This window comes from Rhodococcus sp. NPDC058532 (assembly GCF_042719255.1).
GTDB lineage: Bacteria > Actinomycetota > Actinomycetes > Mycobacteriales > Mycobacteriaceae > Rhodococcus_G.
In genome coordinates this window covers 54,441-109,074 of record NZ_JBHXNU010000011.1, presented here as the reverse complement: position 1 = coordinate 109,074, position 54,634 = coordinate 54,441, and the positions used below count along the sequence as shown (strand labels likewise).

Below are 54,634 nucleotides of genomic sequence, written 5' to 3'. Positions count from 1 at the left end.
CGAGGGCGGCGAACGGGTCGCCCCGCAGATCGCGGCGATCACCGCGGCGGGCATCCCGGTGCAAGCGCACATCGGGTTCACCCCGCAGTCGGTGAACAGCCTCGGCGGGTTCCGGGTGCAGGGCCGCGGGGACGGCGCCGAACAGCTCGTCGCCGACGCGATCGCCGTCCAGGAGGCCGGCGCGTTCTCGGTGGTGATGGAGATGGTGCCAGCCGAGATCGCCGGGCAGGTCACCCGCAAGCTCACCATCCCGACCGTCGGCATCGGCGCTGGCGTGGAGTGCGACGCGCAGGTGTTGGTGTGGCAGGACATGGCCGGCTACACCAGCGGCCGCACCGCGAAGTTCGTCAAGCAGTTCGCGACCGTCGGCGACACCCTCCGGGCCGCCGCCCACGCCTACGCGGACGAGGTCCGGGCGGGCAGCTTCCCCGGCGAAGAACACAGCTTCTGACCCGGCGCGTATCGACGCCCGGTTCCCGGTCCGGTGGCACACTGCTTCCGCGCCAGGGAACCGGGCGTCGCCCGTATCCGTTGACGGTGCGACGCGGGTTCCACCGTCAGCACGTCCGCCCACCGACAGACTGGGGACACCACATGCCTTTCCGCCGTTACGTTGTCGCCGCCGGGGCGGCCGTCGTGCTCGGTTCGACCGCGGCATGCGCGACCGAGACGCCGCCAGCCCCGGCGAGCACCGCCGCGCCCGCGCCAGCACCGGTCACCGGGCAGGCACCCGCCGTGATTCCCGGCGACTCCGGCGGCGTCACCACCGTGCAGGCCGAGAAGCTGTGCTCCGACATGGCGGCGCAGCTGCAGAGCTGGCGCACCTACACGCCGACCATCGGGAAGGGCGGCCTGAACACCGTCGTCGGCACCTGGGCCGCGCAGAACGGCGTCAACATGATCGACCTGGTCGCGCACAAGGCCCGGATCGACGTGATCACCTCCGCGCAGTGCCCGGACGTGCGTGAGGGCGCGATGTACGCGCTGGAGATCCCGGACCTGGCGTCCGGGCTGATCGGCTTCTGATGCCGCGCGACGACCGGGCGCTGCGGCGGCTGTATCCGCCGATCGCGCCGCACCGCACCGGCATGCTCGACGTCGGCGACGGGCAGCGCATCGCCTGGAACAGAGCGGCAACCCGGACGGCAAGCCGGTGGTGTTCCTGCACGGCGGCCCCGGCGGCGGCACCTCCCCCGACCACCGCCGCTTTTTCGACCCCGACACCTACCGGATCGTGCTGTTCGACCAGCGCGGCTGCGGCCGGTCCACCCCGCACGTCGCGGACGGTGCCGACCTGTCGGTGAACACCACCGCCCACCTGATCGCGGACATCGAGGCGCTGCGCGGGCACCTCGGGGTGGACCGCTGGCAAGTGTTCGGCGGGTCGTGGGGATCGACGCTGGCGCTGGCGTACGCGCAGGCGCACCCGGACCGGGTCACCGAGCTGGTGTTGCGCGGCATCTTCCTGCTGCGCCGCAGCGAGATCGACTGGTACTACAACGGCGGTGCGAGCGCGATCTACCCGGACCGCTGGGAGGAGTTCCTCGCCCCGATCCCCGCCGCGGACCGCGGCGGCGACCTCGTCGAGGCGTACCACCGTCTGCTGCACCACCCGGACCCGAACGTCGCGCGCGGGGCCGCGGTCGCCTGGTCCGCATGGGAAGGCGCGACCAGCGAACTGATCCCGAAACCCGATCACGTGGAACGCAACTCGGATGAGCGGTTCGCGTTGGCGTTCGCCAGGATCGAGAACCACTACTTCGTCCATCGCGGCTTCCTCGCCGAGAACCAGCTGCTCGACGGGATCGGCGCGATCGCCCACCTGCCCGCGGTGATCGTGCAGGGGCGCTACGACGTCGTGTGCCCGGCAACGTCGGCGTGGGCGCTGCACCGGGCGTGGCCGTCCGCACGGCTGCACCTCGTCGACGACGCGGGCCACGCCGCCGCCGAGCCCGGCATCACCCACCACCTGGTGCAGGCGACGGACGGCTTCCGCGCCGGGTGACGCCCCGGGCCGCGGTGCGGTAGACCTGAGGGATGGGCACCCAGAGACGCGCGGACCGCGCTGCGGTGCGCGGCCACGTCCGCGACCAGCGGGACCGGCTCACCGCCCTGGTGGACGCGGTGGCCGCGGACGAGCCGGACTCGGTGCATCGGATGCGGGTGGCAGCGCGACGCCTGCGCAGCGTGATCGGCACCTACCCGTCGGTGTTCCCCGCGCCGGCGGCCGATCCGCTGCGCGACGAACTGCGGTGGCTCGGGACGGTTCTCGGCCGCGCGCGGGACGCCGAGGTCCTCGCCGACCGGTTCGGTGAGGTCCTCGACGCGCTGCCCCCGGAACTGCTGCGCGGCCCGGTGCGGTTCCGCCTCGTCGACGAGCACCGGCGACGCTACCGGGACGCCCACACCGCAGCGGTGACCGCGGTGACCGGCCCCCGCTACCGGGCCCTCGTCGACGGTCTCGACGTCCTGTGCGCCACCACCGCGAGCGGTGGACGACCACGCAACGAACTGCGGCACGCCCGGCGCCGCGTGCTGCGCGCGGGCCGATCCGCCGGACTTCGGGACGGTGCCGCCCCCGGCCCACCCGACGCCCTGCACACCACGAGAAAACGTGCGAAGGCGCTGCGGTACGCCGCCGAGGCGATCGCCGCGGCCCGACCCGGCACGGCCCGGCTCGGGGAGGCCGCCGAGCGGCTGCAGACGGTGCTCGGTGCGCACCAGGACGCCGTGGTCGCGCGGGCCGTGCTGCTCGCCGCCGCGGACCGGGCCCGCGCCGCCGGCGAGGACACCTTCAGCTACGGCGTGCTCGCGGCGGGCGAGATCACCCGTGCCGAACGGACGGCCGCCGACGCGCGTCCCGTCCTCGCCGCCATCGACGACCTGTGACCTGCGAGCACCCTCACCCGTCGTACGCGAACCGGACCGTCCTGGCCACCGGATCCGCCTCCGCAAGGCGCACCGACACCCGCGCGCCCTCCGGCGGGTTGCCGTCACACCGGGCGATCACCACCGGAACGCCGATGTACACCTCGGCGGCCCGCTTCCCCTCCGCCCCGCGCAGCACCACCGCGTCGAACAGTTCGCCCTCACGCCCGGCGAGCACGCTCGCCTCGGCCATGTCGACGCACGCCCGGTCCACCTTCCCCGCCACCTGATCGGAGCCACGCATCAGCGCGGGCAGCGTCGGCAGGGCCTGCCGAACCCACTGCGGCACTTCCGTTCCCGCGGTCACCGCCAGGCAGACCTCGGTGGCGAACCGATCGGACAGCCGGCGCAACGGCGCCGTGACGTGCGCGTAGGGTGCCCCGATCCCGGCATGCACCGTCAGCTCCGGCACCGCGCCGTCGAACGCCGCGTAGTCGGCGCCGCGCAGCAAGGTGGTCGCATCGCTCATCATCACCAACGTCTCCGGCGAGTTCGGTGGCAACCCGGCGAGCATCACCCCGACCGACATCGACGCCGGCCAGCCAAGCCCGAGCGCCCGCGCGGACCGGCGCAGCGCCAGCACCGCATCGTCCGGGGCGGGCGGCAACGTGCGCAACAGGCCAACCCCGGCGTCCAACATCAACCGGGCAGCACACATCCCGGTCAACAAGGACACCTCGGCGTTCCAGTCGTCGACGTCGGTGCGCGGCTCCACCTCAAGATTCCAGCCGCCGTCCCCGTCCGAGACCACCGCCTGCTCCGGCAGCTTCAGTTCGATCGCGCCGCGCTGGGCCGCGGACGCCAACCGCAGCACCCCAAACGCGGGCAGCGCGGCGATCGACGGATGCAGCGTGTCCGCGTCCGAATCCGCCTGCACGCCCGCGTAGTCGAACCGCGCCACCGACCGCACCAGGGCCCTGGTGACCCCGAACGCCACCGGCTCCGCCCGCTCGTCGAGCTCGATGCGCCACAACGCCGCGGGCCGCACCCGACCGGGCAGCAGACTCGCCGAATCCTCCGACAGCACGCGCGGATGCAGCGGCAGCGAGCCGTCCGGGAGGTAGAAGGTCTGGCCGCGACGCCGGGTTTCCCCGTCCAGGTCGCCGCCGGGTTCCACGACCGCCGCGACGTCCGCGATCGCGTAGTGCACAACGAATCCCGTCCCGGTCCGCTCCAGGTGCAGCGCCTGGTCGAGGTCCATCGAGGTGGGCGGGTCGATCGTCACCAACGGCAGATCGGTGCGGTCAACCCGCCCGGTCGCAAACCGGTCCGTTGCCGTCTCGGCCTCGGCGAGTGCGGCGGGCGGAAACGTCCCGGACAGGGAGAAGGCTGCTCGAACCGCCTCGAAGTCGATGCCGTTGGCGGAGATTCGCGTGGTCACCAAACAGAGCCTAGTGTCCCGGCCCGCCGGGGACCGCGGGTCAGTCCTCCCAGTCGCGGTCCTCCCGGTCCGCGGCCCGGTTGCGTTCGGCCGCGATCTCCAATGCGCGTTCGGCGGTCGCCCGATCCGGGTACGGCCCCATCCGGTCCAACCCGCGCGCATCCTTGCCCTGCCGCACGGAACCATCGGAAACGCAGTAATACCACTGGTCGTCGTCGCTCATCGGTCCAGTGTGCGCCACGTTCGGCGGCCCGGCCATCCGATGACTCGGCGGTAACTTGGCGCGCCGCCGGAAGATTTCCGGGAGAACGCTTGAAGGGAACTCACAACCATGAGATTCTTACGCCGCAGCGGGCCATGGTACGTCGCTCCCCCTCGTCGAACCATGGCCTTTTGATCTGTCCCGGATCGGCTGCGCAGCGACGAATCCCGAATGGAGAATCCCCCCACATGGAGCCGATGTCCTACCTGCTCTTCGACGCACTGCTTCCGCACCTCGGTGAAGAGGGCGCGAAGCACTGGGCGACCCTGCTGGTGGTCAACCCGGTCTGAGCCGGGCCCACATCGACTGTGCCCTCGCCCTCAGGGGCGGGGGCATTTTCGCGTCTCCGACGCGGCGGCATTTTCGCGTCTCCGACGCGGCGGCATTTTCGCGTCTCCGACGCGGCGGCATTTTCGCGTCTCCGACGCGGGGACCGCCCCCCGGGGGGGCGGACGAGTTGGCCTGTAAGCCGGATCCTGTTCCCGACGCCGAGGCGTCGGGCGGCGACCATCCATCTGGGCACACCGTCGCCGGGTACCTCAAGCGGTCCACCCGCGGGCTCGGGCGAGCAGCCCTCGAACACCCGCGCAGCCGCACCCGAGTGGGTGCGGCCTTCGACCTTGCTCCGGGCGGGGTTTACCTAGCCACCCCGGTCACCCGGGGTGCTGGTGCGCTCTTACCGCACCGTTTCACCCTCACCGACGCCATGCCTCCGAAAAGGCATGTGCCGGCGGTCTGTTTTCTGTGGCACTGTCCCGCGGGTCACCCCGGGTTGCCGTTAGCAACCGCCCTGCTCTGTGGAGTCCGGACTTTCCTCGGCACCGGGCCTGCACGCTGGCTGCGTACGGTTCCCCCTGCCGCGGCCGCCCGACCAACTCGTCCGCCCGTCCAGACTACCCGGCGCTAGGGTGTGCGCATGACACGGTATGCGGCGCTGCTGCGGGGCGTGAACGTCGGCGGAGTCACGATCAAGATGGCGGACCTGCGGGCCACCGTCGAAGCGGCCGGGTTCGAGAACGTGACGACCGTGTTGGCGTCGGGCAACGTCCTGTTCGACTCCGACCGCACCGACGTCGCCGCCGTCAAGAGCGACATCGAGTCGGCGCTGCGGGACCGCTTCGGGTACGAGGCGTGGATCGTGCTGGTGGACCAGCCGACGCTCGCCGCGATCGTCGAGGCGTTCCCGTTCGACGCCGACCGGGACGGCTGGCACCCGTACGTGCTGCTGTCGTCGGACCCGGCGGCGCTGGACGAGATGCTCACCGCCGCGGGGAAACTCGACCTCGGCGACGAGAACCTGAGCCTCGGCAACGGCGTCCTGTACTGGCACGTCGAACGGGGCCAGACCCTGACCAGCCCGTTCGGCAAGCTCAGCGGCAAGGCAAAGTACCGCTCCGCGACCACCAACCGGAACCTACGCACCCTCCGCAAGCTCCTCTGAGCGGCTCCGCCGCCCGTGCGTGATTTGCACCCCGACCGGGGTGCAAATCACGCACAGTTCGGTAACTGCTGGTCAGACGGTTGCCGGGTGCCGCTCCGGCGTTCGGGCCGGCCCGGCATCCGCCGGCGACCCCCCGTTCGGCGGAGCCTCGGTGACCGGGACCTGGTCCGCGGTGTCGTCGGCGAACGGGTCGCCGCGACGTTCCGCGTTGTACAACTCCTCGTCGAGAATGCCCTCCCGCTTGGCGACGATCGTCGGCACCAGCGCCTGACCGGTGACGTTGACCGCCGTGCGGCCCATGTCGACGATCGGCTCGACCGCGAGCAGCAGACCGACGCCGGCGAGCGGAAGGCCGAGCGTCGACAGCGTCAGTGTCAGCATCACCGTCGCCCCGGTGGTCCCTGCGGTCGCCGCGGAGCCGATCACGGCGACAACAACGATCAGCAGGTAGTCGGTCAGGGTCAGGTCAAGACCGTAGAACTGGGCGACGAAGATCGCGGCGATCGCCGGATAGATCGCGGCGCACCCGTCCATCTTGGTGGTCGCACCGAGCGGCACCGCGAACGACGCGTACTCGCGGGGCACGCCGAGGTTGCGTTCGGTGACCCGCTCGGTCAGCGGGAGCGTGCCGATCGAGGAGCGCGAGACGAACCCGAGCTGGGTGGCAGGCCACACACCGGAAAAGAAGCGGCGCACCGACAGCCCGTGCACGCGGATCAGAATCGGGTAAACGACGAGGAACACGATGGCCAGGCCGAGGTAGATCGCGGCGGTGAACCAGCCGAGTTGGCCGAGCGCATCCCAGCCGTAGGTGGCGACCGCCTTCGCGATCAACGCGGCGGTACCGATCGGGGCGAGCCGGATGATCCACCACAGCACCTTCTGCACGATCGCCAGCAGCGCGGCGTTGAAGTTCAGGAACGGCTCGGCCTTCTCCCCGACCTTCAGCGCGGCGATCCCGATCGCGACCGCGATCACCAGCAACTGCAGCACGTTGAAGCTCAGCGAAGTGGTCGCGGTGCCCGCATCCGTCACGGTGGTCTTGGCGCCGAGCGCGAGGAAGTTCTGTGGGACGAGCCCGGTGAGGAAGGCCCACCAGGAGCCGGACGACTTCGGTTGCGCGGCCGACGTTGCGTCCACCGTGGTGTTGGCGCCGGGCTGCACGACCAGCCCGACGACGATGCCGATCACGACCGCGATCAGCGCGGTGATCGCGAACCACAGCAGCGTCTGCACCGCGAGCCGAGCCGCGTTCGCCACCTGACGCAGGTTCGCGATGGAGCTGACGATCGCGGTGAACACCAGCGGGATCACCGCGACGGTGAGCAGCCCGACATAGCTGGAACCGATGGTCGTTACGGTGCCGACCAGCCAGTTTGGGTTGCCGTCGGCGGCGTCGGGCATCGACCGGGCGAGCAGGCCGATCAGGACGCCCGCGACCAGGCCGATGACGATCTGGGTGCCGAACGAGGTGGCCCAGGAGGGCAGGCGGCGCCGCGTGGGGGCGCTCAAGGAGGCCGACATTGGACGGACCTTTCTTGCGGGTGCGCGCACGGCGAATCACATCGGGGTGCGCGAGAGGGCTGACGTTCGCAGGGCATTCCGACGGCCGCGACGAGAGCGACGACCGCCCCGGGACAGGTGTGTCGACCGGGTCAGCTGATACAGACGGCGCTCGACTGCAGGCAGTTGTCGACGAAGCGTCGACTGGTCAGCAGCGAGTTCACCCGCACGATGTTACCCCCGCTAAAAAGTGCGCTCCGCGCCGGTGCGTGATTCTTACCCTCACTGGGGTAAAAATCACGCACGGCGGCGGAGCCGACATTGACAGGCACGGCGGCGGAGCAGGCGCGACGGTGCTACAGGTGCGAGGTGTCGTTGACCAGCCGCACCGACGCGCCGCCGTCGGGGTAGAACTCGGCGATTGACAGCGACGCGAGGTCGAGGTGCAGCCGGTACAGCAGCGACGGCCCGACCTCGAGCGCCAGCTGCAGGAGCGTCTTGATCGGGGTGACGTGCGAGACGACGAGCACGTTCTGCCCGGGGAAGTCGCGCAGCAGGTCGGCCCGCACCGCGTCGACGCGGGCGCGGACCCCGTCGAAGCTCTCCCCGCCCGGCGGACGCACCGAGGTGTCGCGGAGCCAGCGGCCGTGCAGGTCCGGGTCGCGTTCGCTCGCCTCCAGAAAGGTCAGCGCCTCCCACCCGCCGAAATCGGTCTCGGTGAGGCCCTCGTGCACGGTGACCTGCAGTCCGAGCGCGTCGGCCGCGGCCTGCGCGGTCTGCCTGGCCCGCGCCAGCGGCGACGACACCACCGCCGCGATGCCGCCCCGTGCCCCGAGCCGGGCCGCGGCCGCCGCGGCCTGCGCCTGCCCGACCTCGGTCAGCTCCGGGTTGCCGCGACCGGAGTAGCGGCGCTCCACCGACAGTGGTGTCTGGCCGTGCCGCAGCAGCAGCAGCCGGGTCGGCGCGCCGACGGCACCGGTCCAGCCGGGCGCGGTCGGCGTCGATTCCGCGGCCGCGGGCACCGGTGCCACCTCGGGAACGTCCTCGACATGCCCGTTCGTCGTCTCGACGGCAGTGCCGTCCATGGCCAGGTTGGCGAGGCGGTCGGCGTGCGCGTTCTCGGCGCGCGGGATCCAGGTGTAGGTGACCGCGTCGAATCCGCCTGCCAATTCCCGCGCACGCCGCGCGAGCGGAATCATGTCCGGGTGCTTGACCTTCCAGCGTCCCGACATCTGTTCGACGACGAGTTTCGAGTCCATCCGGACGTCGACCAGGTGCGCGTCGAGCGCGGCGGCGGCGGTGAGGCCGGCGATCAGTCCTCGATACTCGGCGACGTTGTTGGTCGCGACGCCGATGTCCTCGGCGCGTTCGGCGAGGACCCGGTCGTGGCCGGCGTCGAACACCACCGCCCCGTAGCCGGCCGGGCCGGGGTTACCCCGGGATCCGCCGTCGGCCTCGACGATGACGCGCGCGGAACTCACAGACCGGATTCCTTGGTGCGCACCATGATTGCGCTGCATTCGGGGCATCGGACGACGACGTCGGGGGCGGTGGCCTGGATCCGGGCGATCTCGCCACGGTCGATCTCGATGCGGCAGGCACCGCAGCGGCGGGCCTGCAGCAGGGCGGCCCCGACCCCGCCGCTGGCGCGCTGACGGTCGTAGACGGCGAGCAGGTCGGCGGGGAACTCGGCGACGAGCGCGGTGCGGTCACTCTCGCAGCGCTGCTGCGCGGTGTCGAGGTCGGCGACGGCGTCGTCGCGGCGGCGGCCCGCGTCGACGAGGGCGTCGTCGATCTGGTCGACCTGACCGCCCGCGTGATCGTAGTCGGCCTGGGTGGCCTCCCGCCGTTCCATCACCTCGAGGAGGTCCTCCTCGAGCGCCTCCTGGCGGCGGGTGAGGCTGGCGAGTTCGTGTTCGAGTTCGGTGAGCTGCTTGGCTCCGACGGTGCCGCTCTGCAGCAGCTGACGGTCGCGGTCCTCCCGCTTGCGGACCGCGTCGACCTCACCCTCAAGCTTCGCGATGTCGCGGTCGAGGTCGTCGAGGACGATCTGGACGGCGACGGCGGCATCCTTGCGTCCCACCCGGTCCGCCTCGAGGCGCTGCACCTCCTGCTGCTCGGGGAGGGTGCGCCTGCGGTGCGCGATCCTGGTCAGCTCGGTGTCGACCGCGGCGAGGTCGAGCAGCTTGGCCTGGATCCGGGGTTCGACGTTCACGCGGGCATCGCTCCTGCTTGTGGTTCGCGGGTGGTGGGGATTCGCATACCGTACCGCCCGTCGGCGCCTGCTCCGAACGGGTGAAGGGCACCTTCGCCCGGTTGGGCGGGGCGGGGGTGCCCTTCACCCGGACGGCGGGGAGGTCAGCCGCCGAGGGTCCAGGGGTCGGTGCGGACGGCGGACAGCGCGGCGGCCCAGCCGTCGACACCCCGGAATCGGGCGTCGAGCAGGTCGCGGGCCTGCCCGCACCACGGCTGCTCGCTGGCCCAGTGCGCGACATCGACCAGCACCGGTCCGCCGCCGCGCAGGTGCTCGTCGGCGGGATGGTGCCGCAGGTCGGCGGTCACGTACGCGTCGACGCCCGCGGCCCGTGCCGCCCCGAGCAGCGAGTCACCGGAGCCGCCGCACACCGCGACGGTGCGGACGACGGTGTCGGGGTCGCCTGCGGCGCGGACACCCCACGCGGTCTCCGGCAGCGCCCGCCGCACCCGCGCCGCGAAGTCCCGCAGCGACTCCGGTTCGGCGAGCTCACCGATCCGCCCGATGCCGAGCGCGCTGCCGGTATCGGCGAGTTCGAGGACGTCGAACGCCGGTTCCTCGTAGGGGTGCGCGGACCGCAGCGCGGCAAGCACCCGGGCCCGCAGCCCACGCCGGGCGACGACCTCGACGCGGTCCTCGACGACCCGCTCGATCCGCCCGACCGACCCGAGCGCCGGGCTCGCCCCCGCGCCGGGCAGGAACTGGCCGGTGCCTGCGACGGTCCAGCTGCAGCAGCTGTAGTCGCCGACCTGCCCGGCCCCGGCCTGGAACAACGCCTCGCGCACGGCCGCCGTGTCGGGGCCGGGGACCAGCACGACCCACTTGTCGAGCGGGTCCGACGGGGCGGGCGATAGTGGCCCGGTGATGGTCAACCCGAGCGCGTGCGCGAGCGCGTCGGACACGCCGGGGTCGGCCGAATCGGCGTTGGTGTGTGCGGTGTACAGCGCACAGCCGCCGCGGATCAACCGGTGCAGCAGCGCACCCTTCGGGGTGTGCGCGCCGACGGTATCGACGCCGCGCAGCAGCAGCGGGTGATGCACCAGCAGCAGCTGTGCCCCCCAGGCGAGGGCCTCGTCGACGACGGCGGCGGTCGCGTCGACGGCGACCATCACCCGATGCACCGGGTCGGCGGGGTCGCCGCACACCAGCCCGACCGAGTCCCACGACTCCGCGAGCCGCGGCGGGTACGCCTCCTCGAGCACCGAGATGACCTCGGACAGGGCAACGCTCATGCCAATACCTCCGTCAATGCGCTCACCAGGGTCTGCGCCGGGTCCGCGGCGCGGACCGCGACGCGGAGGTGGTTGGGGTCCAGGCCGGGGAAGGTGTCGCAGCGCCGGACCGCGATCCCCCCGTCCTGCAGCTTCTTCCGGACCAGGTCGGCGTCCGGGACGCGGAGCAGCAGGAACGGCGCGTTGGCCGGGCCGACGACCTCGACCCCGGCGGCGCCGAGCAGTGCGAGCATCGCGGCCCGTTCGGACGCGATCAGCGCCGCCTCCCGCTCCGCCCACGCGACCGCCTCGGGTTCGCTGCAGGCCCGGATCGCCTCCACCTGCAGGCTGCCGAGCGGCCAGTGGGCCCGGCCCTGCTGCAGCCGGGCCAACACGCCCGGGTCGCCGAGGGCGTAGCCGCAGCGCAGCCCGGCCAGCGCGAACGTCTTGGTCAGCGACCGCAGCACCAGCACGTCGGGCAGGGATTGCCCGGCGAGGGACTCCGGCTCCCCCGGCACGGCGTCACCGAAGGCCTCGTCCACCACCACGATCCGGCCGTCGCGGCGCAGCGCGAGCACGTCGGCCGCCGGGTGCAGCACCGACGTCGGATTGGTGGGGTTGCCGAGAACGACGAGGTCTGCGGCGTCGGGGACCGCGGCAGCGGCGAGCCGGTACGGCGGTGGCAGCAGCACCTGCTGCACCGGAATCCCGGCCTGCCGCAACGCCCATTCGGGTTCGGTGAACGACGGGTGGATCAGGGCGGCCAGCCGCGACCCCAGCCGCGGCAGCATCGCGAACCCCTCGGCGCCGCCGGACAGCAGCAGCACCTCCTCGGGGTCGCGACCGTGCCGGGCCGCGACCTGCTCCCGCGCGGCCCGCTCGGCGCTCGCCGACGGGTACCGCCCGAGCGTCGCCAACTGCGCGGTCAGCCGCGCGGCCAGCCACCGGGGTGGGCCCTCGCCCCGCACATTGACGGCGAAGTCGACCAGCCCGGGGGCGGCGTCGACGTCGCCGTGGTGACGGAGGTCGACGTCGCCGGGGCGATCCGGGTCACCGTCGCCGGGGCGACCCACCTCGTTGCCGTCGGATGCCGCGGTGTTCACGACGGGCAGTCTATGGCGGTCCGGTGCTCGCCGGTCGGGGCAGGCAGGATGGACGGGTGCGCTCCCCCATCCTGCTGTTCGACCTCGACGGCACCCTCACCGATTCCGCTCCGGGCATCGTGTCGGGGTTCCGGCACGCGTTGGCGTCGGTCGGCGCCCCGGAACCCGCTGGCGATCCGACGCAACTGATCCTCGGCCCGCCGATGGCGGACACGCTGCGCGGCGTCGGGCTCGACGATGCGACCGCCGAGCGCGCCCTCGCCGCCTATGTCGACCGGTACGACCGTGTCGGCTGGGCGGAGAACGCGGTGTTCGACGGCGTCGCGGACCTGCTCGACGCGCTGGCCGCGGCGGGGGCCCGGCTCGCGGTCGCGACCTCGAAGTCGGAGCGGTTCGCGGTGCGGATCCTCGAACACTTCGGCCTCGCCGGGCATTTCGAGGTGATCGCGGGCGCCTCCCCGGACGGTGCCCGGCGCGCGAAGGCGGACGTCATCGAGCATGCCCTGCGCGGCCTCGGCGTCGCCGCCGTCGCGGGCGGCACCGACGGCGTGGTGATGGTCGGGGACCGGATCCACGACGTGCAGGGCGCCGCGCACTGGGGCATCCCGACGGTGTTCGTGCACTGGGGGTACGGCGCGGAGACCGAGGCCGAGGACGCGCGCTGGTCCGCGGCGACCGTCGCCGATCTGGAGGCGATCCTGCATGCGCGCTGACCCGCTGCACATCACGTTCGTCTGCACCGGCAACATCTGCCGATCCCCGATGGCGGAGAAGATCCTCGCTGGCCGCCTATCCGAGACCGGTCTCGCGGAAGCGGTCCGGGTGTCCAGCGCGGGCACCGGCGGCTGGCATGTCGGCGACGACGCCGACCACCGCACCACCGCGGTCCTCGCCGCGCACGGCTACCCGACCGGGCATCGGGCCGCGCAGGTCGGGCCCGACCACCTTGGCGCGGACCTGGTCGTCGCCCTCGACACCGGCCACGACCGGGCGCTCGCGCAGCTCGGGGTTCCCACCGGACGGCGCAGGCTGCTGCGCAGTTTCGACCCGGACGCGGACGGCGACTCGGTGCCCGACCCCTACTACGGGGGGAGCGCCGACTTCGACCTCGTGCGGACCCAGATCGAGGCCGCGGTGCCCGGATTGCTTGCCTGGGTGCGCGAGCACCTGTGATCCCGCGCCTGCCCGTTTCGGGGTCCCCGGCAACGCCAAGTACCGTGGTGTCGTGCGAAGGCTGAAGTTTCTGCTACGTCCGGGCTGGCTCGTGTTGGCCGTCGTCGTCGCCGGATTCGCCTACCTGTGCTTCACGGTGCTTGCTCCGTGGCAGCTCGGCAAGAACACCAGCACCTCCACCCGCAACACCCTGATCGAGGAGTCGGTGAACGCGGACCCGGTGCCGATCGAATCGGTGCTCCCCGCGTCCGGACCGATCGCCACGAACGACGAGTGGCGTCAGGTCACCGCCACCGGAACGTACCTGCCCGAGGACGAGGCGCTGGTGCGGCTGCGGTCCATCGAGGGGGATCCCGCCTACGAGGTGCTGACGCCGATGCGGTTGACCGGCGGTCAGGTGATCCTGGTCAACCGCGGCTACGTGCGTCCCGTCCGGGGCACCGTCGCACCACCGATCGAGCCGCCGCCCGCCGGCGAGACGACGGTGACGACCCGGGTCCGTGCCTCCGAGGGAACCGCCCCCGGCAAGGACCCGATCGTCGAGAACGGCATCCCCCAGGTGTACTCCCTCAACGCGGGCCAGGTCGGCGCCGCGGTCGGGCTGCCGCTGGTCGACGGCTGGTTCCAGCTCGCCGCCGGCGAGCCGGGGGTGCTGACGCCGATCCCGCTGCCGCAACTCGACGCGGGACCGTACCTGTCGTACGGGTTGCAGTGGCTGGCGTTCGGGATCATGGCCCCGCTCGGGCTGGCGTACTTCGTCCGCGCCGAACTGCGGGAACGGCGCAGGGGACGCGAGCGCCGGGTCGCCGAGCCTGCCGCGCCCGCCGAGGCGAGCACCGCCGCCGCCACCCGCGAGCCCGAGACGATGTCGGCGACCGAGGCGAAGCTCGCCGACCGTTACGGCACCCGGCGCTGACCCGCACCCGCTGACCGGGCGGATCCCGGACCGTCGCCCGAGTGCCCGACCCGGCAACCGCCCGGTCGGCGTCGGAACGCCGACGCCACCAGCACCGCCGCGACCGCGGCACCCGCCTGCACCACGGTCGACAGCCGCGCCACCCTGGCGATGTCGCCGACGCCGGGCGCCGGGCCAGCACCGAGGGTCGGCCGATCCTCCGCGCCGTACGCGTACTCCGTGCGGCCGCCGAGCGCGATCCCCAGCGCGCCCGCCATCGACGCCTCCGCGACGCCCGCGTTGGGGCTCGGGTGCGCGGACGCGTCGCGTCGCCAGGCCAGGGCGGCCGCGCGCGGTGAGCCGCCGACGACCGGGGCCGCCGCGGCGGTGAGCAGTCCCGTCACCCGCGCGGGCGCGAGGTTCACCGCGTCGTCGAGCCGCGCCGCCGCCCACCCGAACCGCAGATACTTCGGCGAGCGGTACCCGATCATCGCGTCGAGCGTGTTGATCGCGCGATACCCCAGTGCGCCGGGGGCGCCTGCGACCGCCGCCCACACCAGCGGCGCGACGGTGGCGTCGGAGGTGTTCTCGGCGACGGATTCGACGGTGGCGCGGGCGATGCCCGTCGCGTCGAGCAGGTCGGGGTCCCGCGCGCACAGCGACGGCACCAGTGCCCGCGCGCCGGAGAGGTCGTCGGCGGCGAGCCGGTCGGCCATCCGGAACCCCACCCCGGTCAGCGAGGTTCCGCCGAGGGAGATCCACGTCGCCGCGGCGACGACCGCCGTCTCCCCCGCCCAGCCGAGCCGCCCGGCGGCGCGGGCGGCGAGGGCGGTGCCGCCGACGACGGCGCCGACGAGTAGCCCGGTGTGCACGGCCCCCGCCGCCCTGGAGTCGCGGTGGGTGCACCGTTCGAGGGCGGCGGCGGCCGATCCGAACCCGGCGACCGGATGCCACCGCACCGGGTCGGCGAACACCCGGTCGGCGAGATAGCCCAGGGCGATGCCGGTGGCGCGGGCGGAGATCCTGGGACGTTTCACACCGGTAGTTGTATCAATCGCGGCGGCGGCGGCAATCCGCCGTGTCCTGACCCGAATCGGCTCCGGTGATGCGAGGATGCGCGGGGCACCCCAGCGGGGTGCGGTGCAGCGACGATTGGAGTCGGCGGGAGTGGCGGCGACCACGGTGAAGAACGCACGCAAGCGGTTGGGGTCCCTGGTGCGGGAGGTCAACGAGGGCACCGTCGCGGTCGAGATCGCGGGCAAACGCGGCGACGCGGTGCTGATCTCCCGCGACCGCTACGCCGCGCTGCAGGAGGCGAACTTCCTGCTCCGTTCCCCCGAGCTGATGGACAGCCTGCGGCGGGAGATGGCCCGCATCCTGGCTGCCGCCGCTTCGGCGCCGACCACCGGCGAGGCGGCAGCGGCGACCGCCGCGAAACGCACCCGCGGGTCCCGCGCCCAGGCCAGGAAGAAGCGCAAGCGGAAGAAGTAGCCGAGGCACGGCCGCCGTCAGGGCCGCGCCGCGCGATCCGCGGCGCCGACCGGCAGGTCCCGCACCCGCCGCGCAGGGTTCCCGACATAGAGGCCATGGGAATCGCAGTCGCGGGTGACGACCGCGCCCGCACCGACGATGCAGCCCGGCCCGACCGTCACCCCGGGCAGCACGATGGCGCCCGCGCCGATCCAGCTGCCGTCACCGACGGTGATCGGCCGGTGGACCACCCGCCCGCCGCGGCCGTCCTCGGGGCCGATCTCGTGGGTGCTGGTGATGAACCGGGCGCCGTGCCCGACCGCAACCTGCCGGCCCAGGGTGATCGGCGCGGTCCCGTCGAAGAGCACCCCACGGTTGACGAAGGTGCCGACCCCCATCCGAATGTCCTTGCCGCCGAAGTGACATCCGGAGTAGATTCCGGCGCCCCACACCCGCGCCCCCGCGGCGAGCAGCAGCAGGATCCGCAGCCACACCGGGACGAACGGGGACGCTTGGATGATCGTGATCAGACGCACCGCGCCACGATAGCCGCGGCGACACCCTAGGCTCGACGGGTCAACGAAACCGAGGAGTGCGAGATGGAGCCCGACCCGATCCCCGTGCTGTTCGTGCACGGTCTGTGGATGCACGCGAGCAGCTGGCGGCCGTGGCTCGACCTGTTTGCCGACCACGGGTACGTTCCGATCGCGCCCGGCTGGCCCGGCGACGGCGACACCGCCGAGGCCACCCGGAACGATCCGGGCAGGCTGGACGGGGTCGGGATCGCCGAGCTCACCCGGCACTATCGGACGGTGGCGGAGGCGCTGCCGACGCAGCCGATCGTGGTCGGGCACTCGTTCGGCGGGCTGATCGCGCAGAAGCTGCTCGGGGAGGGTGTGGTCCGCGGCGCCGTTGCGATCGCCCCGGTCCAGTTCAAGGGCGTCCTTCGGCTCCCCCCGACTCAGGTGCGGACGGTGCTGCCGATCCTGCGCAGGCCGGGCCTGCGCACCCGGACCTGGTCGCACACCGCGGACACGTATCACGCGGGGTTCGCGAGCGCGGTGACCCGCGAGGAGTCGGACGCGTTGTTCGAGGCGCACAGCATCCCCGGCCCGGCGCGGCCGCTGTTCCAGGCGGCGTTCGCGAACATCGTCGGCGGGCCCACGAAGATCGACACCCGCTCCTCCCGCGGCCCGCTGCTGCTCGTTGCCGGTGGCGCGGACCGGATGGTCCCGGAGCCGATCGTGCAGTCCGCGTACAACATTCAGCGTCGCAACACCGGCGCAACCGAGTATCGGGTGCTGCCCGACCGCGGACACTCGCTGGCAGCGGACCGCGGCTGGCGGGAGGTCGCCGATCTGGCGCTGGACTTCCTGGACCGCCACGATCTCGGTGCCCGGCAGGGCTGAGCCTGCGCAGGCACCGGGGCGGGCGCCCGCACCTCGGTGGGCTGGGGTGGCTGCCGCTCCCGGCTGCGGATCTCCATCAGGAACACCGCACCCACCGTGAGGTAGGCGGCGGCGACGACGACCGGGGCGACGATCAGGGTCAGGACTGCGAGGAGTTCCATCGGACACCTCCGTTGGCAGGCGGACTTTCTCGTTCGGCGGCACGTGCACTGGTGCGCGGTCCCGCGATCGCGGCAACCCGCTCCCCACCTCACGGTAGAGGGCGATCACGCGGCGCCGGTGAAGGGCGGGTGAACTCTCGCTGTGATGCCGACCACGGTGACGTCCGGGCGACCGGCGCCCCCGCGCATGCGCGCTAGGTTGGCGGTATGGCCCGCTCCCGTCTGCACCCGATTGCCCTGTTCGTGTCCGTCGCCGCCGGGGCGCTGCTGCTGGCGGGGTGCACCACCACCCCGTCCGCCGCTCCCGCCGCGAATGTGCTGGCGGCGCACGGGCTGGACGGGCTCGACGGCCGGGAGCTGATCGAGCGGCTCGACACCCTCCCGGTCGCCGAACGACCGAACGACCTGCTCGCCTCGGTCCGGCCCGACGCGGTCGTCGTCTCGGACCCCGACGGGTTCGAGACCAGCGTGCCGCTGCCCGCCGACGAGTTCTACGTCTCGATCGCCCCCTATGCGACCCGAACGCACGACTGCTACTTCCACAGCCTCACCACATGCCTCGGCGAGCTGCGCGACGAGCCGATCCGGGTCCGGGTGACGGACCCGGCGGACGGTGCGGTGCTGGTCGACCGGACCACGCGGACCTACGACAACGGCTTCATCGGGCTGTGGCTGCCGAAGGGCATCGACGCCGACCTCCTGGTGGAGTCCGGTGGCCGGTCGGGTCGCACCACGATCGGCACCGGCGCCGACGATCCGACGTGCGTGACGACTCTCGCCCTCGTGTAGCCGGTCGGTAGTGCCGCGAACCACTGGCCGGAAGGTCGATGTGTGAAAGAATCCGGCCATGCATCGTGTGGTGGTTCTGGCGTTGGACGGCGTGATTCCCTTCGAGCTGGGCATTCCCGCCCGGGTGTTCGGCGGCGCAACCGACGCGGGCGGGCACCCGCTGTACGAGGTGCTGACATGCACCGTCGACGGCGGGCCGGTCCGGACCGACAGCGACTTCGCGGTGTCCGTCGAGCACGACGCGGCGCTGCTGGCGACCGCGGACACGGTGGTGATCCCGGCGACCCATCGGCTCGGCTCGGCGCGGGACGGGCGCCTGCCCGAACCGGTCGCCGCCGCGTTCGCCCGCGTCCGGCCCGGCACCCGCTGGGTGTCGATCTGCATCGGGTCGTACCTGCTTGCGGCGGCGGGCCTGCTCGACGGCCGCCGGGCCACCACCCACTGGCGGCACGCCGAACACTTCCAGCACACCTTCCCGCGGGTCCGGGTCGACCCGGAGGTGCTGTACGTCGACGAGGGCGAGGTGATCACGTCGGCGGGCGCCGCCGCCGGGCTGGACGCGTGCCTGCACCTGGTGCGCCGCGACCACGGCGCCGACGTCGCCAACCGGGTGGCGCGGCGATGCGTGGTTCCGCCCTGGCGCGACGGTGGCCAGGCCCAGTACATCGAGCGGCCGCTGCCCGCGACCACCGCCGAATCGACGGCGGCGACCCGAGACTGGGCGCTGCAGCGGCTGGACGAGCCGCTGCAGCTGTCCCGGCTGGCCCGGCACGCCAACATGAGCGTCCGCACGTTCACCCGCCGGTTCGTCGACGAGGTGGGCACCACCCCGGCCAGGTGGCTGATCATTCGCCGCGTCGACCGGGCGCGGCAGCTGCTCGAGACGACGGACCTGTCGGTGGACACGATCGCCACCGACGTCGGCTTCGGCACCGCCGCCTCGCTGCGTCAGCATATGGCGGCCCAGCTGGGCGTGCCGCCGTCGACCTACCGCAGGACGTTCCGCGGCCAGCTCGACGACGAGGCCAGCCTCGCCCGCTGAGCCTCCTCGCTCGCTGCGCCTTCTCGCCCGCTGCGCATCGCGCCAGCGCCGGTCAGTCGCGGCCGAGTTCGTGCAGCAGATCGACCGCAGCGCGCGCGTACTCCCCGATCCACCGGTCGTGGATCCGCTTGATCGGCAGCGGCGCCAACGCGAGTCGGCGTTCGCGCCCGACCTTGCGGCCGGTGACCAGGTCCGCCCGCTCGAGCACCCGCAGATGCTGCAGCACGGTGGTGCGGTCGAGGTCGGGGAAGTGCGCACACAGTTCCCCGGTGGTGCAGGACGCGTCCTTGAGGACGTCGAGCATCCGCCTTCGGGTGCTCGACGCCAGCGCCTTGAACACCCGGTCGTCGTCGGAGTTCTCGTTGCTCTCGCCCTCGCCCGCATTCATGTTGTAAAATTACAACATGAACGAGAACATCGACACTCCCCAGCCCCTCACCGCACTGTCGTTCACGGTCTCCGGGCACGTCGCCCGCCCGTGCGCCGAGGTCTACGAGGCGGTGGCCGACCCCGAGCAGCTGTCGAAGTACTTCACCACCGGCGGCGCGCGCGGCCGACTCGAACCCGGCACCGAGGTCACCTGGGACTTCCACGACTTCCCCGGCGCCTTCCCGGTCACCGTCGTCGCCGCCGACCCGCACCGGCGGATCGTCATCGAGTGGGACGGCACCGCCACCACCTCGGACACCGGAAAGACCACGACGACCTTCGAGTTCGAGCCCGTCGACGACAACACCAGGACCCTGGTCACGATCACCGAATCCTCCTGGCAGCCAACGGAGGCGGGCGCGAAGAACGCGTTCGACAACTGCATGGGCTGGACCGGGATGCTGGCCGCACTGAAGGTGTGGGTCGAGCACGGCATCAACCTGCGCGACGGCTTCTACCGATGATGCAGCGCCCCGCGTGACCGCACCCGGTCAGAGCCGACGGGCTCCCCGGAGCACCTGCACCATCGGCCACGATGACGCGAGCCCGACGCGAAGCCGGGGATGCACGAAGCCGAGACCGGCGAGGACGACGTAGCGGAGCCCGTTGTCCCGCCACTCCGCGAGCTGCTCGAGCACCTCGGCGGGCGTCCCGGCCAGCATCGACGCCCGGACCAGCGACGGCGGGACACGATCCGCGCAATCGAGCGCGGTCGGCTCGTCAATGGTCTGCGGCAACAGATCCTGAATCCCACTGAACCCCGACCCCATCGGGTGCTCGGCCCCGTGCCGCGCCCACACCTCGCCGGACGCGGTCAGGGTGAACAGTCGCGCCGCGAGCGAGCCGACCATCTCGTCGACCTGGGCGCCGCTGCTGGCCGTCATGACGAACAGAAACGCCGCGGGCGTGACGGCCGCCGGATCACGTCCGGAATCGGACGCCGCGGTCCGCACCACGGCGAGCCGCTCCGCGTACTCGCTCGGCCGGAGCGCGTAGGCGGGGAACCACGCGTCCGCGTACCGTCCCGTGACCCGCAGCATGCGCGGCCCGTGCCCGGCGATCCAGATCTCCGGCCACCTGCCGCGGTACGGCGGGATCGCGAACACCGCGTCGCGAAGCGGGAAGAACTCCGAGTCCCGGGTCACCGGTCGACCGTCGGCGTCCCACAGCGCACGGATCGTCGCGATCGCCTCCGCGAACCGGCCCACCGGCCGTTCCCAGTCCACGCCGTAGGGCGCGTTGCCCTCGCGTTCCCCCGGGCCGATCCCGTGGATCGCGCGACCCCGGCTGAGCTGGTGCAGGGTTGCCGCCGCCTGCGCGGTGACGGCCGGGTTGCGGCGGCCGGTGTCGGTGACGCTCACCCCCAGCCGCAGCCGGGACAACTTGTTCTGGGACGCAACGTATCCCAGTGCGGTCCACGGCTCGTAGCACGCGTCGGCCCGGGGCACGAGCGCCGCGGCCCCGAGGTGCTCGCGTTTCCAGATCGACGCCGGGAAGATGCTGTTGAGGTGGTCGGGCACCCACATCGAATCCGCACCGCCGGCGACCGCCAGCTGCCGGGTCGAGCGCAGCATCAGTTCCGGCGAGAACCGGGTGTGCAGCGCACTGTCGACCAACCCCGCCTTGAATCCACTCATCGCGGCCGCCTCGTCGGGCTCTCCCTGGCACGCGGCACAGCCAGCGGGACGCACCGCACCCAGTCGGAATAACCGGTCGGTTTCATCGTCCCCGCAGTCACCGGTGAAGTCACGGCCCGTTAGCCCCCGGAAGGAAACCGCGGGGCTCCGGACGTCGTACGCCGTCTAATATCGAACGCAACGGCGAATAGGCCAGTTCCGGTTTCTGGCCCCGGAGTACCGCCGTCGAGGACTCATGAACATCCGTCTCGGCGACAGCCGGAACCGCCAACCCCGCCCACCGCATCCGCCCGAGCAGCCACCGCAGCGGGTGCCCCGCTGGCTGCGCCCCGGCTCCCCCCTCGGTGACCGGCTCGCCGGCCTGCTGCCCCCGACCGATCCGGCGGGACCGACGCCACCGACACCGCCGTGGCCTCCTGCCGGCGCCCCAACGCCACCGGGGCCGATCCCCGGCCCCTACCCGTGGCCGGCACCACCCCCGGCGAGCGCACCGACCTGGCCACGGGTCGCGGTCCGCTGGGGGGCGCGACTGCTGGCGGCCTTCCTGGTGTTCTGCGTCGTGACGCCGATCGTCTACCGGGTGGTGACGCCGCCCCGCACGTTGTTCATGCTGACGGACGAGGCGAGCGGTCCGACGGTGCAGCAGACCGTCTCGCTCGACTACATCAGCAGGCACTACGTCGCGGCCACCCTCGTGCACGAGGACGCGCAGCTCGGCACCCGAACCGGCCCGTACCACCTGGGCGAGTTCGTCGATCGCACCACGACCTACCTGACGACCGGTGAGGACAACTCGGGGTCGACCATTCCGCAGCAGCTGGTGAAGAACATCTTCCTGATCCGCGGCGAGTGGCTGGTCGCCAAGGTCGCCAGGAAGGGTGTCGAGGCCGTGCTCGCGTGGCCGTTCAACATGATGGGCGACCGGCGGCAACTCGACCTGTACCTAAACTACGCGCAGTTCGGCCCCAACCTGTACGGCATCTGCGCCGCCAGCTGGTACTACTTCAACCGTGCTCCGTGGGAGGGAAACACCTGGGACGCAGCCACTCTCGCCGGCCTGCTACCCCTCGGTGAGGACGCCAAGCGCTCCCCGGGGGGCGGCGTGGACATCACCAGCGACGGTCAGTGGGTCGTGGCCAGCACGGTGACCAGGGCCCGCGAACGGGTACCGCAGCGGATCGCGGAGATGGGCGGCTGGGAGGGCACCGTGGAGACGGTCGGCATCCTCGACTCCGCCGCCGACAACGACCCGCTCGGCGACCCCGACAGCTGCAGCACGATGCCGGAGTCGGTGGCCGAACGCCTCGCCGCCGAGGACGCCTGGTGGAGCCCGCAGTACGGCGGCTGAGCATCGCTCCGGGCGGCAGCGCCGCACTGCCCGGCCGGACGGGCATGCTCACCGCGCTGAAAGTGTCGGTCGGGCCGGGCGTCGACCTGCACGACAGGTTCTACAGGTAGCGTCGCCACGCGGCGAGGGAGACTCGCACCATCGGCCATCCACACGATCGTGCTCGGACGAATGGCCGAAATCCTGACCGGAACACCGCGAAACCACTACGGTGTGCGGGCTCATTCCATGAACCCGAGGAGAACCACCGTGCGTAGAACCGCAGGATTCATCGGCGCCACCGTCGCCGCCGTCGGCCTCGTCATCGGCACCGCCGGCGTCGCCACCGCGCTCGCCACGAGCATTCCCGGCACCACCGGCCACCCCTACGTCGCGGGCGTCGACGTGGAGCCGGGTTCGTACTACTCCCGCATCACCGACAGCATGGACTGCCGGTTCTCCCTCACCCAGGTCGACGACGAGGCGCCCAGCTACGAGGGCGTCGGCGTCACCGGCGAGTACCGCATCGTCGACATGGACGCCGGGGACCGCCTCGACTCCGTCGGCTGCACCAACTGGAACCGTCAGGGCGGCCCGTTCGGCTCGGCCGGCTCGGAGGACTTCGGCCTCCTCGGCGTACTGGGTTCGGAGGACTTCATCTTCAACCTCCCGCTCGGATCCTGACTCCGCGGAACGGCAGGAGCCCCCGCCTCGAGGTGGGGGCTCCTGTCCGGCTGCGAATCGACGACCCGCGCGGTCGAATGCAGTGGGCGCGGAGGGTTTCGAACCCCCGACCGCTGGTGTGTAAAACCAGAGCTCTACCACTGAGCTACACGCCCGAACCCCGGCGCGCGGACAGGTGTCCGCGCGCCGGAATGCACTCAGGAATCTAGCGCGGCGAGCGCCTTCTCCCAAGCTCCCTGGTCACGGGCCTCCCCGGGGCCGTTCATCTCGGCGAACCGGATGATTCCCTCCTTGTCGACGACGAAGGTGCCGCGGTTGGCGTACCCGGCCTTGTCGTTGAACACGCCGTAGGCCTGCGCGACCGCGCCGTGCGGCCAGAAGTCGGACAGCAGCGGGAAGGTGTAGCCCTGCTCGGCGGACCAGATCTTGTGCGTTGGCGGCGGGCCGACCGAGATCGCGAGCACGGCGGCGTCGTCGTTCTCGAACTTGGGCAGCCCGTCGCGCACCTTGCACAGTTCGCCCTGACACGTTCCGGTGAACGCGAGCGGGTAGAACACGATCAGGACGTTCTTCTCGCCCCGATAGTCCGAGAGCGAGACCTCCTGGTTGTTCTGGTCCTTGAGGGTGAAATCGGGCGCGACGGCACCGACGTCGAGGGGCATGCGAATTCCTAACCGGGTTGGGCGCTCAGCGCTGCTTCGCGGGGCGGGCCTTGGGCTGCACCAGCCGACTGCCCGACCAGGATCCCAGGTTCGCGGCCGACGTCTGCGTCAGTCCGGCGGTGGGCGCCGATTCGGCGATCTCGCTGGGTTCGACATGCCCGGGCTGCCCGGTCTTCGGGGTGAGCACCCACACGAAGCCCTCGTCGGCGAGCGGGCCGATCGCATCCATCAGCGCGTCGACGAGGTCGCCGTCGCCGTCCCGCCACCACAGCAGGACCACGTCGATCACGTCGTCTGAGTCCTCGTCGAGGAGCTCACCGCCGATGGTCTCCTCGACGGCGGCCCGCAGGGCGTCGTCGGTGTCCTCGTCCCAACCCAGTTCCTGTACAGCCATGTCTTGGGTGATGCCCAGTTTCTGGACGTAGTTCTGGGCGTCGGCCTCGGCGACCACGGTGGTGTCCTCCTACAGGTGTTCGTGCTGTCTCCAGCATCCGATCGGTGTTGATCGGTAGTGAAAGCGAACATGCTCGAGGCGTTCCGCGCAAGCGGGCCGCGCCGATTCGCCATAACAAATCTTTGGACGGGCGACGAAACAGACGCGCGCGCACCGCGGTCGGGGGCATTTGGCAGGATTGGACCCAGATCACCATCATGAACACACCGGGCCGCCGTCACACCAGGAGACCCGGATGGATCGGACGCCGCACCGTGCGTCCACCCGCGATGAGGAGCAAAAGTTGTCCGAGCAGACCCAGGACCCGGTATCTCCCCTGGCGCCCAGTTCCACTCCCGGTTCCGACGGCCGTGTGCGCGTCATCCGCGAGGGCGTCGCGTCCTACCTTCCCGACATCGATCCCGACGAAACCGGCGAGTGGATCGAAAGCTTCGACGATCTCGTGGAGCGCTCCGGCCCGGCCCGCGCACGCTACCTGATGCTGCGGCTGCTCGAGCGCGCAGGCGAGCGGCACGTCTCCATTCCCGCCCTGACGTCCACCGACTTCGTCAACACCATCCCCACCGAGAACGAGCCCTGGTTCCCCGGCGACGAGGAGGTCGAGCGCCGCTACCGCGCCTGGATCCGGTGGAACGCCGCGATCATGGTGCACCGCGCGCAGCGCCCCGGGGTCGGCGTGGGCGGGCACATCTCCACGTACGCGTCGTCCGCGGCGCTGTACGAGGTCGGGTTCAACCACTTCTTCCGCGGCAAGGATCATCCGGGCGGCGGCGACCACATCTTCGTGCAGGGGCACGCCTCCCCCGGCATCTACGCACGCGCCTTCCTGGAGGGCCGGATCCCGCCCGAGCAGATGGATGGGTTCCGCCAGGAGGCCAGCCACGCCGAGGGTGGGCTGCCGTCGTACCCGCATCCGCGCCTGCTCCCCGACTTCTGGGAGTTCCCGACGGTGTCGATGGGCCTCGGCCCGATGAACGCCATCTACCAGGCCCGGTTCAACCACTACCTGCACGACCGCGGGATCAAGGACACCGCGCAGCAGCACGTGTGGGCGTTCCTCGGTGACGGCGAGATGGACGAGCCGGAGTCGCGGGGACTCGCGCATGTCGCGGCGACCGAGGGCCTGGACAACCTGACCTTCGTCGTCAACTGCAACCTGCAGCGCCTGGACGGGCCGGTCCGCGGCAACGGCAAGATCATCCAGGAACTGGAGTCGTTCTTCCGCGGCGCTGGCTGGAACGTCATCAAGGTCGTCTGGGGCCGCGAGTGGGACGCGCTGCTGCAGGCCGACAAGGACGGCGCCCTGGTGAACCTGATGAACGTCACCCCGGACGGCGACTACCAGACCTACAAGGCCAACGACGGCGGCTACGTCCGCGAACACTTCTTCGGCCGCGACCCGCGGACCAAGGAACTGGTCAAGGACCTCACCGACCAGGAGATCTGGAACCTCAAGCGGGGCGGCCACGACTACCGCAAGATCCACGCCGCGTACGCCGCGGCGATGGCCCACAAGGGCCAGCCGACGGTCATCCTGGCGCACACGATCAAGGGCTACACCCTCGGCAAGCACTTCGAGGGCCGCAACGCCACGCACCAGATGAAGAAGCTGACCCTCGACGACCTCAAGGCGTTCCGCGACCTGCAGCGGATCCCGATCTCCGACGCCGAGTTGGAGAAGGATCCCTACCTGCCCCCGTACTACCACCCCGGGCCGGACGCCCCGGAGATCCGGTACATGCTCGACCGCCGCACGCAGCTCGGCGGGTTCCTCCCGTCCCGCCGCACCGATGCGGCGCCGCTGCCGGTGCCGGACATCGCCACCCTCGACCCGATCCGCAAGGGGTCGGGCAAGCAGGAGGTCGCGACCACGATGGCGCTGGTCCGCGTCATCAAGGAACTGTTGCGGGACAAGGAGATCGGCAAGCGCATCGTGCCGATCATCCCGGACGAGGCGCGCACCTTCGGCATGGACTCGTGGTTCCCGTCGCTGAAGATCTACAACCGCAACGGGCAGCTGTACACCTCCGTCGACGCCGAGCTGATGCTGGCGTACAAGGAGTCCAGCGTCGGCCAGATCCTGCACGAGGGCATCAACGAGGCGGGCTCGACGGCGTCGTTCACGGCGGTCGGCTCCTCGTACGCCACGCACGGCGAGCCGATGATCCCGCTGTACATCTTCTACTCGATGTTCGGGTTCCAGCGGACCGGTGACGGACTGTGGGCCGCGGCGGACCAGATGTCCCGCGGGTTCGTGCTCGGCGCCACCGCGGGCCGCACCACCCTCACCGGCGAGGGCCTGCAGCACGCCGACGGGCATTCGCTGCTGCTGGCGTCGACGAACCCGGCCGCGGTCACCTACGATCCGGCGTTCTCCTACGAGATCGCACACATCGTCCGGGACGGCATCCGCCGGATGTACGGCGGCACCGAGGGGGTTCCCGGGTTCGGCGGCGAGAACGTCTTCTACTACCTGACGATCTACAACGAGCCGTACGTGCAGCCCGCCGAGCCGGAGGGCCTCGACGTCGACGGCCTGCTCAAGGGCATCTACCTCTACCAGCGCAGCGCAGGCACTGGCCCCAAGGCCCAGATCCTGGTCTCGGGTGTCGCGATGCCGGAGGGTCTGCGCGCCGCGCAGCTGCTCGCCGACGACTGGGGGGTCTCCGCGGACGTGTGGTCGGTGACCTCGTGGGGCGAGCTGCGCAGGGAGGGCATCGAATGCGACCGTGAGGCGCTGCACAGCCCGGACGCCGACCCGCGTATCCCGTACGTCGCCACCGCCCTGGCCGGCGCCGAGGGCCCGTTCGTTGCCGCGTCCGACTGGATGCGCGCGGTGCCGGACCAGATCCGCCAGTGGGTGCCCGGCGACTACACCACCCTCGGCACCGACGGGTTCGGCTTCTCCGACACCCGCACGGCGGCGCGACGGTTCTTCAACGTCGACGCCGAGTCGATCGCGGTCGCGGTGCTCGCCGGGCTCGCCCGCGCGGGCAAGGTCGAGCACAACACCCCGGCGGCCGCCGCCCGCCAGTACCGGATCGACGACGTCCTCGCGGCGCCGACGTCGATGAAGGATCCCGGCAGCGCCTAGCTCCCCCTCGAACGCCCCGACACCGCCCCGGTGCCGGGGCGTTCGGCCCGGGTGGTGGCGTAGGTTTCCCTGTCATGGGTGCACAGGAGTCCGACGGGGCGGAGACGGCGGCGACCCCGCCCACCGATGACCCGGCCGCGGCGCCGCCGCCCGCCGTCCCGGAGGGCGCCCGCACCCCGGTCGCACCGCCGTTCGTCGGCCGCCGGGAACCGCGGGAGCCGCTGCCGGACGCGCTGCTCCGCCGGGTCAAGCAGTTCTCCGGCAGGCTGTCGACCGAGGCGGTGTCCTCGATGCAGACGCAGCTGCCGTTCTTCGCCGACCTCGACGCGGATCAGCGCGCCAGCGTGCAGCTGCTGGTGCAGACGGCGATCGTCAACTTCCTGGAATGGCTGCGCAACCCGGCCGACAGCGACATGCGGTTCAGCCTGGACGCATTCCAGGTCATCCCCCAGGACCTGGCCCGGCGCCTGACGCTGCGGCAGACCGTCGACATGGTTCGGGTGGCGATGGAGTTCTTCGAGCAGTGGCTGCCGGCGCTCGCCCGCAACGATCAGCAGCTGGTCGCCCTGACCGAGGCGGTGCTGCGGTACGGGCGCGAGCTCGGGTTCACGGCGGCGACGGTGTACGCGAGCGCCGCCGAGTCCCGCGGCGCCTGGGACACCCGGCTCGAGGCCCTGGTCGTCGATGCGGTGGTCCGCGGCGACAGCGGCCCCGACATGCTCTCGCGGGCGGCGACGCTGAACTGGGACGCGACCGCACCCGCGACGGTGCTGGTCGGGACGCCGCCGCCCGAGGAGGGGGTGTCCGTCGTCGGCACGGTGCACACGATCGCGCAGCGGCACGACCGGGCCGCGCTCGCGGTGGTGCAGGGGTCGCGGCTGGTGGCCGTGGTCTCCGGGGATGTGCGGTCCTCACCGGAGAACCGGCCGTTCCTGAACGACCTGCTTGCCGCGTTCTCCCCCGGACCGGTGGTCATCGGTCCGACGACCGGCACCCTCGGCGCCGCCCACTTCAGCGCGGTCGAGGCGCTCGCCGGCATGGACGCGGTCGCGGGTTGGCGCGCCGCGCCGCGGCCGGTGCACGCGGGCGAGCTGCTGCCCGAGCGCGCCCTGCTCGGCGACCGCGCCGCGCTCGACGCCCTCAACGACCAGTTGGTGCAGCCGCTCGCCGCGGCGGGATCGGCGCTGACGGACACCCTCGACACCTATCTGGACTGCGGCGCCGCCGTCGAGACCTGCGCCCGTCAACTGTTCGTCCATCCAAATACCGTGCGGTATCGACTGAAGAAGATCGCGGAGATCACGCGGCGAGATCCGACCAATCCGCGGGACGCGTACGTACTCCGAATCGCAGCAACAGTGGGCAGGCTGACTCGAACCCATCACGAACCTTCCAGTTCCGCCACATCAGTCACAGCCGCAACAGATCACGGGAACGGGCTGTAACGCGCAACGATTGAAGTACGATGCTCGACGGCGACAAGCGGTTTTGTTGAAACCCTACAAAACACTTGTCCAAGGTTCATCGTCAACAACACCCCGCCACGGCGGGCGGCCGGTGTTCCCTTATTCCTGTGATTGCGTTGCTCGCCCCGGGTCAGGGGTCCCAAACGCCCGGCATGCTCAGCCCCTGGCTGGAGCTGCCCGGCTCTGCTGATCGCGTTGCGATCTGGTCGAAGGCCGCCGGCCTCGACCTCGGTCGGCTCGGTACCACCGCCACCGCGGAGGAGATCACCGACACGGCCGTCACCCAGCCGCTCGTCGTCGCGTCCGCACTGCTGGCGTTCGAGGAACTCGAACGCCGCGGCCAGGTTCCCGCGGACCTCGTCGTCGCGGGCCACTCGGTCGGCGAACTGGCCGCAGCGGCGATCGCCGGGGTCATCTCCGCGGACGACGCGGTCGCGCTCGCCGCGCTGCGCGGGTCGGAGATGGCGAAGGCGTGCGCGCTGGAGCCGACCGGCATGTCCGCGGTCCTCGGTGGCGACGAGGACGCCGTCCTCGCCCGCCTCGCCGAACTCGATCTCGAGCCAGCCAACCGCAATGCGGCAGGCCAGATCGTCGCCGCGGGCCTGCTCACCCAGCTGGAGGAGCTGGCGGCCAACCCGCCGGAGAAGGCCCGGGTGCGCGCCCTCCCCGTCGCGGGCGCCTTCCACACGCGCTTCATGGCACCGGCGCAGGACGCGGTCACCGCGGCCGCCGCCCGGATCGTCCCGCAGGCCCCCACCCGCACGCTGCTGTCCAACGCCGACGGGCAGCCGGTGACCTCCGGCGCCGACGCGCTGACCAAGCTGGCCGCGCAGGTCACCCGCCCGGTGCGGTGGGACCTGTGCAGCGCCTACCTCCGCGGCGCCGCGGTCTCCGCGGTCGCCGAACTGCCGCCCGCGGGCACCCTGGTCGGCATCGCGAAGCGCGAGCTCAAGGGCACCCCGACGCTGGCCATGAAAACCCCGGCCGAGCTGGACGCCGTCGCCCAGCTCGGCTGATCCGGCCGCAGCGCGGGCCGGAACTCACCGAACTTGCATCACTCGCCCGGTCCGCCGGACCGGGCGAACGCAGGACCCGAATAACAACACCATCATGAAGGGAGCCACCCCGTGGCACACACTCAGGAAGAAATCATCGCCGGCATCGCCGAGATCATCGAAGAGGTCACCGGCATCGAGCCGTCCGAGGTGACCATCGAGAAGGCCTTCGTCGACGACCTCGACATCGACTCGCTGTCCATGGTCGAGATCGCCGTGCAGATGGAAGACAAGTACGGCGTGAAGATCCCGGACGAGGACCTCGCGAGCCTGCGCACCGTCGGCGACGTGGTCACCTACGTTCAGAAGCTCGAGGCCGAGGGCGTCCAGACCGGCTCCACCGACGACAAGTGAGCCCCGACGTGTCCTCCACCTCTCCCCGGACGTTGCCCAACGTCGTCGTCACCAGCCTCGCGGCTACGACGTCACTCGCTGGTGACGTGGATGCCACGTGGAAGTCCCTGCTCGCAGGCGAGAGCGGCATCGGCACGCTCGACGGCTTCGTCGACGAGTTCGATCTGCCGGTTCGCATCGGCGGCAGGCTCAAGGTCAGCCCCGACGAGGGTCTCTCCCGCGTCGAGGTCCGGCGGATGGCGTTCGCTGAGCGGCTCGCCCTGACGCTGGGCCGCACCGCCTGGCAGAACGCGGGCAGCCCCGAGGTCGACCAGGACCGGCTCGGCGTCGTCATCGGCACCGGCCTCGGCGGCGGCGAGACGCTCATCGACGCGGTCGACAAGCTGCGCGAGGGCGGGTACCGCAAGGTGTCCCCGTTCGCCGTGCAGATGGTGATGCCGAACGGCCCTGCCGCGACGGTGGGGCTCGAGCTCGGCGCGCGCGCCGGGGTCATCACCCCGGTCTCCGCCTGCTCGTCGGGGTCGGAGGCGATCGCGCACGCGTACCGGATGATCACGCTCGGTGACGCCGACATCGTCGTCGCCGGTGGCGTCGAAGGGCAACTCGACGCCGTCGCCACCGCCAGCTTCGCGATGATGCGGGCGCTGAGCACCCGCAACGACGACCCGAAGGGGGCGTCGCGGCCGTTCGACAAGGACCGCGACGGCTTCGTCTTCGGCGAGGCGGGCGCGATGATGGTCCTCGAAACCGAGGAGCACGCGAAGGCGCGCGGTGCCACCATCCACGCACGACTGCTGGGTGCGGGCATCACCTCGGACGGACACCACATCGTGGCGCCGCACCCCGAGGGCACCGGAGCGGCCCGCGCCATGACCCGGGCCATCGAGTCCGCGGGATTGGCGAAGGCGGACATCTCGTTCGTCAACGCGCACGCCACCGCGACCCCGATCGGCGACACCGCCGAGGCCAAGGCGATCACCGCCGCGGTCGGATCGCACGCCGCGGTGTACGCACCGAAGTCCGCGCTCGGGCATTCGATCGGCGCCGTCGGTGCGCTCGAATCGGTGCTCACGGTCCTGAGTGTGCGTGACGGGATCATCCCGCCCACGCTCAATCTCGAAAATCAGGATCCAGAGATCGACCTGGACGTCGTCAAGGGCCAGCCCCGCGAGGGCCGGATCGATTTCGCCATCAACAACTCGTTCGGATTCGGTGGGCACAACGTTGCGCTCGCCTTCGGCCGCGCCTGACGTTGGGCGGCTCGTAGTTCGAGGGTGAGGGGCCCGCACCGGCGGGCCCCTCACCACCCCCCACAGTCAGCGGCTCGCTTTTGAAGGAGGACCGGCGATGACCATTCTGGATCCCGTCACCAGATCCGACGCCCAGCTCGACCCGCGCGATCCGCTCGCCCGGCTCGAGAAGCTGTTCGACGCGGGCACCACGACGACGCTGCATGACCGCGACCGGTCCGGCGTCCTCGCCGCGTCCGGCGAGATCGACGGCGTCCGCACCATCGCCTACTGCTCCGACGCCACCGTGATGGGCGGCGCGATGGGCGTGGACGGCTGCAGGCACATCGTCGCGGCCATCGACGCCGCGATCGAGGAGCAGGTCCCGATCGTCGGGATCTGGCATTCGGGCGGGGCCCGCCTTGCGGAGGGCGTCGAGGCCCTGCACGCCGTGGGCCTCGTGTTCGAGGCCATGGTCCGCGCGTCCGGCCTGATCCCCCAGATTTCCGTCGTCCTCGGGTTCGCCGCGGGCGGCGCCGCCTACGGCCCCGCGCTCACCGACGTCGTCATCATGGCGCCCGAGGGCCGCGTGTTCGTCACCGGACCCGACGTGGTCCGTTCGGTGACCGGCGAGCAGGTCGACATGGAGTCGCTCGGCGGCCCGGACACGCACACCAAGAAGTCCGGGGTCGCGCACATCGCCGCCCGCGACGAGCTCGACGCCCTGCACCGGGCCCGCAGGCTGGTGTCGATGATCGCCGATCAGGGCGAGTTCGACGTCGAGGCGGCCCGCCGCGGGGACACCGACCTGCGGGCGATGATGCCCGCATCGGCCAAGCGTGCCTACGACGTCCGCCCGATCGTGCACGAGCTGCTCGACAACGTGGACGGCGAGTCCAGCCTCGAGGAACTGCAGGGCAACTACGCGCGCAGCATCGTCACCGGCATCGGCCGGATGGGTGGTCGCACCGTCGGCGTCATCGCGAACAACCCGCTTCGCCTCGGCGGCTGCCTGAACTCGGAGAGCGCGGAGAAGGCGGCCCGGTTCGTCCGGCTGTGCGATGCGTTCGGGATCCCGCTGGTCGTCGTCGTCGACGTGCCCGGCTACCTGCCCGGCGTCAGCCAGGAGTGGGAGGGGGTGGTGCGCCGCGGCGCGAAGCTGCTGCACGCGTTCGCCGAGGCGACCGTTCCCCGCGTCACCCTGGTCACCCGCAAGATCTACGGCGGCGCGTACATCGCAATGAACTCCCGCGCGCTCGGCGCCACCGCCGTCTACGCGTGGCCGGAGGCCGAGGTCGCGGTGATGGGCGCCAAGGCCGCGGTCGGGATCCTGCACAAGCGGGCCCTTGCCGCCGCACCCGAGGAGGAGCGCGAGGCGCTGCACGACCGGCTGGCCGCCGAGCACGAGGCGATCGCCGGTGGCGTCGGCCGGGCGATGTCGATCGGCGTCGTCGACGAGCTGATCGAGCCCGCCACGACCCGCAGCAGGCTCACCGCGGCACTCGCCGCGGCCCCCGCACGCCGCGGCCTGCACAAGAACATCCCACTGTGACGTGACGTGCGGGCCCCGACCGGTCCGGTCGGGGCCCGCACGCTGTCGCCGTCAGCCGACCGCGACCAGGGCCCTGCTGTGGCGGGCATTCTCGGCCTCGTCGACCAGCGCGACGGCCAGGTCGGCGTAGGAGAACGCCCCGTCGCCGAGCACACAAGTGCCACCGGTCCGGTACCGCCCGGTCCGCGGCGCGTCCTCGTCGAGCACCACCGGCGGCGGCGCCAGCATCACCCAATCCAACGCGGCATCGGCGGATTCCAGGACGTCGAGTTCCGCGACATGGCCGAGCGAGAACTCGCGCGCCTCCGCCGGGAACCCGGGTGCGTCGAGGACCCGCACACCCGGCTGCGTCTCGAGCATCGTGCCGATCCCCACCGCCACCAGTCGCGGCACCCCGGCGTCGACGAGGCCGCCGGTCAACGCCCGCGCGGCCGCAACGTAGAACTCCGTCGACGGCACGTCCATTCGGGCTGCGGTGTGGATCGCGGCGGAGTGGCCTGCCGCGATCCGCGCGACGTCGCCGCGATCGGTGACGTCCCCCGCGACCACCCGGACCAGATTCCCCACCGGACCGGTGTAGCGGTGCGGATCCCGCGCCACGACCGTCACCGCCCGACCGCGCGAAGCCGCCTCCGCCACGACACGCCGCCCCGCCCTGCCGCCACCGAACACCACGATCTCGTTCACGACTGTCCTCCCTGGTCCGCGTTCGGCCGGCGGTCGCCGGTCGAGACGCCGACGGTAGCGAGGGGGGTGCCGGTTACCGCAACGATAGTTAGGCTGACCAGGTGCGCACCCCGTTGCCCCGCGACCTGTTCTCGGATTGCCTGCCGGGACCGTCACCGATCCGGGTCGGGGACAAGTGGACCGCCCGCATCATCGCCTGTCTGCGGGACGGCCCCCGCCGGTTCTCCGAACTGCAGGTGCCGCTGCACATGGTGTCCCCGAAGGTGCTCACCGCGTCACTGCGGTCGATGGAACGCAGCGGACTGCTCACTCGCACCTCGTACCCCGAGATCCCGGCGCGGGTCGAGTACGAGCTGACCGACCTGGGCCGGTCACTGCAGAGGCCGCTCCGAGCGGCCTGCGAGTGGAGCGACGAGCACCTCGGCGACGTGCTCGCTGCGCAGACGGCGCACGATCTTCGGCCCGAACCCTGACCGACCGGGTCCCTGACGGACCGGGTCCCCGACGACGGGAGCCCCCCGACCTTCCGGTCGAGGGGCTCCCGTGGCTGCCGGCGGGTTCACCGGCGGATCGGCGTCAGACCGCGCGGACGTCCGTCGCCTGCGGGCCCTTGGCCCCCTGCGAGATCTCGAACTCCACCCGCTGGTTCTCCTCGAGGCTCTTGAAGCCGGAACCGGAGATCTCCGAGTAGTGCACGAACACGTCCGGGCCGCCGTTGTCCTGCGCGATGAAGCCGAAGCCCTTCTCCGCGTTGAACCACTTGACTGTTCCCTGGGTCATGAGGACTCCTTCTCAGGGCTGGTCGGACCGCACCGTGCGGACCGGGCCGGTTTCCAGACGCGACGCGAACGTCTCCAGACGCTGACGGGATGAACCCAGGAACCTGAAGGGCTGCACGGCGCCCGCAACACTGTTTCCTTGCGAGCGTGCAGTGGGTACACAAACACACAAAAACCACGGCCGAACCGTTCAACACCCCGTCGGCCGGTCTGATTCCCGACCGTCGATCACCGGGTCAGGGCGACGCCGACCAGCAGCAGGGACACCACGCACAGCGCCGCGCGGAGCGTGTTGAACGCGGTCCAGCGCGGCGCGTACTCCCGGAAGCCGATCCGCCCACCGAGGAGCGCGTTGTTGAGCGGGACGTTGACGACGGCGGTGATCAGGACGGACCCGACGAGGTTGACCGCGGCGGCAGCGAAGTACCACGTCGCGGCCGCGCCCGACGCGAGGAACCCGGCGGCGCCTGCCGCGACGGGTGCCCCGAGGAACGGGACGAACAGCCACGGGGTGAGGATCTTCCGGTTCACGCTCCGCATTGCCGCGTCGGCCGCGTCGTCGTCGACGGCCTTCAGGCCGGGCATCACCGACATCGAGAACGCGTAGTAGAGGCCGGCGAGGACGCCGTGCAGGACGAGCGTGACGAGGCCGAGGATCAGCATGGGGCCATGATGTCCTACCCGACGTCGCTGCGCAGCCAGGTGACCTCCGCGCCCTCGCCGCCGCTGCGGTACGGCTCGAGTTCCGCGTCCCACTGCGACCCGAGCGCGCGTTCGAGCTCGGCGGCGAGGCGCTCGGACCTGCCATGCTCGGCGATCAGCGCCCGCAGCCGCATCTCGCCGACGATGACATCACCGTTCGCGCTCATCGACCCGCGCCACAGCCCGAGCGACGGCGCGTGGCAGTAGCGTTCCCCGTCGACGCCCTCGCTGGCGTCCTCGGTGACCTCGAACCGCAGCATCGGCCACGCCCGGAGTGCGTTGACGAGCCGGGCACCGGTGCCGACCGGGCCGACCCAGTCGGTGCTGGCGCGCAGTTGTCCGGGGGATGCCTGCTGCGAGGTCCACGCCAGGTTGGCGCGGCAGTCCAGGGTGGCGGCGAGGGCCCACTCGATGTGCGGGCACAGCGCCGCTGGCGACGAGTGCACGTGCAGCACACCGTTCGTCGCGTCGGCGAACCGATCCCATTCGCGCACAGCGCACCTCCAGCTTCGACGAGGGTCGTCTTCCCCAACGGCCTCTGTCGCGCTGACCCGGCGGTGGCGCGGTAACAGTGTGCCCCGTGTGCACGGTGGTGCGCCAGTTGAAGCGGGTATTGCCCCGCGGACGGGGCTCGCTCAGCGTCCGCCGAACTCGGCGAGGACCGCGTCGCTCAGCGGCGGCCACGCCTCCTTGGCCCAGTCGCCGAACGCCCGGTCGGTGAGCGCGACGCACGCCAGCGCGCGGGTCGGGTCCACCCACAGGAAGGTGCCGGACTGCCCGAAGTGACCGAAGGTGGCCGGCGAGTTCGTCGCACCGGTCCAGTGCGGCGCCTTCCCGTCGCGGATCTCGAACCCGAGCCCCCAGTCGTTGGGCCGCTGCATGCCGTAGCCGGGGAGCAGCCCGCGCAGGTCGGGGTAGTGCAGCGTCGTGGCGTCGCCGAGGGTGGAGGGGGCCACCAGCCGGGGCCGCAGCAGTTCCCGCGCGAACCGGGTCAGGTCGGCGGTGCTGGCGCTGGCGCCGTGACCGGCGGATCCGTCGAGTGCCGACCCGGTCATCCCGAGCGGTTCGAACACCGCCTGCCGGAGGTACTCCGGGAACGCGATCGCGGTCTCGGCCGCGACGAGGTCGGCGAGCACCTCGAAGCCCGCGCTGGAGTAGATGCGTTTGGTGCCCGGCTCCGCCTGCACGGTCCGGTCACCGAAGGCCAGCCCCGAGGTGTGCGCGAGCAGGTGCCGCACGGTCGCGCCGGGTGGGCCCGCAGGCTGGTCCAGGTCGATCGCACCCTCCTCCACCGCGACCAGGACGCCGTAGGCGACGAGCGGCTTGGTCACCGAGGCCAGCGCGAAGACCCGGTCCTGGTCCCCCGCCGTGTCCAGGACGCCGCCAGGGCCGACCGCGGCGGCGGCGGCGTGCTCGACGGGCCAGGTGTCGATCGCGGCGAGGGAGGGCATGGCGTCAGCCTACGAGGACCGGTGGACGCGACGATGCCGGGTCACCCCGTGGGGCGACCCGGCATCGAGGAGCCGTCGGCGGGTGTCCGTCAGCGGTCGGCGTCGGTGTACTTGATGACGCCGCGCAGGTTCTTTCCGTCGAGCATGTCCTGGTAGCCCTCGTTGACCTGCTCGAGGCTGTAGGTGTTGGAGATCATGTCCTGCAGGTTCAGCTGACCGGACTTGTAGAGGTCCAACAACATCGGGATCTCGTGGCGCGGGTTGGCGCCGCCGAAGACGTTGCCCTTGAGCGTCTTCTGCAGCATCGCGAAGAGGAACAGGTTCATCTTCACGTCCATGTCCGACATGTTGCCCATCGAGGTGACGACGCAGGTGCCGGTCTTCGCGGTCAGGGTCAGCGCCGGGTCGACGAGGGTGCCGTCCATCTCGCCCATCGTGAGGATGACCTTCTGGCACATCTTGCCCCAGGTCAGCTCCATGACCGGGACGATGGCCTCCTCGAGGCTGGCGTACGCGTGGGTGGCGCCGAACTTCAGGGCCCGCTCACGCTTGGACGCGACCGGGTCGATCGCGATGACGTGGCGGGCGCCGGAGACCACGGCACCCTGCAGCGCGGCCATGCCGACGCCGCCGACACCGACGATCGCGACGGAGTCACCGGGACGCACCTGCGCGACGTTGGTTGCCGAACCCCAGCCGGTGGTGACGCCGCAGCCGACGAGCGCGGCGACCTCGAACGGGATGTGCTCGTCGATCTTGACCGCGGAGTACTCGTGCACCGTCATGTACGGCGAGAACGTGCCGAGCAGGGACATCGGGATGACGTTCTGCCCGCGCGCCTGGATCCGGTAGGAGCCGTCGGAGATGGACTGCCCGGTGAGCAGGCCCATGCCGAGGTCGCAAAGGTTCGAGTGGCCCTGGGTGCAGGGGTCACAGGTGCCGCAGGCCGGGATGAAGGACAGGACGACGTGGTCGCCCTCCTTGAGCCGCTTCACGTTCGGGCCGACCTTGGTGACGACGCCGGAGCCCTCGTGCCCGCCGAGGACAGGGAAGGACGGCATGGGAGTTGCGCCGGTGACGAGGTGGTGGTCGGAGTGGCACATGCCCGCCGCCTCCATGCGGATCTGGACCTCACCCTCGCGCGGGTCGCCCAGTTCGATCTCCTCGACCGACCAGGGCTCGTTGAGACCCCACAGGAGCGCGCCTTTTGTCTTCATCTCGGTTCCGGCCTTTCGTCCAACTTCGGCGTCAGGTGACCCCCGGTGACGGCGATCACAGCGGACACGATAGCCGGAAAACCGCAGATTTGGAACACGTTCTAGAAGAATTTCGTAACAGCCTCTAACGTAGATGCATATCCCCAGGTGAACGTCCGTTACCGACGGGTCAGGTGGGCGCCCCGACGGCACGGGAGTCCACCCGCGGATCCGGGCCAGCGGCCCCCCGGCCGCGCCGCACGACCCGGTCGAGCGCGAACGATCCACCGCCGATGAACACCAGCACGAACATCGCCCAGCAGAACAGTGCCGCGGGTTCGCCATCGTTCTGGATCGGCAGCGCGCCGTCGGCCTGGTGACCCCAGAAGTACGCGTATGCCATCGAGCCCGACCCGAGGAAGGCGGCGGCCCGCGTCCCGAGGCCGACCATCAGCAGCGCGCCACAGGCGACCTGAATGGCGGCGCCCCACCAACCGGGCCACGCACCGAGCTGCGCGGTCTGCCCGCCGTAGGGCTCGGCGGGCCACGCCCACAGGCTGGTTGCGCCGTGGCAGAAGAAGAGGAATCCGATGACGACGCGGAAGGCGGCGATCGCGAGGTCGCTCGCGGAGGTGGCCCAGTGGCGGGAGGTGTGTGTCACGAGCGGGAGTTAAGCATGGCTACCCTAAGTCGTGGGGTGCCACGATTGTCGCGTCAACCAGGGTGGGGCGGGCGGGGCTCGAACCCGCGACCAATGGATTATGAGTCCACGGCTCTAACCGACTGAGCTACCGCCCCATCCGCCCGCACCGCGGGCGCACCGAATGGTACCGGTGCGCCGCGGCCGGTCCGGAGGCGCGTCGAGGCTCAGGTCATCGCGACGAACAGCAGCGCCGAGGTCGCCACCACCGCGACCGCGGCGAGCATCGCCAGCAGGAACCACGCCCGCGCGACCTGCTCGTCGACGTCCCGCGGCGCCAGCAGGTGCCGGTTGGTCAGAGTTCGTGAATTCCGCATCGTCATCCTCGTTCGTCATCGACAATGCGAGGGTTCCATTCTCGGCGCGGCGACAACAGGGTCGAAGGTCCCCGATTGTCGGCGACCCGGCGTCGGCGTGAGCCATCTCACTCCCGCACCCGGCCGCCTGCCGCGGCGAACGACGCCCCCGACCTGCGTACACAGGTCGGGGGTGTGCCGTTCGTCGACTGCGGCAACGGAACGAGAAAACCCCTCCACCCGCCGGAGGCGGATGAAGGGGTTTCGCGGCTCCCCCGGCTGGACTCGAACCAGCAACCGTCCGATTAACAGTCGGAAGCTCTGCCAATTGAGCTACAGGGGATTACCTTCGGCAGCGCTCGCTCTCGCTTGGCTGCGGAACAGACTTTAACCCATAGACCCACCCAGGTACCAAATCGCCTGCCCGCGGACCGGTCAGGCAGACTGTGGGAGGCCGTTCGACAGGAGGGATAAGCAGTTCATGATGCGCTTGCTGATCGGGGTTGCCGCGGGATACGTGCTCGGCACGAAGGCCGGCCGCGCCCGCTACGAACAGATCACCCGGACCACGAAGGCGATCATCGAGAGCCCGGCGACGAAGAAGGCGATCGAGGTGGGACGGCAGAAGCTCTCCGACAGCCTCAACCCGCAGCCCAAGCTCGAACCGCTCAAGCCGATCGACGAGCAGACGACGATCCTCGTCCCCCGCGACCAGCTGCGCCGCTAGAACTCCTCGGCGTTGTCGCCGACCGCCTGCTCCAGGAGGCTGCGCCGGTACTGCTCGAGCGCGACGAGGTCCCCGAACAGCGACATGTACTCGTCCGGGTGGTCCGCCTGCGACAGCCGCTGCAGCCGCGACTTGAGGTCGGCAACCTGCTGCCCCACCCACACCTCCTGCAGCCGGGCGAGGACCCGCGGAATGTAGTCGGGGACGTCGGACGCCCGCATCGGCTCCACCGCCAGCTCGGTGACGAGGGACTGCAGCGGGTCGGCGAGTTTCGCGACGGCGTCCATCCATTCGGCGCCGCCGAGGCCCGCCGCGGTGCCACCCGCGTCGGCCATCGCCTGCCGCACCAGCGCGTACGCGGGGTGGGTGAACGTCTCCGCGGGCAGCGAGTCGAAGACGGACCCGGCGATCGCGGGGTACTGCAGCGCGGCCTTGAGCGCGTCCCGCTGCGGCCACAGCGTCGGGTCGCGGGGGTTCGGCCGCTGCGGACCCTCGGGTGCCGCGGGCGCGGGCGCCTCCTCCCGGAACCTGTTCTCCGGCTGCGTCTTCCCGCGCCGGGATCCGGCGCGGCGCGATTCGTCCCGCACCCGCCGGACGACGGCGGTGATGTCGTCCCAGCCGACCCAGCCAGCCAACTGCCGTGCGTAGTCCTCGCGCAGCGCGGTGTCCTTGATCCGGGCCACCACCGGCACCGTGCGCCGCAACGCCTGGACCCGCCCCTCGGCGGTGTCCAGATCATGTTCGGCCAGCAACGATTTCACGACGAACCGGAACAGTGGCACCCGCCGGGCCACCAGGTCGCGGACCGCCGCATCGCCGGACGCCTGCCGCAGTTCGCACGGATCCATGCCGTCCGGCGCGACCGCGACGTACGTCTGCCCGGCCATCTTCTGGTCACCCTCGAACGCCTTCATCGCGGCCGCCTGACCGGCCGCGTCGCCGTCGAAGGTGTAGATCACCTCGCCGCGGAAGTAGCTGTCGTCCATCAGGAGCCTGCGCAGCATCGCGAGATGGTCGTCGCCGAACGCGGTGCCGCACGCCGCGACCGCCGTCGTCACGCCAGCCAGGTGCATCGCCATCACGTCGGTGTAGCCCTCGACGACGACCGCCTGATGACCCTTCGCGATGTCCCGCTTCGCGAGGTCGAGACCGAACAGCACCTGAGACTTCTTGTACAGCATGGTTTCCGGCGTGTTGATGTACTTGCCGGGCATGGTGTCGTCATCGAACAGCTTGCGGGCGCCGAACCCGATGACGTCGCCGCCGAGGTTGCGGATCGGCCACACCAGTCGGCGCCGGAACCGGTCGATCGGGGTGCCCCGCTTGCCGGGCGTCGCCAGGCCCGCGTCGACGATCTCCTTCGCCTCGAATCCCTGCGACAGCAGATGCTTGGTCAGCGTGTCCCAGCCGTCGGGCGCGTAGCCACACCCGAACGTCAACGCGACCTGCCCGTCGAAGTTCCGTTCCGTCAGGTAGTCGCGGGCGGCCTGCGCGTCCGGTTCCCGCAGCCGCTGCGCGTAGAACTTCTGCGCCGCCGCGTTCGCCGCGACCAGCCTGGCGCGGGTGCCGCGGTCGCGCTGAACGGACGGTCCGCCGCCCTCGTAGGAGATGGTGTAGCCCAGCCGGTCGGCGAGCTGCTCGACGGCCTCGACGAACGAGACGTGCTCGATCTTCTGCAGGAACGAGTAGACGTCGCCGCCCTCCCCGCAGCCGAAGCAGTGGAAGGTGCCGTGGTTGGGCCTGGCATGGAAGGACGGGGACTTCTCGTCGTGGAATGGGCACAGGCCCTTCATCGAGTCCCCGCCGCTGTTCTTCAGCGCGACGTACTCCCCGACGATGTCCTCGATGCGGGTGCGCTCCCGAATGGCCGCGATGTCTCGTTCAGGAATTCGGCCGGCCACGGTCGACAGTCTAGGCGGCTCCGCTCGGGCCGTCCGGCACGGCATCTAGGATTCGCGCCATGTCGTCCTCGTCACGCCGCTGGGTGCGCCGCGCCCTCGTCGGTGTCGCCGTGTTCGTCCTCGTCGCCGCGGCCGCGTTCTTCGCGCTCGCCCCCGGACTTGTCGAGCGGGCGCAGAACAAGATCGTCGACACCGCCCTGCCGGAGGTGTCGGAGCAGACCCGGCAACTCCACGACGGCCTGCTGATCGCGGACCTGCATTCGGACACCCTGATGTGGGACCGCGACCTGCTCGAACGCTCCTCCCGCGGGCACATGGACCTGCCCCGGCTGCAGGACGGGAACGTCGCGCTGCAGGTGTTCTCCTCGGTGTCGAAGTCGCCGAAGGGCCAGAACTACGACGCCAACACCGGCGACAGCGACAACATCACCCTGCTCGGTGTCGCGCAGCTGCAGCCGCCCCGCACCTGGGGGTCGATCCTGGAACGGTCGCTGTACCACGCGGAGAAGCTCGGCAAGGCCGCCGCCGCATCCGACGACCAACTCCGGGTGATCCGCAGCCGGGGCGACCTTGAGGCGCTGCTCGCCGACCGGGCTGCCGGCCGCGAGGTGACCGGCGCCCTGTTCTCGGTGGAGGGGCTGCAGAACCTCGAGGGACGGATCGAGAACGTCGACCGGCTCTTCGACGCCGGGATGCGGATGGCCGGGTTCACCCACTTCTTCGACAACGAGACCGCTGGCTCGATGCACGGCGTCGACAAGGGCGGGCTCACCGACCTCGGCCGCCGGGTGTTCGCGGAGCTGGAGCGGCGCGGGGTCGTCATCGACATCGCGCACGCCAGCCACCCGGCGATCGCGGAGATGCTGGCCCTGGCAACGAAGCCGGTGGTGGCCAGCCACGGCGGGGTGCAGGCGACGTGCGCGGTGAACCGGAACCTCACCGACGACGAGATCCGCGGCGTCGCGGCGACCGGCGGGGTGGTCGGCATCGGCTACTGGGATGCCGCGGTGTGCGCGCTGACCCCGGCCGCGGTGGTCGACGCGATCGAGCATGTGATCGCGGTCGGGGGGCTGGCGACCGCGGCGCTCGGCAGCGACTACGACGGCGCAACCACCGTCGCGTGGGACACCAGCGAGATCGCGGTGATCACGCAGGAGCTGCGGGACCGGGGCCACAGCGACGCCGACATCGGGGCGATCATGGGCGGCAACACCCTGCGGGTGCTGGCGCAGGTCCTGCCGTAGCCGCGGTCAGCCCCAGGCGGCCTGCGCGCCGAGGCTCTGCCGGTCGACGCGTTCGAGTCGGCTCTCGGTGTAGGACGCGATCTGGTCGACGATCACCCTGGTGCGGGCCGCGTCGTCGCCCGCCCGCCGCCACGCGGGAAGCAGGATCGGGTCGAGGCAGGTCGGCGCGGTCTGCAGCAGCCACTGGGCGACGCGGTGGATGCGGTCCCGCTGCCGGTCCTGCTTCGCCCGGTGCCCGGCATCGGACATCACGTACCGCAGCGCGACGGTCTTCAGCAACGCCACCTCGGCGGCGACGACCGGCGGGATCACCAGGTCCGCGGCGTAGCGGGTCAGCGGCGACCCGCCCGCGACGTCCCGGGTCGCGGTGACCGCGGCGGTCGCGAACCGGCCGACGAGCTCACTGGTCAGGTTCTTCAGCGCCACCGCCGACCCGACGGTGCCGTCGTACCGGCCGACCGCGACGACGACCGGCAGCACCGACAGCCTGCCCGCGGCGTCGACGAGGTCGTCGACGACGAGTCCCCGGAACTCGGCGGCGCCCATCTCGGCGAGCGCCCGCCGCTCGACCGGGTCGGCGAGGGCGCGCAGGTCGATGCGGCCGGCGATGACACCGTCCTCGACGTCGTGCACGGAGTACGCGACGTCGTCGGCCCAGTCCATCACCTGCGCCTCGAGGCACTGGCGGCCCGCCGGGGCACCCTCGCGCACCCACGCCAGCATCCCGGCGTCGTCGTCGTATGCCCCGAACTTCGCGCCGGGCGTCGGCCGGGTCCACGGGTACTTCATTGCGGCGTCGAGGGCGGCGCGGGTCAGGTTCAGTCCGGCGCTGACGCCGTCACCGTCGAGGACCTTCGGTTCCAGGCGGGTCAGGATCCGCAGGTTCTGCGCGTTGCCCTCGAATCCGCCGCAGTCGGCGGCGACCTCGTCGAGCGCCTTCTCCCCGTTGTGCCCGTACGGCGGGTGCCCGATGTCGTGGGCGAGGCCCGCGAGGTCCACGAGGTCCGGGTCGCAGCCGAGCCCGTCGGCGATGCCGCGGCCGATCTGCGCGACCTCGATCGAGTGCGTCAACCGGGTGCGGGGGGTGTCGCCGTCGCGGGGGCCGACGACCTGGGTCTTGTCGGCGAGCCTGCGCAGCGCGGCGCTGTGCAGGACCCGCGCCCGGTCCCTGGCGAAGTCGCTGCGCGGGGCGGAGGTGCCGGGCAGGCCAGCGCTCTTCGGCGACTCCCCGATCTGCCGGTCGAGGTCGTGGTCGGTGTATCCCGGCACGATCACTGCCCGGCCGTGTACGGGAAGTCCGCGGAGAAGTGGGTCAGCTGATACCACAGCAATGCTCCTGTCTCCCTTGCTATTCCGTGGAACTGCGATTCACGCGTAAAGACGGCGGGCCCCTGCCGGGTCGGCGCCGTCCACGCCGCGAGCCCGGCGTCGCGGGCCATCGTGCGGGTGCGGAGCGAGTGCCACGGGTCGCTGACCAGGACCGCGGACGTCATCGCCTGCTCCCCCATCACCCGGCTGACGCCCTCGATGCTGAGCAGCGTGTCCTCCCCCTCCTCGACCGCGATGATCCGGTCCGCCGGAACCCCCCGCGAGATCAGGTAGTTCTTGCCCGACGCGGCCTCGGTGTACAGGTCACCGACCTGCTTGCCGCCGACGGTGATCACCGTCGGCGCGATGCCCCGCTCGAACAGCTTGACGGCCTGCTCCAGCCGCGCCTCGAACACCGACGACGGCGTCCCCGAGTACTGCGCCGCGCCGAGCACCACGATCGCGTCCGCCTGCCGGGTGTCGTTGATCCGCGCCACCTGCCACACCCGCACCGCGGTCCCGCCGACCAGCAGCATCCCGATCACGATCGCCCCGACGACGACCCGGCGCGTCCACCGGCCGAGGGTGCCAGCGAACCCGAGGCGCTCGTCGTCGTGTCGGCGGGCAGCTGCGTAACTCACTCCCCAAGTCTGCCAGTGACCGCGAGCCGCGCCGCGCAGGCCGCGCCAGCCGATAGATTCGGACACATGTCATCTGCACTTCGCCGCGGCGGGCGGCCCGTCGCCGCGACCCTGGCCGTCGTCGCCGCACTGCTCGCCCTGCTCGGCCTGCCCGCCACCGCATCGGCGGACGCCCCGCTCCGGCTGCCGTCCCAGATCACCGACCCGGACGGGATGCTCGACGCGTCCGGGCGCGCCGATGTCCAGGCCGCGCTGGACGCCCTGTTCGACGAGCACCGGACCCAGCTGTGGGTGGTGTACGTCGCCTCCTTCGGCGGTGTCGACGCCGACGCCTGGGCCAGCCGCACCGTCGCGATGAGCGGGCTCGGGGACGAGGCGGCGCTGCTCGCGGTCGCCACCGAGGACGGGGCCTACGCGTTCGACGTGCCCTCCTCGCTGTCCGGGGTGAGCGAGAGCGATGTCGCGGCGATCGAACGGGACGCGGTGGTGCCCGCGCTGCGCGAGGGCGACTGGGCGGGCGCCGCGGTGTCCGCGGCCGGTGGGCTGTCGGACGCGATGTCCGGGACCGGATCCGGGTCCGGGGTCACCTACCTGGTGCTCGGCGGGGTCGCCGTCGTCGCCGCGGGCGGCGCGGTGCTCTACACCCGGCGCCGCAAGACCCGCACCGGCCGCGGCGGATCCGCCGCCGCCGACGTGGACTGGACGGATCCGGCCGTGCTCGCGACGCTGCCGATCGCGACCCTCGACGCCCGCGCCAAGGAGGTGCTCGTCGAGACCGACAACGCGATCCGCACCAGCGAGGAGGAACTGAACCTGGCGCGCGGCGAGTTCGGCGACGCGGCGACCGCGCCGTTCACCGCGGCCTACGACGCCGCCCGGTCGACGCTGGCGTCGGCGTTCGCGATCCGCCAGCGCCTCGACGACGACATCCCCGAAACCCCGGACCAGCAACGGGACATGCTCGTCGAGCTGATCGCGACCTGCAGCCGCGCCGACCGCGAACTCAACGATCGGGTCACCGAGTTCGACGGGATGCGGGACCTGCTGATCGACGCGCCCGCCCGGCTCGACGCCCTCACCCAGCGGACGGTGGAGATGACGGTCCGGATCCCCGAATCCGAGTCCGTTCTGACCGCCCTGCGCGGCGAGTTCCCGGCCCCGGCCCTGGCCTCGGTGGACGGCAACATCGCCCTCGCCAGGGAGCAGCTGGCGTACGCGGACCAGAACATCACGGCGGGCCGGGACGCGGTCGCGCTGCCTGCGGGCAAGCAGGGTCCGGCGGTGGTCGCGATCCGGGCCGCCGAGGGCGCGCTGGATCAGGTTCGGGAACTGCTCGACGGCGTCGACCATGCCGCCGACAACATTCGCACCGCGATGGCGACGCTGCCCGCCGCGATCGCGGACGCCCGCAAGGACATCGCCGACGCCGACGCCCTCGCCGGGCACGGCGGGCCGGACCTTGCCGCCGCCAAGTCGGCGGCGGAGGCGGCGGTCGCCGCGGCGGAGGCCACCAGCGGCAGCGACCCGCTCGGCGCGTTCACCGAACTCGCGAAGGCGGACAGCGCCCTCGACACGATCCTTGCCGCCGCGAACGAGGCCAAGGCGAACGCCGAGCGGACCGCGCAGCGCCTGACCCAGGACATCACCGCGGCCCAGGCGCAGATCACCGCCGCCACCGATTTCGTCGCGACGCGGCGGGGCGCGGTCGGGGCGGAGGCGCGGACCCGGCTATCCGAGGCGCAGCGGCATCTGGACGCGGCGCGGCAGCTGAGCCAGTCCGATCCGGCGACGGCCCTGCAGCATTCGCGGGCGGCCGGGGATCTCAGCGGCCGGGCGCTGCGGCTGGCGCAGTCGGATGTGCAGCAGTGGGAGGCCAGTCGGCGGCCGCAGTCGTCGGGGGTGAATACCGGCGCGATCCTCGGCGGCATCCTGATCGATTCGATGATCCGCGGCGGGAGGAGCGGCGGCTGGGGCAATCGGGGCGGCGGATCCCGCGGCGGCGGCCGCTCACCCGGATCGTTCGGCGGACCGAGCAGTTCCGGCCGGATCAGCCGCAGCGGCCGGTTCTGACGACACTCGCGCAGGCGCTGCGCGCCCGTGAGTCCTTTCGGCCCGAGCAGGGGCCAGAAGGACTCACGGGCGGCGGAGCCGCCTACGCCCCGAGCAGGCGCTGCGCGAGGTAGCCCTCGACCTTGTCGAGCGAGACCCGCTCCTGCTCCATGGTGTCGCGCTCGCGGACCGTGACGGCGTGGTCGTCGAGGGTGTCGAAGTCGACGGTGATGCAGAACGGGGTGCCGATCTCGTCCTGGCGACGGTAGCGGCGGCCGATCGCGCCCGCGTCGTCGAACTCGACGTTCCAGTTCTTACGCAGGGTGGCCGCGAGGTCCTTCGCCTTCGGCGACAGCGCCTCGTTGCGGGACAGCGGCAGCACGGCGGCCTTCACCGGCGCGAGACGACGGTCGAGGCGCAGCACGGTGCGCTTGTCGACGCCGCCCTTTGCGTTCGGGGCCTCGTCCTCGGTGTACGCGTCGACGAGGAACGCCATCAGCGAGCGGGTCAGGCCCGCGGCGGGCTCGATGACGTACGGCGTGTAGCGCTCACCGCTGGCCTGGTCGAAGTACTTGAGGTCCTGCCCGGAGGACTCCTCGTGGACCCGCAGGTCGTAGTCGGTGCGGTTCGCGACGCCCTCAAGCTCGCCCCACTCGCTGCCCTGGAACTCGAAGCGGTACTCGATGTCGACGGTGCGCTTCGAGTAGTGCGAGAGCTTGTCCTCGGGGTGCTCGAACAGGCGCAGGTTGTCCGGGTTGATCCCGAGGTCGGTGTACCAGGCGAGGCGGGTGTCGATCCAGTACTGGTGCCACTCCTCGTCCTCGCCGGGCTTGACGAAGAACTCCATCTCCATCTGCTCGAACTCGCGGGTGCGGAAGATGAAGTTGCCGGGGGTGATCTCGTTGCGGAAGCTCTTGCCGATCTGGCCGATGCCGAACGGCGGCTTCTTGCGGGAGGTGGTGAGCACGTTCGCGAAGTTGACGAAGATGCCCTGCGCGGTCTCCGGGCGGAGGTAGTGCAGACCCTCCTCGGACTCGACCGGGCCGAGGTAGGTCTTGAGCATCATGTTGAAGTCGCGGGGCTCGGTCCACTGGCCGACGGTGCCGCAGTCGGGGCAGCCGAGGACGTCCATCGCGACATCGTCGGGGTTGTCGATCCCCTTCTTCTCCGCGTACGCCTCCTGCAGGTGGTCCTGGCGGTGCCGCTTGTGGCAGTTCAGGCATTCGACGAGCGGGTCGTTGAACACGCCGACGTGCCCGGACGCGACCCACACCTGGCGGGGCAGGATGACCGACGAGTCGAGGCCGACGACGTCGTCGCGGCCGGTGACCATCGAGCGCCACCACTGCTTCTTGATGTTCTCCTTGAGCTCGACGCCGAGCGGCCCGTAATCCCAGGCGGACCGGGTGCCGCCGTAGATCTCACCACAGGGGAAGACGAGTCCTCGACGCTTGGCGAGGTTGGCGACGGTTTCGACCTTGGACTTGGGTGCCACTGGGAAAGCTCTCCATCTGGGTAATAGATGCCGTGTGGGTGGGGACGTGCGTGACCAGCCTATCGGGACCGGGCACCGCACCCAATTCCTCGATTGACATGCACACTCATGCATATCAAAATGGATACTGTTTGCAATAAGGCCCTGGGTGGCATCGGACCCGGCGAAGGAGAATCCCGGCGTGAGCATCACCGACGGCCAGGACGTGCGCACCCACGCCGCGACCCCCGCTCCCCCTGCGCATCTGCCGGGCGGCGACATCCTGCACGACGCGGGCGAGCTGCTGCGCGCCCTCGCCGCGCCGGTGCGGATCGCGATCGTCCTGCAGCTCCGCGAGACGCCGCGGTGCGTGCACGAACTCGTCGACGCGCTGCAGGTCACCCAGCCGCTGATCAGCCAGCATCTGCGGGTGCTCAAGTCGGCGGGCGTGGTGCGCGGCGATCGGTCCGGACGCGAGGTCGTCTACCGTCTCGTCGACGACCACCTGGCCCACATCGTGATCGACGCCGTCGCGCACGCCGAGGAAGGACACTCGTGACCGACAAGCCCCGCACGCCCGTCGCCGTCGGCGTTCGCGCAACCAAGCAGCGCAGCGCGATCTCGGCACTGCTCGACGAGATCGACGAGTTCCGGTCGGCGCAGGACCTGCACGAGGAGCTGCGCCGGCGCGGCGAGGGCATCGGGCTGACGACGGTGTACCGCACGCTGCAGACCCTCGCCGAGGCGGGCACGGTCGACATGCTGCGGACCGATACCGGCGAGTCCGTGTACCGGCGCTGCTCCTCCGGCCACCACCATCACCTGGTCTGCCGGTCGTGCGGGTTCACGGTCGAGGTCGACGGCCCGGAGGTCGAGCGGTGGTCGCAGACGATCGCGGAGGCGAACGGATTCAGCGACGTGAGCCACACGGTGGAAATCTTCGGCACCTGCCGCGGGTGCGACACCCGCACCCGAGCGTCAACCCAGGGTTGACGATTGGTCATGCGTCAACCTACAGTTGACGCATGACCGAACCGACGCAGTTCTCCCCAACGATCCGCCTCGACGACCTGATCGAGGCGATCAAGAAGGTCCACACCGATCCCCTCGAACAACTCGCCGACGCGATGCTCGCCGCCGACCACCTCGGCGACGTCGCCGACCACCTGATCGGCCACTTCGTCGATCAGGCCCGCCGCACCGGCGCGTCCTGGACGGACATCGGCGCCAGCATGGGCGTCAGCAAGCAGGCCGCGCAGAAGCGGTTCACCCCGAAGGACCCGGGCACCGCGGCGAGCCTCGACCCGAACCAGGGCTTCAACCAGTTCACCCCGCGGGCCCGCAACATCGTCGCGGCCGCCCACAACGAGGCGAAGGCCGCCGGCGCCACCGCGATCACCCCCGCGCACCTGACCCTCGGCCTGCTCGTCGAGCCGGAGTCGCTTGCGCTGCTGCTGCTCGGGAAGCAGGGCGTGGACGCCGACGCGATCCGCGCCGCCGTCACCGCGGCGCTGCCCGCCCCGGCCGCCGAGGTGCCCGAGCTGATCCCCTACGACGCCGCCGCCCGCAAGGCCCTCGAACTCACGTTCCGGCAGGCACTTCGACTCGGCCACAACTACATCGGCACCGAGCACGTCCTGCTGGCCCTGCTCGAGGTCGAGGACGGCGCGGGACCGCTGAGCGGGCTCGGCGTCGACCGGGCGCGGGTCGAGGCCGACCTCACCGCCGCCCTCGCCGCGCTGACCCCGAAGCAGTAGGCGTCGCGGCTCAAAGCAGCCTGCGGATGATCGCCTGCGCGCGGTCGGTGTAGGGCGGGTAGGCGAACCGGAAGTCCGGCCGGAAGGGTTTGACCAGCACCGCCTTCCGATTGCTGAACGTCACGAATCCATCCCTGCCGCGGTAGCGGCCCATCCCGCTCGGGCCGACCCCGCCGAACGGGAGCTGCGGCACCGAGGCGTGGTAGATGAGGTGATTGACCACGATCGCCCCGGCGGTCACCTCGTCGAGCACCCGCCGCCGCACCTCCTTCGACCGTGTGAAGACGTAGGCCGCCAACGGTTTCGGCCGCTCGGTGACGAAGTCGATGGCCTCGTCGACGGAGTCGACCGCCAGCACCGGCAGGACCGGGCCGAAGATCTCGTCCGTCATCAGCGGATCGTCGGCGGGCGGGTCGACCAGGACGGTGGGTTCGACGGTGAGCGTGGACCGGTCCACGCCGCCGCCCGCCACCACCGTCGCGCGGGTCGCCGCGAGCTGCCCGGCGAGCCGGTCGAAGTGACGCTCGTTCACGATCCGCATGCCCGGCGTCGCGGCAGCGGACCGGAACCGCGCCATCGTGGTCACCAGCCGCTCAAGCAGCGGCTCCCGCACCGCCCGCTCCACCAGCAGGTAGTCGGGGGCAATGCAGACCTGCCCCGCGTTGAGCAGCTTCGCCCACGCGATCCGGCGTGCCGTGACGTCCAGGTCCGCATCGGACGCGACGATCGCGGGCGACTTTCCGCCCATCTCCAGCGTCACCGGTGTCAGTTGCGGGGCGGCGGCGGCCATCACCTTCCTGCCGACCTCGGTGCCGCCGGTGTACAGGCAGTGGTCGACGCCCTGCGCCAGCAGCCGCTGGGTCGCGGAGCCGTCCCCCTCCACCACCACAACGGCATCCGGGTCGACGTACTCGGGCAGGCGTCGTGCCAGCAGCCGGGAGGTGGCGGGGGCGAGCTCGGACGGCTTGAGCACCACGCAGTTTCCGGCGGCGACCGCATCGATCAGCGGCCACAACGCCAGGGTCATCGGCGCGTTCCAGGCGCCGATGACCAGCACCACCCCCACCGGCTCGTACTGCACCCATCCGACCGCGGGCATCAGGGCCGACGGGATGGGACGCATGCTCCGCCGCATCCAGCGCCGGAGCCGGGCCCGCACGTAGGCGGCCTCGATCCGGACCGGGGACATGTCGAGGGTCCACGCCTCGAACGCCGCCCGCCCGAGGTCCGCGGCGAGCGCGTCCGCGATCTCGTCCTCCCGTTCGACGACGAACCGCTCAATCCCCCTCAGCTGCGCAATCCGCCACTCCGCGGGCCTGGTTCGGCCGGACGCGAACGTTGCCCGCAGGCCACCGACCACCTCTGCCACGTCCCGGCGCATCGGCACGGGTTGAATGTCCTGGTCGAGTCCCATCACTGCCACCTCGGCTCGTCCGTGGGATCAGACCCCACGATACGACCGCGGCAGCGCCGGCAGAAGGACCGTTCGCTAGGGAATCAATCCCTGCCTGCTGTCCTCGACGCCGGACAGCACCAGCAGCAGCATCGTGGTCAGCGCCTCATCGGTGAGCCCGGCCGCCGGGAACGTGTAGCGCAGGATGACGTCCGCGAACCGGCCGCGCGTGATCACCGAGACCAGCCCGAACTGCAGTGCCGCGTTCTTCTCCGCGACCTTGCGGTGCAGGGTGGTGCTCGTCGGCCGATCCCAGGCGAGCACCGCCGTCAACGCCAGCACATCCAGACCCGGCGCCAGGGTCACCGCCCGCAGCGAGCACAGCGCCCCGCCGTACTCGAATCCCAGTGAACCGTCCGCGGTTTCGGTGACGGCGACGAAGTGCGCGAGGGCGTCCCGGGACCGACCCTGCAGGGCATCGGCTGCGTCGGCGGTCACTGCTCCGTCACCCCGCCGAATCTCCGGTCCCTGGACGCGTATTCGACGCACGCCGCCCACAGGTCGCGGCGGTCGAAGTCGGGGAACAGCTTCTCCTGGAACACCATCTCCGCGTAGGCGGACTGCCAGATCAGGAAGTTCGAGGTGCGCAGTTCGCCGGAGGGGCGCAGAAACAGGTCAACGTCGGGCATGTCCGGCTCGTCGAGGTATCGCGCGACCGTCGCCTCGGTGATCTTCTCCGGGTTGATCTCGCCGGACGCGACGCGGCGCGCGATTTCCCGTGCCGCGTCGGCAATCTCGGCGCGTCCACCGTAGTTAACGCACATCGTCAGGGTCATGACGTCGTTGTCCTTCGTCAGCTCCTCGGCGATCTCGAGTTCCTTGATCACCGACGCCCACAGCCGCGGCCTGCGGCCCGCCCAGCGGACCCGCACCCCCATCTCGTGCATCTCGTCGCGCCGCCGCCGGATCACGTCCCGGTTGAAGCCCATCAGGAACTTGACCTCGTCGGGGCTGCGCTTCCAGTTCTCGGTGGAGAACGCGTACGCCGAGAGCCACTTCACGCCGATCTCGATGCAGCCCTCGACCGTGTCCATCAGGACGGCCTCGCCGCGTTCGTGTCCTGCGGTGCGCGGCAGGCCACGGTCCTGCGCCCAGCGGCCGTTGCCGTCCATCACCAGCGCGACGTGCCGGGGAACCAGTTCCGGCTGGATGATCGGGGCCCGAGCACCGGACGAGTGCGGGCGTGGCGGCCGGATCTCCCGGTCAGGCGAGGCTTGCGGTGCGCGTCGTCGGATCACGTCCCTCATCCTGCCCGACGACCCCCGGCCGGTCGGGGTCCGGGGCGGCGGCGTGCGGCCGGGACCGCTCGATCAGCGGCAGCGTCCGCAGTTGCCGTTCCAGATGCCACTGCAGGTGCGCGGCGACCAGCCCGGACGCCTGCGCCCGGATCGCGGCGGGCGCGGCCTCGGTGTGCACCCATTCGCCGCGGTCGAGGGCGACCATCAGGTCGAGGACCCCGGGCGAGGGGGTTGCCGCGCCGGGTGGGCGGCAGTGCACGCACACCGCGCCACCTGCGGCGACGTGGAAGGCGCGGTGCGGGCCGGGGGCGGCGCACCGGGCACACTCGTCGAGGGCGGGGGCCCAGCCGGCGAATCCCATCGCGCGCAGCAGGAACGCGTCGAGGACCAGTTCCGGCGGCCGGATCTGGTCGCTGACCGCCCGCAGTGCACCGACGGTCAGCCGGTGCAGCCGCGGCGCGGGCGCCCGCTCCTCCCCGGACAGCCGTTCGGCCGTCTCCAGGATCGCGCATGCGGTGGTGTAGCGGCCGTAGTCGTCGACGATGTCGGTGGCGAACGCGTCGAGGGTCTGCACCTGGGTGACCACGTCGAGGGAGCGGCCGGGATACAGCTGGACGTCGACGTGCGCGAACGGTTCGAGGCGGGCCCCGAACTTCGACTTCGTGCGCCGCACTCCCTTGGCCACCGCCCGCACCAGGCCGTGCTGCCGGGTGAGCAGGGTGACGATGCGGTCCGCCTCGCCCAGCTTGTGCTGGCGCAGCACCACCGCATGATCCCGGTACAACCTCACCGGGTGATTCTCCCACGCGCCGCGGACATCGCCGGACAGGCGGCCGCGCCGCTGCTACCGTTCGTTCGAACGAACAGGGGGCGGGAGATGAGCGTGGACACCGGTCACGGGCAGGTGCGGATCGAGACGACGAGGACCGACCACGGATGGCCGTCGCTGACGGAGTGCGCCCGGTCCATCGCCGACGGGGAGGCCACCTCGGTGGCGATGGTCACCCGCAGCCTGGACGCGATCGCGGCGAGTCAACCCACGCTGAACGCGTTCGCGGTGGTCCGCCGCGCCGCCGCGCTCGCCGAGGCCGCCGACGCGGACCGTCGCCGCGCCGCGGGCGAGCGGCTGCCGCTGCTCGGGGTGCCGATCGCCGTCAAGGACGACGTCGACGTCGCCGGGGAACCGACCGCATTCGGCGCACCGGGCCGCTTCCCCGCCAAGGCCGCGGACTCGGAGGCGGTGCGTCGCCTCCGCGCGGCGGGCGCGGTGATCGTCGGCAAGACCACCAGCCCGGAGTTCGGGCAGTGGCCGCTGACCGGTGGCCACTTCGGGCACACCCGCAACCCGTGGTCGCGCGAGCGCACCCCGGGTGGCTCGTCGGGCGGCAGCGCCGCCGCGGTCGCGGCCGGGCTGGTGCCCGCCGCGCTCGGGTCGGACGGCGCCGGCTCGATCCGCATCCCCGCCGCCTGGACCAATCTGGTCGGCATCAAGCCGCAGCGCGGACGGATCTCCACCTGGCCGGACCCGGAGGCGTTCCATGGCATCACGGTGATCGGTCCGCTCGCCCGCACGGTCGCCGACGCCGCGCTGCTGCTCGACCTCGTCGCGGGGCCGCACGACGGCGATCGGCACACCCCGCGACCGGTCCCCCTCCGCGATGCGGTCGACCGGGCCCCGGGTCCGCTGCGGATCGCGCTGTCGCTGCGCCGCCCGTTCACCGCGACCCCGACGGCGCTGCACCCGGAGATCCGGGACGGCGTCGGCGCGATCGCGCACACCCTGCGCGGGCTCGGTCACGAGGTCACACTCGCCGACCCGGCCTACGGAATCCTGCTCGGCGCCAACTTCCTGCCCCGGTCGATGGCCGGCCTGGAGGACTGGCGGCGGCGGGTGCCGGACCCGTCGCTGCTCGATCCGCGCACCCTGTCGAATGCCCGCACCGGGCGCCTCCTCGGTGGGGGGGGGGTGGGTGCCGGCCGCGTCTCCTAAAACTGCTTCTTACACGAGATCGGGGGGAATTTCCGCAAAGGCGCTATCCCCCCTACGCCGAACAACCCAAACACAC

At 71.4% G+C, this 54,634-nt stretch carries 57 protein-coding genes, 3 tRNA genes, 1 other RNA gene and 2 pseudogenes (1 of these 63 running past the window's edge); 30 read left to right on the top strand and 33 right to left on the bottom strand.

The window, feature by feature from the left end; genetic code table 11:
• The 4 genes and pseudogenes from panB to ACFWQG_RS14795 form a co-directional block, all read left to right on the top strand.
• On the top strand, positions 1 to 451 hold the 3' portion of the coding sequence (panB, locus tag ACFWQG_RS14810; RefSeq protein WP_378508378.1) for a 3-methyl-2-oxobutanoate hydroxymethyltransferase. Its footprint begins 407 nt before the window's first position; only the last 451 of its 858 coding nucleotides appear in the window; its start codon lies beyond the left edge, outside the window; it ends in the stop codon at positions 449 to 451.
• Between the two features lie 143 nt (positions 452 to 594).
• Positions 595 to 1,026 (top strand): hypothetical protein, encoded by a 432-nt coding sequence (locus ACFWQG_RS14805; RefSeq protein WP_378508377.1) that lies wholly within the window; start codon positions 595 to 597, stop codon positions 1,024 to 1,026.
• Positions 1,026 to 2,005, top strand: a pseudogene (pip, locus tag ACFWQG_RS14800) (prolyl aminopeptidase). The gene ACFWQG_RS14805 and the pseudogene pip overlap by 1 nt, the downstream one beginning before the upstream one ends.
• A 32-nt stretch (positions 2,006 to 2,037) precedes the next feature.
• Positions 2,038 to 2,889, top strand: a complete 852-nt coding sequence (locus ACFWQG_RS14795; protein ID WP_378508376.1) for a CHAD domain-containing protein — start codon at positions 2,038 to 2,040, stop codon at positions 2,887 to 2,889.
• Positions 2,890 to 2,902: 13 nt separating this feature from the next.
• Here the strand turns inward: ACFWQG_RS14795 and ACFWQG_RS14790 are convergent, their stop codons facing one another.
• The 3 genes from ACFWQG_RS14790 to rnpB all read right to left on the bottom strand — a co-directional run bounded on the left by ACFWQG_RS14790 (position 2,903) and on the right by rnpB (position 5,450).
• On the bottom strand, positions 2,903 to 4,312 hold the full coding sequence (locus tag ACFWQG_RS14790) for an RNB domain-containing ribonuclease (RefSeq protein ID WP_378508375.1): 1,410 nt from the start codon (positions 4,310 to 4,312) through the stop codon (positions 2,903 to 2,905).
• 37 nt (positions 4,313 to 4,349) lie between these two features.
• Complete coding sequence (locus ACFWQG_RS14785) at positions 4,350 to 4,532, bottom strand: hypothetical protein (protein WP_378508374.1); 183 nt, start codon at positions 4,530 to 4,532, stop codon at positions 4,350 to 4,352.
• Positions 4,533 to 5,020: 488 nt separating this feature from the next.
• Positions 5,021 to 5,450: RNase P RNA component class A (rnpB, locus tag ACFWQG_RS14780), an RNA gene on the bottom strand.
• A gap of 37 nt (positions 5,451 to 5,487) precedes the next feature.
• Here rnpB and ACFWQG_RS14775 point away from each other — a divergent pair.
• Positions 5,488 to 6,012: a DUF1697 domain-containing protein gene (locus tag ACFWQG_RS14775; protein ID WP_378508373.1), complete on the top strand. Its 525-nt coding sequence runs from the start codon at positions 5,488 to 5,490 to the stop codon at positions 6,010 to 6,012.
• 72 nt (positions 6,013 to 6,084) lie between these two features.
• Here the strand turns inward: ACFWQG_RS14775 and ACFWQG_RS14770 are convergent, their stop codons facing one another.
• The 5 genes from ACFWQG_RS14770 to cobC form a co-directional block, all read right to left on the bottom strand.
• The gene (locus ACFWQG_RS14770) at positions 6,085 to 7,536 is read right to left on the bottom strand and encodes a dicarboxylate/amino acid:cation symporter (RefSeq protein ID WP_378508372.1); all 1,452 of its coding nucleotides are present in this window, start codon (positions 7,534 to 7,536) and stop codon (positions 6,085 to 6,087) included.
• A 335-nt stretch (positions 7,537 to 7,871) separates the two neighbouring features.
• Positions 7,872 to 8,996, bottom strand: coding sequence for a bifunctional RNase H/acid phosphatase (locus ACFWQG_RS14765; RefSeq protein WP_378508371.1), 1,125 nt, complete (start codon positions 8,994 to 8,996; stop codon positions 7,872 to 7,874).
• Positions 8,993 to 9,730, bottom strand: coding sequence for a zinc ribbon domain-containing protein (locus tag ACFWQG_RS14760; RefSeq protein WP_378508370.1), 738 nt, complete (start codon positions 9,728 to 9,730; stop codon positions 8,993 to 8,995). Before ACFWQG_RS14760 ends, ACFWQG_RS14765 begins: the two co-directional genes overlap by 4 nt.
• Before the next feature lie 143 nt (positions 9,731 to 9,873).
• On the bottom strand, positions 9,874 to 11,001 hold the full coding sequence (locus ACFWQG_RS14755) for a Nif3-like dinuclear metal center hexameric protein (protein ID WP_378508369.1): 1,128 nt from the start codon (positions 10,999 to 11,001) through the stop codon (positions 9,874 to 9,876).
• Entirely contained in the window at positions 10,998 to 12,053 is a 1,056-nt protein-coding gene (cobC, locus tag ACFWQG_RS14750; RefSeq protein ID WP_378508433.1) for an Rv2231c family pyridoxal phosphate-dependent protein CobC, read from the bottom strand. The genes ACFWQG_RS14755 and cobC overlap by 4 nt, the downstream gene beginning before the upstream one ends.
• An 86-nt stretch (positions 12,054 to 12,139) precedes the next feature.
• Between cobC and ACFWQG_RS14745 the strand changes: the two genes are divergently transcribed.
• From ACFWQG_RS14745 to ACFWQG_RS14735, 3 genes are read left to right on the top strand one after another with little or no spacing between them, the layout of a single operon-like run.
• Positions 12,140 to 12,796: an HAD-IA family hydrolase gene (locus ACFWQG_RS14745; RefSeq protein WP_378508368.1), complete on the top strand. Its 657-nt coding sequence runs from the start codon at positions 12,140 to 12,142 to the stop codon at positions 12,794 to 12,796.
• Positions 12,786 to 13,256, top strand: coding sequence for a low molecular weight protein-tyrosine-phosphatase (locus ACFWQG_RS14740; protein WP_378508367.1), 471 nt, complete (start codon positions 12,786 to 12,788; stop codon positions 13,254 to 13,256). The genes ACFWQG_RS14745 and ACFWQG_RS14740 overlap by 11 nt, the downstream gene beginning before the upstream one ends.
• A gap of 52 nt (positions 13,257 to 13,308) precedes the next feature.
• Entirely contained in the window at positions 13,309 to 14,172 is an 864-nt protein-coding gene (locus ACFWQG_RS14735) for an SURF1 family protein (RefSeq protein ID WP_378508366.1), read from the top strand.
• On the opposite strand, the gene ACFWQG_RS14730 is transcribed toward ACFWQG_RS14735, so the two are convergent.
• On the bottom strand, positions 14,154 to 15,188 hold the full coding sequence (locus ACFWQG_RS14730; RefSeq protein WP_378508365.1) for a cobalamin biosynthesis protein: 1,035 nt from the start codon (positions 15,186 to 15,188) through the stop codon (positions 14,154 to 14,156). The two genes, ACFWQG_RS14735 and ACFWQG_RS14730, sit on opposite strands and share 19 nt — an antisense overlap.
• Positions 15,189 to 15,264: 76 nt before the next feature.
• On the opposite strand from ACFWQG_RS14730, the gene ACFWQG_RS14725 reads away from it, so the two are divergent.
• A complete protein-coding gene (locus tag ACFWQG_RS14725; RefSeq protein ID WP_378508364.1) occupies positions 15,265 to 15,642 on the top strand; it encodes a type II toxin-antitoxin system Phd/YefM family antitoxin in 378 nt (125 codons plus the stop codon).
• A 17-nt stretch (positions 15,643 to 15,659) separates the two neighbouring features.
• On the opposite strand, the gene ACFWQG_RS14720 is transcribed toward ACFWQG_RS14725, so the two are convergent.
• Complete coding sequence (locus ACFWQG_RS14720) at positions 15,660 to 16,157, bottom strand: acyltransferase (RefSeq protein WP_378508363.1); 498 nt, start codon at positions 16,155 to 16,157, stop codon at positions 15,660 to 15,662.
• 63 nt (positions 16,158 to 16,220) lie between these two features.
• Here ACFWQG_RS14720 and ACFWQG_RS14715 point away from each other — a divergent pair, with 63 nt between their 5' ends.
• The 3 genes from ACFWQG_RS14715 (at position 16,221) to ACFWQG_RS14705 (ending at position 19,022) form a co-directional block, all read left to right on the top strand.
• Complete coding sequence (locus ACFWQG_RS14715) at positions 16,221 to 17,030, top strand: alpha/beta hydrolase (RefSeq protein ID WP_378508362.1); 810 nt, start codon at positions 16,221 to 16,223, stop codon at positions 17,028 to 17,030.
• A gap of 368 nt (positions 17,031 to 17,398) precedes the next feature.
• A complete protein-coding gene (locus tag ACFWQG_RS14710) occupies positions 17,399 to 17,980 on the top strand; it encodes a CueP family metal-binding protein (protein WP_378508361.1) in 582 nt (193 codons plus the stop codon).
• 58 nt (positions 17,981 to 18,038) lie between these two features.
• Positions 18,039 to 19,022 (top strand): GlxA family transcriptional regulator, encoded by a 984-nt coding sequence (locus ACFWQG_RS14705; RefSeq protein ID WP_378508360.1) that lies wholly within the window; start codon positions 18,039 to 18,041, stop codon positions 19,020 to 19,022.
• 52 nt (positions 19,023 to 19,074) lie between these two features.
• On the opposite strand, the gene ACFWQG_RS14700 is transcribed toward ACFWQG_RS14705, so the two are convergent.
• Positions 19,075 to 19,410, bottom strand: coding sequence for an ArsR/SmtB family transcription factor (locus ACFWQG_RS14700; protein WP_378508359.1), 336 nt, complete (start codon positions 19,408 to 19,410; stop codon positions 19,075 to 19,077).
• A 16-nt stretch (positions 19,411 to 19,426) separates the two neighbouring features.
• Between ACFWQG_RS14700 and ACFWQG_RS14695 the strand changes: the two genes are divergently transcribed.
• A complete protein-coding gene (locus ACFWQG_RS14695; protein WP_378508358.1) occupies positions 19,427 to 19,915 on the top strand; it encodes an SRPBCC domain-containing protein in 489 nt (162 codons plus the stop codon).
• Between the two features lie 27 nt (positions 19,916 to 19,942).
• Here the strand turns inward: ACFWQG_RS14695 and ACFWQG_RS14690 are convergent, their stop codons facing one another.
• A complete protein-coding gene (locus tag ACFWQG_RS14690) occupies positions 19,943 to 21,088 on the bottom strand; it encodes an LLM class flavin-dependent oxidoreductase (protein WP_378508357.1) in 1,146 nt (381 codons plus the stop codon).
• Between the two features lie 235 nt (positions 21,089 to 21,323).
• Between ACFWQG_RS14690 and ACFWQG_RS14685 the strand changes: the two genes are divergently transcribed.
• The 3 genes from ACFWQG_RS14685 (at position 21,324) to ACFWQG_RS14675 (ending at position 23,099) form a co-directional block, all read left to right on the top strand.
• The gene (locus ACFWQG_RS14685; protein ID WP_378508356.1) at positions 21,324 to 22,436 is read left to right on the top strand and encodes a transglycosylase domain-containing protein; all 1,113 of its coding nucleotides are present in this window, start codon (positions 21,324 to 21,326) and stop codon (positions 22,434 to 22,436) included.
• Positions 22,412 to 22,546 carry a hypothetical protein gene (locus tag ACFWQG_RS14680; protein ID WP_378508355.1) on the top strand — a complete coding sequence of 45 codons (135 nt, stop codon included), beginning with the start codon at positions 22,412 to 22,414 and terminating at the stop codon, positions 22,544 to 22,546. Before ACFWQG_RS14685 ends, ACFWQG_RS14680 begins: the two co-directional genes overlap by 25 nt.
• 139 nt (positions 22,547 to 22,685) lie before the next feature.
• Positions 22,686 to 23,099, top strand: coding sequence for a hypothetical protein (locus tag ACFWQG_RS14675; RefSeq protein ID WP_378508354.1), 414 nt, complete (start codon positions 22,686 to 22,688; stop codon positions 23,097 to 23,099).
• An 83-nt stretch (positions 23,100 to 23,182) separates the two neighbouring features.
• On the opposite strand, the gene ACFWQG_RS14670 is transcribed toward ACFWQG_RS14675, so the two are convergent.
• The 3 genes from ACFWQG_RS14670 to ACFWQG_RS14660 form a co-directional block, all read right to left on the bottom strand.
• Positions 23,183 to 23,254, bottom strand: a tRNA-Val gene (locus ACFWQG_RS14670).
• A 42-nt stretch (positions 23,255 to 23,296) separates the two neighbouring features.
• The gene (locus ACFWQG_RS14665) at positions 23,297 to 23,761 is read right to left on the bottom strand and encodes a peroxiredoxin (protein WP_378508353.1); all 465 of its coding nucleotides are present in this window, start codon (positions 23,759 to 23,761) and stop codon (positions 23,297 to 23,299) included.
• A 25-nt stretch (positions 23,762 to 23,786) separates the two neighbouring features.
• Positions 23,787 to 24,212: a DUF3052 domain-containing protein gene (locus ACFWQG_RS14660; RefSeq protein WP_378508352.1), complete on the bottom strand. Its 426-nt coding sequence runs from the start codon at positions 24,210 to 24,212 to the stop codon at positions 23,787 to 23,789.
• 238 nt (positions 24,213 to 24,450) lie between these two features.
• On the opposite strand from ACFWQG_RS14660, the gene aceE reads away from it, so the two are divergent.
• From aceE to ACFWQG_RS14630, 6 genes are all read left to right on the top strand, one after another.
• A complete protein-coding gene (gene aceE, locus ACFWQG_RS14655) occupies positions 24,451 to 27,309 on the top strand; it encodes a pyruvate dehydrogenase (acetyl-transferring), homodimeric type (RefSeq protein ID WP_378508351.1) in 2,859 nt (952 codons plus the stop codon).
• Positions 27,310 to 27,383: 74 nt separating this feature from the next.
• Positions 27,384 to 28,754 (top strand): PucR family transcriptional regulator, encoded by a 1,371-nt coding sequence (locus ACFWQG_RS14650; RefSeq protein WP_378508350.1) that lies wholly within the window; start codon positions 27,384 to 27,386, stop codon positions 28,752 to 28,754.
• Between the two features lie 128 nt (positions 28,755 to 28,882).
• Positions 28,883 to 29,791, top strand: coding sequence for an ACP S-malonyltransferase (locus ACFWQG_RS14645; RefSeq protein WP_378508349.1), 909 nt, complete (start codon positions 28,883 to 28,885; stop codon positions 29,789 to 29,791).
• Between the two features lie 111 nt (positions 29,792 to 29,902).
• On the top strand, positions 29,903 to 30,184 hold the full coding sequence (gene acpM, locus ACFWQG_RS14640; RefSeq protein ID WP_378508348.1) for a meromycolate extension acyl carrier protein AcpM: 282 nt from the start codon (positions 29,903 to 29,905) through the stop codon (positions 30,182 to 30,184).
• A gap of 8 nt (positions 30,185 to 30,192) precedes the next feature.
• On the top strand, positions 30,193 to 31,434 hold the full coding sequence (locus ACFWQG_RS14635) for a KasA/KasB family beta-ketoacyl-ACP synthase (RefSeq protein ID WP_378508347.1): 1,242 nt from the start codon (positions 30,193 to 30,195) through the stop codon (positions 31,432 to 31,434).
• Between the two features lie 97 nt (positions 31,435 to 31,531).
• The gene (locus ACFWQG_RS14630; RefSeq protein ID WP_378508346.1) at positions 31,532 to 32,965 is read left to right on the top strand and encodes an acyl-CoA carboxylase subunit beta; all 1,434 of its coding nucleotides are present in this window, start codon (positions 31,532 to 31,534) and stop codon (positions 32,963 to 32,965) included.
• A gap of 51 nt (positions 32,966 to 33,016) precedes the next feature.
• On the opposite strand, the gene ACFWQG_RS14625 is transcribed toward ACFWQG_RS14630, so the two are convergent.
• Complete coding sequence (locus ACFWQG_RS14625; protein ID WP_378508345.1) at positions 33,017 to 33,652, bottom strand: NAD(P)-dependent oxidoreductase; 636 nt, start codon at positions 33,650 to 33,652, stop codon at positions 33,017 to 33,019.
• A 101-nt stretch (positions 33,653 to 33,753) separates the two neighbouring features.
• On the opposite strand from ACFWQG_RS14625, the gene ACFWQG_RS14620 reads away from it, so the two are divergent.
• Positions 33,754 to 34,125, top strand: coding sequence for a winged helix-turn-helix transcriptional regulator (locus tag ACFWQG_RS14620; RefSeq protein ID WP_378508344.1), 372 nt, complete (start codon positions 33,754 to 33,756; stop codon positions 34,123 to 34,125).
• A 103-nt stretch (positions 34,126 to 34,228) separates the two neighbouring features.
• On the opposite strand, the gene ACFWQG_RS14615 is transcribed toward ACFWQG_RS14620, so the two are convergent.
• The 9 genes from ACFWQG_RS14615 to ACFWQG_RS14575 all read right to left on the bottom strand — a co-directional run bounded on the left by ACFWQG_RS14615 (position 34,229) and on the right by ACFWQG_RS14575 (position 39,119).
• Positions 34,229 to 34,432 carry a cold-shock protein gene (locus tag ACFWQG_RS14615; protein WP_378508343.1) on the bottom strand — a complete coding sequence of 68 codons (204 nt, stop codon included), beginning with the start codon at positions 34,430 to 34,432 and terminating at the stop codon, positions 34,229 to 34,231.
• 227 nt (positions 34,433 to 34,659) lie between these two features.
• Positions 34,660 to 35,094, bottom strand: coding sequence for an anthrone oxygenase family protein (locus ACFWQG_RS14610; RefSeq protein ID WP_378508342.1), 435 nt, complete (start codon positions 35,092 to 35,094; stop codon positions 34,660 to 34,662).
• Between the two features lie 14 nt (positions 35,095 to 35,108).
• The gene (locus ACFWQG_RS14605) at positions 35,109 to 35,627 is read right to left on the bottom strand and encodes a DUF3145 domain-containing protein (protein WP_378508341.1); all 519 of its coding nucleotides are present in this window, start codon (positions 35,625 to 35,627) and stop codon (positions 35,109 to 35,111) included.
• 141 nt (positions 35,628 to 35,768) lie between these two features.
• Positions 35,769 to 36,584, bottom strand: coding sequence for a serine hydrolase domain-containing protein (locus tag ACFWQG_RS14600; RefSeq protein ID WP_378508340.1), 816 nt, complete (start codon positions 36,582 to 36,584; stop codon positions 35,769 to 35,771).
• Between the two features lie 89 nt (positions 36,585 to 36,673).
• The gene (locus tag ACFWQG_RS14595; RefSeq protein WP_378508339.1) at positions 36,674 to 37,801 is read right to left on the bottom strand and encodes an NDMA-dependent alcohol dehydrogenase; all 1,128 of its coding nucleotides are present in this window, start codon (positions 37,799 to 37,801) and stop codon (positions 36,674 to 36,676) included.
• 169 nt (positions 37,802 to 37,970) lie between these two features.
• Positions 37,971 to 38,441: a DoxX family protein gene (locus ACFWQG_RS14590; RefSeq protein WP_378508338.1), complete on the bottom strand. Its 471-nt coding sequence runs from the start codon at positions 38,439 to 38,441 to the stop codon at positions 37,971 to 37,973.
• A gap of 63 nt (positions 38,442 to 38,504) precedes the next feature.
• Positions 38,505 to 38,578 (bottom strand) — tRNA-Ile (locus tag ACFWQG_RS14585).
• Between the two features lie 69 nt (positions 38,579 to 38,647).
• Positions 38,648 to 38,797 (bottom strand): hypothetical protein, encoded by a 150-nt coding sequence (locus ACFWQG_RS14580; RefSeq protein ID WP_378508337.1) that lies wholly within the window; start codon positions 38,795 to 38,797, stop codon positions 38,648 to 38,650.
• Between the two features lie 249 nt (positions 38,798 to 39,046).
• Positions 39,047 to 39,119 (bottom strand) — tRNA-Asn (locus ACFWQG_RS14575).
• Between the two features lie 138 nt (positions 39,120 to 39,257).
• On the opposite strand from ACFWQG_RS14575, the gene ACFWQG_RS14570 reads away from it, so the two are divergent.
• Positions 39,258 to 39,503 (top strand): hypothetical protein, encoded by a 246-nt coding sequence (locus tag ACFWQG_RS14570; protein ID WP_378508336.1) that lies wholly within the window; start codon positions 39,258 to 39,260, stop codon positions 39,501 to 39,503.
• Here ACFWQG_RS14570 and dnaG read toward each other — a convergent pair.
• Entirely contained in the window at positions 39,500 to 41,404 is a 1,905-nt protein-coding gene (gene dnaG / locus ACFWQG_RS14565) for a DNA primase (RefSeq protein WP_378508335.1), read from the bottom strand. The two genes, ACFWQG_RS14570 and dnaG, sit on opposite strands and share 4 nt — an antisense overlap.
• 59 nt (positions 41,405 to 41,463) lie before the next feature.
• Between dnaG and ACFWQG_RS14560 the strand changes: the two genes are divergently transcribed.
• Positions 41,464 to 42,648, top strand: coding sequence for a dipeptidase (locus ACFWQG_RS14560; RefSeq protein WP_378508334.1), 1,185 nt, complete (start codon positions 41,464 to 41,466; stop codon positions 42,646 to 42,648).
• Positions 42,649 to 42,654: 6 nt separating this feature from the next.
• Here ACFWQG_RS14560 and ACFWQG_RS14555 read toward each other — a convergent pair whose 3' ends face one another.
• Both ACFWQG_RS14555 and ACFWQG_RS14550 read right to left on the bottom strand, forming a co-directional pair.
• The gene (locus ACFWQG_RS14555; protein ID WP_378508333.1) at positions 42,655 to 43,923 is read right to left on the bottom strand and encodes a deoxyguanosinetriphosphate triphosphohydrolase; all 1,269 of its coding nucleotides are present in this window, start codon (positions 43,921 to 43,923) and stop codon (positions 42,655 to 42,657) included.
• Entirely contained in the window at positions 43,920 to 44,492 is a 573-nt protein-coding gene (locus ACFWQG_RS14550; protein ID WP_378508432.1) for a YdcF family protein, read from the bottom strand. Before ACFWQG_RS14550 ends, ACFWQG_RS14555 begins: the two co-directional genes overlap by 4 nt.
• A gap of 171 nt (positions 44,493 to 44,663) precedes the next feature.
• Here ACFWQG_RS14550 and ACFWQG_RS14545 point away from each other — a divergent pair, with 171 nt between their 5' ends.
• Positions 44,664 to 46,667: a TPM domain-containing protein gene (locus ACFWQG_RS14545; RefSeq protein WP_378508332.1), complete on the top strand. Its 2,004-nt coding sequence runs from the start codon at positions 44,664 to 44,666 to the stop codon at positions 46,665 to 46,667.
• Positions 46,668 to 46,749: 82 nt separating this feature from the next.
• Here ACFWQG_RS14545 and ACFWQG_RS14540 read toward each other — a convergent pair whose 3' ends face one another.
• Positions 46,750 to 48,141 carry a glycine--tRNA ligase gene (locus tag ACFWQG_RS14540; protein ID WP_378508331.1) on the bottom strand — a complete coding sequence of 464 codons (1,392 nt, stop codon included), beginning with the start codon at positions 48,139 to 48,141 and terminating at the stop codon, positions 46,750 to 46,752.
• A gap of 205 nt (positions 48,142 to 48,346) precedes the next feature.
• On the opposite strand from ACFWQG_RS14540, the gene ACFWQG_RS14535 reads away from it, so the two are divergent.
• From ACFWQG_RS14535 to ACFWQG_RS14525, 3 genes are read left to right on the top strand one after another with little or no spacing between them, the layout of a single operon-like run.
• On the top strand, positions 48,347 to 48,679 hold the full coding sequence (locus tag ACFWQG_RS14535; RefSeq protein WP_378508431.1) for an ArsR/SmtB family transcription factor: 333 nt from the start codon (positions 48,347 to 48,349) through the stop codon (positions 48,677 to 48,679).
• Entirely contained in the window at positions 48,676 to 49,113 is a 438-nt protein-coding gene (locus tag ACFWQG_RS14530; protein WP_378508330.1) for a Fur family transcriptional regulator, read from the top strand. The genes ACFWQG_RS14535 and ACFWQG_RS14530 overlap by 4 nt, the downstream gene beginning before the upstream one ends.
• Before the next feature lie 32 nt (positions 49,114 to 49,145).
• Positions 49,146 to 49,877 (top strand): Clp protease N-terminal domain-containing protein, encoded by a 732-nt coding sequence (locus tag ACFWQG_RS14525; protein WP_378508329.1) that lies wholly within the window; start codon positions 49,146 to 49,148, stop codon positions 49,875 to 49,877.
• A gap of 10 nt (positions 49,878 to 49,887) precedes the next feature.
• On the opposite strand, the gene ACFWQG_RS14520 is transcribed toward ACFWQG_RS14525, so the two are convergent.
• The 4 genes from ACFWQG_RS14520 to recO form a co-directional block, all read right to left on the bottom strand.
• Complete coding sequence (locus tag ACFWQG_RS14520) at positions 49,888 to 51,291, bottom strand: aldehyde dehydrogenase family protein (protein ID WP_378508328.1); 1,404 nt, start codon at positions 51,289 to 51,291, stop codon at positions 49,888 to 49,890.
• 75 nt (positions 51,292 to 51,366) lie between these two features.
• Entirely contained in the window at positions 51,367 to 51,768 is a 402-nt protein-coding gene (locus tag ACFWQG_RS14515) for a hypothetical protein (protein ID WP_378508327.1), read from the bottom strand.
• Complete coding sequence (locus ACFWQG_RS14510) at positions 51,765 to 52,577, bottom strand: isoprenyl transferase (RefSeq protein WP_378508326.1); 813 nt, start codon at positions 52,575 to 52,577, stop codon at positions 51,765 to 51,767. The genes ACFWQG_RS14515 and ACFWQG_RS14510 overlap by 4 nt, the downstream gene beginning before the upstream one ends.
• On the bottom strand, positions 52,534 to 53,358 hold the full coding sequence (gene recO / locus ACFWQG_RS14505; RefSeq protein WP_378508325.1) for a DNA repair protein RecO: 825 nt from the start codon (positions 53,356 to 53,358) through the stop codon (positions 52,534 to 52,536). The genes ACFWQG_RS14510 and recO overlap by 44 nt, the downstream gene beginning before the upstream one ends.
• An 87-nt stretch (positions 53,359 to 53,445) precedes the next feature.
• On the opposite strand from recO, the pseudogene ACFWQG_RS14500 reads away from it, so the two are divergent.
• Positions 53,446 to 54,634, top strand: a pseudogene (locus tag ACFWQG_RS14500) (amidase); the annotation flags it as partial.

What these genes read in the sequence shown, in the direction of transcription:
- ACFWQG_RS14805 (WP_378508377.1), top strand. Translation starts at nt 595, where the DNA reads ATGCCTTTCCGCCGTTACGTTGTCGCCGCCGGGGCGGCCGTCGTGCTC.
- ACFWQG_RS14795 (WP_378508376.1), top strand. Translation starts at nt 2,038, where the DNA reads ATGGGCACCCAGAGACGCGCGGACCGCGCTGCGGTGCGCGGCCACGTC.
- ACFWQG_RS14785 (WP_378508374.1), bottom strand. Translation starts at nt 4,532, where the DNA reads ATGAGCGACGACGACCAGTGGTATTACTGCGTTTCCGATGGTTCCGTG.
- ACFWQG_RS14775 (WP_378508373.1), top strand. Translation starts at nt 5,488, where the DNA reads ATGACACGGTATGCGGCGCTGCTGCGGGGCGTGAACGTCGGCGGAGTC.
- ACFWQG_RS14770 (WP_378508372.1), bottom strand. Translation starts at nt 7,536, where the DNA reads ATGTCGGCCTCCTTGAGCGCCCCCACGCGGCGCCGCCTGCCCTCCTGG.
- ACFWQG_RS14755 (WP_378508369.1), bottom strand. Translation starts at nt 11,001, where the DNA reads ATGAGCGTTGCCCTGTCCGAGGTCATCTCGGTGCTCGAGGAGGCGTAC.
- ACFWQG_RS14740 (WP_378508367.1), top strand. Translation starts at nt 12,786, where the DNA reads ATGCGCGCTGACCCGCTGCACATCACGTTCGTCTGCACCGGCAACATC.
- ACFWQG_RS14725 (WP_378508364.1), top strand. Translation starts at nt 15,265, where the DNA reads ATGCGCGGGGCACCCCAGCGGGGTGCGGTGCAGCGACGATTGGAGTCG.
- ACFWQG_RS14715 (WP_378508362.1), top strand. Translation starts at nt 16,221, where the DNA reads ATGGAGCCCGACCCGATCCCCGTGCTGTTCGTGCACGGTCTGTGGATG.
- ACFWQG_RS14710 (WP_378508361.1), top strand. Translation starts at nt 17,399, where the DNA reads ATGGCCCGCTCCCGTCTGCACCCGATTGCCCTGTTCGTGTCCGTCGCC.
- ACFWQG_RS14705 (WP_378508360.1), top strand. Translation starts at nt 18,039, where the DNA reads ATGCATCGTGTGGTGGTTCTGGCGTTGGACGGCGTGATTCCCTTCGAG.
- ACFWQG_RS14700 (WP_378508359.1), bottom strand. Translation starts at nt 19,410, where the DNA reads ATGAATGCGGGCGAGGGCGAGAGCAACGAGAACTCCGACGACGACCGG.
- ACFWQG_RS14695 (WP_378508358.1), top strand. Translation starts at nt 19,427, where the DNA reads ATGAACGAGAACATCGACACTCCCCAGCCCCTCACCGCACTGTCGTTC.
- ACFWQG_RS14690 (WP_378508357.1), bottom strand. Translation starts at nt 21,088, where the DNA reads ATGAGTGGATTCAAGGCGGGGTTGGTCGACAGTGCGCTGCACACCCGG.
- ACFWQG_RS14685 (WP_378508356.1), top strand. Translation starts at nt 21,324, where the DNA reads ATGAACATCCGTCTCGGCGACAGCCGGAACCGCCAACCCCGCCCACCG.
- ACFWQG_RS14665 (WP_378508353.1), bottom strand. Translation starts at nt 23,761, where the DNA reads ATGCCCCTCGACGTCGGTGCCGTCGCGCCCGATTTCACCCTCAAGGAC.
- aceE (WP_378508351.1), top strand. Translation starts at nt 24,451, where the DNA reads ATGGATCGGACGCCGCACCGTGCGTCCACCCGCGATGAGGAGCAAAAG.
- ACFWQG_RS14650 (WP_378508350.1), top strand. Translation starts at nt 27,384, where the DNA reads ATGGGTGCACAGGAGTCCGACGGGGCGGAGACGGCGGCGACCCCGCCC.
- ACFWQG_RS14630 (WP_378508346.1), top strand. Translation starts at nt 31,532, where the DNA reads ATGACCATTCTGGATCCCGTCACCAGATCCGACGCCCAGCTCGACCCG.
- ACFWQG_RS14615 (WP_378508343.1), bottom strand. Translation starts at nt 34,432, where the DNA reads ATGACCCAGGGAACAGTCAAGTGGTTCAACGCGGAGAAGGGCTTCGGC.
- ACFWQG_RS14610 (WP_378508342.1), bottom strand. Translation starts at nt 35,094, where the DNA reads ATGCTGATCCTCGGCCTCGTCACGCTCGTCCTGCACGGCGTCCTCGCC.
- ACFWQG_RS14600 (WP_378508340.1), bottom strand. Translation starts at nt 36,584, where the DNA reads ATGCCCTCCCTCGCCGCGATCGACACCTGGCCCGTCGAGCACGCCGCC.
- ACFWQG_RS14595 (WP_378508339.1), bottom strand. Translation starts at nt 37,801, where the DNA reads ATGAAGACAAAAGGCGCGCTCCTGTGGGGTCTCAACGAGCCCTGGTCG.
- ACFWQG_RS14580 (WP_378508337.1), bottom strand. Translation starts at nt 38,797, where the DNA reads ATGCGGAATTCACGAACTCTGACCAACCGGCACCTGCTGGCGCCGCGG.
- ACFWQG_RS14570 (WP_378508336.1), top strand. Translation starts at nt 39,258, where the DNA reads ATGATGCGCTTGCTGATCGGGGTTGCCGCGGGATACGTGCTCGGCACG.
- ACFWQG_RS14560 (WP_378508334.1), top strand. Translation starts at nt 41,464, where the DNA reads ATGTCGTCCTCGTCACGCCGCTGGGTGCGCCGCGCCCTCGTCGGTGTC.
- ACFWQG_RS14550 (WP_378508432.1), bottom strand. Translation starts at nt 44,492, where the DNA reads ATGCTGCTGGTCGGCGGGACCGCGGTGCGGGTGTGGCAGGTGGCGCGG.
- ACFWQG_RS14545 (WP_378508332.1), top strand. Translation starts at nt 44,664, where the DNA reads ATGTCATCTGCACTTCGCCGCGGCGGGCGGCCCGTCGCCGCGACCCTG.
- ACFWQG_RS14525 (WP_378508329.1), top strand. Translation starts at nt 49,146, where the DNA reads ATGACCGAACCGACGCAGTTCTCCCCAACGATCCGCCTCGACGACCTG.
- ACFWQG_RS14520 (WP_378508328.1), bottom strand. Translation starts at nt 51,291, where the DNA reads ATGGGACTCGACCAGGACATTCAACCCGTGCCGATGCGCCGGGACGTG.
- ACFWQG_RS14510 (WP_378508326.1), bottom strand. Translation starts at nt 52,577, where the DNA reads ATGAGGGACGTGATCCGACGACGCGCACCGCAAGCCTCGCCTGACCGG.